The following is a 57,671-nucleotide window of genomic DNA, read 5'->3' as shown; positions in this document are numbered from 1 at the left end:
GCGGTGGGGAGTCCGGCCGCTCTCGCGCTGTGGCTCACCCCGACCGCGGCGGGCGCGGTGTGGACGGTCCTCCAGGCCCTGACGGTGGCCGGTTTCGCCGTGACCCAGCACCTGGCCCTGAAGCAGCGTCAGCTCAGCCAGGACTGAAGGTACTTGGCCGTCGCCGGGTCCGCCGGGAGCAGCGTCTCCACGGCCAGCTCGGCGACGGTCACGTCCATCGGTGTGTTGAAGGTCGAGATCGACGACACGAAGGACAGCCTGCGCCCCTCGTGCTCGATCACCATCGGCAGCGCGAAGTACGCCACCGGCTCACCCGGTTCCTCCTCGACCCGCTCGCCGCCGTCCGGGACCGGGTACGCCGAGACCTCCTCGTACAGCGCCCGCAGCGGCTCGGAGCGGCTCAGCGCGATGTGCCGCCGCATCTGCTCCAGCAGGTGCCCGCGCCACTCCCGCAGGTTCAGGATCCGCGGCGCCAGCCCCTGCGGGTGCAGGGTGAGCCGCACCGCGTTCAGCGGCGGCGCCAGCAGCACCTCGGGCACCCCGTCGAACAGCGCCATGACCCCGCGGTTGGCCGCCACGACGTCGTACATCGCGTCCACCACGAGCGCCGGATACGGCTCGAAACCGCCGATCAGCCGTTCGATGCCGTCCCGCAGCGCGTCCAGCGCCGGGTCGTCCAGCGGGGTGTGCGGGAACCGGGGCGCGTAGCCGGCCGCCAGGAGCAGCGCGTTGCGCTCCCGGATCGGGACGTCCAGCCGCTCGGCGAGCCGCAGCACCATCTCCTCGCTGGGCCGCGAGCGGCCGGTCTCGATGAAACTGATGTGCCGGGCCGAGGAGTCCGCACTCAGCGCCAGCTCCAGCTGGCTGATCCGACGCTGCTCCCGCCAGGCGCGCAGCAGCGGGCCCACGCCACCGGAGGCGGAGGCGGAGGCGGAGGCAGAGGCGGCTCGGGACGGGACGGTGGTCATGGCAGGACCGTAGTCGAGAAGCCGCCGCCCGGGGAGCCGGGTGCCGCTGACCAGGGCCTCCCGCCCCCTCCTGTGGCAGCCTGGGAGTCCCGGCACGAGAGCCGGATCCCGAACCCGGTGAAGGAGCGCGGCCATGCCCGTCGAACCGCTGTCGCAGAAGGAGCTCGATGACCGGCTGGCCGAACTGCCGGGCTGGTCGCTCGACGGGGACCGTCTCACCCGCTCCTACCGGCTCGGCTCGCATGTCGCGGCGGCGGCGATGGTCGTCCACATCGCCCAGGTGCAGGAGGAACTGGACCACCACTCCGACCTCACTCTCGGCTACAACACCCTGTCCCTGTCCGTGCACACCCACAGTGCGGGCGGCGCCGTCACCGCCAAGGACGTCGAGCTCGCGCGCAGGGTGGAGGACCTGGCACCCGCACACGGTGCACACTGAGACGCGTGCTGGACTACGACGAGGAAGCGGAGCGGTACGACGCCCTGCGCGGCGGTGAACCCCGGGCGGCGGCCGCCGCCGACGCCGTGCTCGGCCTCGTACCGGGCGGTGCGCGGGATCTGCTGGACGTGGCCTGCGGCACCGGCATCGTGACCCGGCGATTTCCCGTCGCCCGCCCCGGACTGCGGGTGACGGGGGCCGACCTCGCCCGGTCGATGACCCGGTTGGCGGCAGCCCGGCTGCCGGGCGCCGTGGTCCGTGCGGACGGCCGCCGGCTGCCCTTCGGGGACGCCCGGTTCGACGTCGTCGTCAGCGTGTGGCTGCTGCACCTGCTGTCCGGCCCCGAGGACGTCCGGGCGGTCGTCGGCGAGTGCGCCCGCGTCCTGCGGCCCGGCGGGGTCTATGTCACCACCGTCCACAAGGGCGCCTCGCACAACGTGGGCAGCGACATCGACGCGGTCCTCGCCGCCCGCCCGCCGAGCCCGGTGCCCGACGCGCCCGCCGCTGTGGCGGCCTGCGCCGCCGGGCACGGGCTGCTTCCCGCCGGTGAGGCCCGGTTCCGGGGGCACGGTCAGGGCCGGAGCCCTCGCCGCGCCGTGGCGGACCTGCGGCGGGGTTGGTTCGTCACCCTGCCCCCGGGAGCGCCGCTCGCCGAGGACCTCGCCGCGCGCCTGGCCGCGCTGCCGGACCAGGAACGCCCCCGCCCCGACCCCGAGTTCAGCCTCCGGGCGTACCGCAAGCCGCTACCCGGCAACCTGTAGGACACCGGCGGCGACTGGGAGACGGAACCCGTCCGTCTCTCCCAGGAGGTCCGTCCCGTGACCCACCCCCACAGGCACCGCAGACGCCGTGTCCTCCTTCCCGCGGCCCTCGCCGCCGCCGTGCTGGCCGGCGCCGCCCCGACCGCTCTGTCACCGTCGCCCGCCGAGGCCGCCACCGCGCGCCAGGTCGAGGCCCTCGACCGGGGCGTGGTCAGCGTCCACACCGGCAGCGGCAACCTGGTGAGCTGGCGCTGGCTCGGCACCGACCCGGACACCGTCGCCTTCAACGTCTACCGGGCCGGAACCAAGGTGAACGCCTCCCCGATCACCGGCTCGACCACCTTCTTCCACTCCGGCGCGCCCTCGCACGCCGACTACACCGTCCGCGCGGTGGTGAACGGCACCGAGCAGGGCGACTCGGTGCACGCGATCCAGTTCCGCGCGGGCTACAAGGACGTCCCCCTCAGCCCGCCGTCCGGCGGCACCACGCCCGACGGGGTGGCGTACACCTACGAGGCCAACGACGCCTCCGTCGGCGACCTCGACGGCGACGGCGCCCTCGACATCGTCCTCAAGTGGCAGCCCACCAACGCCAAGGACAACTCCCAGTCCGGCTACACCGGCAACACGATCGTCGACGGCATCAAGCTCGACGGCACCCGGCTGTGGCGCGTCGACCTGGGCCGCAACATCCGCTCCGGCGCCCACTACACGCAGTTCCAGGTGTACGACTACGACGGCGACGGCGAGGCGGAGGTCGCCATGAAGACCGCCGACGGAACGCGGGACGGTACCGGCGCGGTCATCGGCAACTCCTCCGCCGACCACCGCAATTCCAGCGGGTACGTGCTCTCCGGCCCCGAGTACCTGACGATGTTCAACGGCCGCACGGGCCGGGCGATGGGCACCGTCGACTACGTCCCGGCCCGCGGCACGGTCTCCTCATGGGGCGACTCCTACGGCAACCGCGTCGACCGCTTCCTGGCCGGCACCGCCTACCTCGACGGCGCCCGCCCCTCCCTGATCATGGCCCGCGGCTACTACACCCGCACGGTCGTCGCGGCCTGGGACTGGCGGGGCGGTGCCTTCACCCGCCGCTGGACCTTCGACACCAACTCCTCCACCAACAGCGGCAAGGGGTACGACGGTCAGGGCTCCCACAGCCTCTCCGTCGGGGACGTCGACAACGACGGCCGGGACGAGATCGTCTACGGCGCGATGGCCGTGGACGACAACGGCAACGGCCTGTGGACCACGAGGACGGGGCACGGCGACGCCCAGCACCTCGGCGACCTCGACGCGTCCACGTCCGGCCTGGAGTACTACAAGGTCTCCGAGTCCACCGGCCAGCCCGCCGCCCTCTACATCAACCCCGCGAACGGCGCCGTCCGCTGGAAGCTCGGCGCCTGCTGCGACAACGGCCGTGGAGTCGCGGGGGACATCTGGTCGGGCAACTCCGGCCCCGAGATGTGGTCCTCGTCCGACGGCTCCATCCGTGACGAGGGCGGTGGCACCAAGGGCCGCAAGCCCTCCTCCACCAACTTCCTGGCCTGGTGGGACGGCGACCCGGTCCGTGAACTCCTCGACGGCACCCGCATCGACAAGTACGGCACCTCCTCCGACACCCGCCTGCTGACCGGCTCGGGTGTGGCGTCGAACAACGGCACCAAGGCCACCCCGGTGCTGTCCGGTGACATCCTGGGCGACTGGCGCGAGGAGGTCGTCTGGCGCACCGCCGACAACACGGCCCTGCGCATCTACTCCACCCCCCACGACACCGACCGCCGCATCACCACCCTCCTCCACGACACCCTCTACCGCACCTCCCTGGCCTGGCAGAACACCGCCTACAACCAGCCCCCGCACACCGGCTTCTTCATCGGCGCCGACATGCCCACCCCACCCAGGCCCCCGGTCTTCGCCCCCTGAACTACGCGCAGTCCTCGGCGACCCGTACCACCTCGAAGACCACCGGGTATCCGGTGATCTGCTGATGGGGTCCGGGCCGGGAGCCGCAGATCCTCCACTCGGCAGGGTCGTCCACCGGACGGCCCTGCCCACTCGCGTCCTCGAAGACCATGTCGAGTCTGCCGTCCAGTTGCTCGGACGCGCTCCCGGCATTGCCGCCGACGAGATCGGGCATGCCGGCGGTGACCGGTGTGGCGTCGGCCGCGGGGCTCGCCTCGCCGGCCTGTGCCGGTCGGGTCTCCGCGCCGCTCGTCACCCCCGCGGACTTCTCCGGCGCGGGCGACCCGTCGCAGGCGGCGACCGATATCAGCACCGCCACAGCGAGGGCGGATCTCACAAAGGTGTTGATGGTCATTTCCTTCCCGGCTGTCTCACACCGCCCCGGCCCGCCCGTACCGAGTACGGGCGGGCCGGGGCGCACTGGGGGTCAACCTACCGTGCAGGTGTCCCCGCCCAGTTGGAACATCGCGGGTGTGCCGTCGGCCGCCGATCCGGTCGCCGTGAAGCCGAAGGCGGCCGACGAGCCCGGGGCCACCGTGCCGTTCCAGCCGGCGTTGCGGGCCGTCACCGCCGGGCCGGACTGGGTGTGGGAGGCGTTCCAGAGCTGGGAGATCTTCTGGCCGCCGGGGAAGGACCAGGTGAGGGACCAGCCGTTCCAGGAGGACTGGCCCGTGTTGGTCAGCCGGACATCGGCCTGGAAGCCGCCGGACCACTGGTTGGTGATCCGGTACGCCACCTCGCACGTGCCGGACGGGTCCGGGTCCGGGTCCGGTTCGCCGCCGGTGTCCGACGTGTCGCCGTAGACGACGCCGCGGCCGTTGGTCGCCACGTACACGCGGCCGTAGACCCGCGGATCGCCGGTGATCGCCGCTCCTGTCCAACCCCACTGGTGGGCGTCGTCGTTGACGCGGGTCCAGGACGCGCCCCGGTCCGTGGAGCGGAAGATGCCGCGCACGCCGTCGATCTCCGCGCTGGTGAACAGGGTCTGGTACGAGGCGCCGGGTGCCGCCTTGCCGAAGCCGACGGTGTCGGCTTCATCGACGTTCGGCAGCCTGGTGAAGGTCGCGCCCGAGTCGGTGGAGTGCCACAGACCGTACGGTCCGTCGCTCGCCCCGCCCGCCAGCCAGACCTCGCCCCGCGCACCCGGGAGTGCCTTGAAGCGCACGCTGTCGCCGGCCGGGAGTCCCGTCGCCGACGAGGCGGTGAAGGTCGCGCCGCCGTCCGTACTGACGTAGAACGTCCCGGACTTGAAGCCGTAGAACCTCTTCGGGTCCACCCGGTCGGACTCGACGACCGCCCCGGACGGGATGCCGGACGACGGGGACCAGGACGTACCGAACCCGGTCGCGTGGTGCACGCCGGCGCCCTGCGGGCTCCACACGAACCGGCTGCCGTCGGCCGCCGCCGCCACCGTGCCGCCGCCGCTGACGCCCGAAGGGTCCGTCCCCGCGAACCAGTTGGCGCCGTTGTCGGTCGAGAAGGCGATGTGCGGGCCGGAGTCGAGGTTGCCGGCCCGGACCACGACGTCCGGGTTCGACTCGGCGAAGTCCAGACTGGTCGTCGACGTGAAGTTCGGCTGGGTGAACATCATCGGCGGCACCTGGGTGAGGTCCGTGTGCCGGAAGCCGCCGATGTCACCGAGCGCGCTGATCAGCGGGGCGCCCGAGGGGGGTGAGATCAGGTCGTTGACGGCGGTCTCCTCCAGGCCCCGCACCATCGGCCTGATGGTGAACGACGTGTCGTCGTCCCAGTTCGTCAGGTTCTCCGTGCCGTAGATCGTCGCGCCCGTCCCGTACATCATCCGGTCGGAGTCGAACGGGTCGATCTCCAGCGCCTCCGTCATCCAGCCCAGCTTCGGCGTCTGTTCGGGCGGCGAGGGGTTCGCGCCCCAGGTCAGCCACGGCGACGACGAGACGTCCATGGTGTAGCGGTTCGCGCGGTCCGGGTACGCCGTGTAGCTCCACGCCTGGGTCCACGTGCCGCCGCTGTCCGTCGAGCGGAAGATCTGGGTGTCCGGCCACCAGGAGCTGTACGCCGTCGCCATCACCGTGCCCGGGTTCTGCCGGTCCACGGTCAGTCCGCCGAAGCCGTAGTAGGTGTCGGCCTCCGCCACCGGGCTGATGTCCGTCCAGACACCGGTTGCCGTCGCGTACCGGTACAGCCGGCCCTTGCCGCCGTCGTACGGGCCGCCCGAGTCGCTGTACGCCAGGTACAGGTAACCGTTCTCGGCGTCGAGGACGCCCTTGTGCGCCAGGTATCCGGTGGGCTGCCCGGCGAGCCGCTGCCAGGTCGCGCCCGCGTCCGTCGACCGGTAGACGGCGTTCTCCTTGTCGGCGACCCCGACGTAGACCGTCCGCGTCGGACCGCCGGCCGGGCCCGTCGACTCGTCGAAGGTGACCCAGACGATGCCCTGGTTGTCGGACGCGTACCCGGAGGTGTCGTCCGGATCCTGCGCGTAGTTCCCGGGGTTGGGGAAGGCCGTCACCTCCGACCAGGTGGCACCGGCGTCGGTGGACCGCCAGAGTCCGTGACCGCTGGGCGCGCCCAGGTACAGCACGTCGTTGTCGTGGGGGTCGACGGCGAGGCGTTCGCCCATGCCCCGGCCGGGCATGTTGCCGCCCAGCTTGAACGGCAGGTCCGCCTTCTTCCAGCTCGCGCCCCGGTCCGTGGAGCGCAGCACCGCGCCGTTGCCCGGGTCCCAGTCGTTGGTGTACGTGCCGACCGCCGCGTACACCCGGTCGGGGTCGACCGTGTCGGAGGCCAGGCTCACCACGCCCGTGTGGCCCCAGTCGTCCCAGCCGACCGAGTCCAGCAGCGGCGTCCAGGTCCGGGTGGACTGCTGCCAGCGGTACGCGCCGCCGATGTCGGTGCGGGCGTACGCCAGATTCCGCTCGGCGCGGTTGAAGACGATGCCGGGCACGAAGCCGCCGCCGTCGATGCGCGCGTTCTTCCAGGTGTAGGTGTCGGCGGCGAGGGGGGTGGCCGGCTCCGGGGGCCCGGCGGCCAGGGCGGGCGGGCCGCCCGCGAGCAGACCGGCCGCCAGCGCGAGCACGACCGTGAGGATGCGGGTTCTTCGCACGGTGCGTTCCTTCCTCGTGGGGGAGGGAGAGGTGGGGGGGACGTGCGAGGACCGGGCGGCCCTCCGTGCGCGAGAGGACCGCCCGGTCGGTTGGGCCCGTCGTCCTGTGACGGGACCCGGCACGCGGAGCTGTCGAGCGCCACCGGGGAAGCGGTACCCCGTGCCCCCGGAGGGGCGCGGGACCGCGGAGACGTGCGGCTACCGTGGTGTGAGCACGACCGGCCGTGCACGGCCCGCAGTTCGACGTACCGCTCCACCCGCGGAGCGCTCGGCGGGGGCTATTCGAGCAGCTCCGCGTATGAGCCCATGGCCAGGGCGATGTCGGCCTGGGCCCAGAACCGGTGGTACGTGAAGGTGGGCGCGGCGCCGCCCGCCAGATAGGACTCGATCTTCGACCACGCCGGGTCGTCCTCGTAGAAGGACCGGATCGACGCGAACGTCGACGACGAGTTGATCGTGTCGCCGTTCGGCATGGTGCCGCTCCAGCCGCTCGGGACGTAGATCCGGTCGTCGAAGCGGTTGTAGTCGGCGCGGGTCTCCTCGACGGCGATGCCGAGCGCGTCCTGGTTGTTCTCCCACATGCCGTCCAGCAGCGCCTTCGCCGTGGTGGCCGCCTCCGTGTCACCGGAGCGGTCCGCGTAGTACGTCAGTGTCTTGGCGTACGCGGCGGCCACACCGACGTCGTTGGTGTAGTCGGCGACGGTGACGTGCAGCCCGCTGTTGGCGCCGGGGGACGACGCGTTCCAGGTGTCGGGCTTGCCCGACCACTGGAGGGTCGACGGCATCAGGAAGGAGCCGTCGGGGTTGATCGTGGTCTCGGACAGCGCCCAGTCCACCCACTTGTCGAGGACCGACTTGGCGAGCGCGTTGCCGGTCTGCTGGTACAGCTCGGCCACCCGCTCCATCGACCACGCCTGGAAGCCGAACCACTGGTTGGACGGCGGGTCGTGGTAGACCGGCTTCTCGTCGTAGTGCATGCCGTAGAAGGTCGGCGTGCCGGCCGGCGGGGTGGTGTAGCGGCCCGCCCAGCTGTTGGTCGCGCCGCCCGCGATGCCACCCTCGTCGGACTGCAGCCAGCGGTAGAACTCCAGCTGCCGTTGCATCGACGTGGCCCAGTCGTTCGCGCCCGTCGCCGACTTCGGCTTCAGCGGCGCGTACTCGCTCAGCGCGTACGCGGCGAGCGGGTTCTGGTAGCCGCCGTGCGCGTGGCTGGAGCCGATGCGCCAGGCCCAGCCCGCCGAGGTGTCGGTGGCGCCGCCCCAGGCGTAGTACCAGGACAGCAGGTAGTGCGAGGCGTCCTTGCCGGTGCCTGCCGGGCAGGACGGGCTGGTGCAGTTGCCGATCTTCTTGAAGTACTTGTCGTACATGGCGTAGCGCAGGTAGTCACCCATCTTCGCGGCCTTGGCGACGACCGCGGAGACCTGGGAGCCCTTGCCCTGCTCCTTGGCCCACAGGTCCGCCCAGTACGCGGCCTGCACGGCCCGCGCGTCGGCGTCCGGGGCGTTGGTGAACTTCCACTGCTTGGCGTAGGACGCGTCCTTGGTGAACAGGTCCAGGTAGCCGTTGGTTCCGCCGTACTTGAAGGCGTCGCAGGTGGGCTGCGGGACGGTCTCCCACACCGACTCCTGCGGGCCGCGCTGGAAGGTGTTGATGTACGACGGTCCGGTGTCCGCGGGACCCGCCTCGCACTTGCCGGGCGAGTTGCCGTAGCCGTACACGTTGTCGACGTCCTGGATCCAGTGCATGCCGTAGACGTCGTCCGTGCCGTAGGCGGACTTCAGCTCGGCCGCGATCGGGTCGGGGCCGACGGAGACACCGGAGTCGAGCTGCGACGGGTACTCGTCCGGGGTGTCGTGCTCGGGCGCGTAGGTGGCCGGCTTCGAGGCGTTGTAGAAGGAGTTGGTCGGCTGGTCGGCGTGGGTCGGGATCGCGTACTGCTCCATGATGTCCCAGGCCTCGTTGAGCCTCGACCAGTCACCGGTGACCTTGCCGTACATCGCCTGGAGCCAGATCAGATAGCTGTACGCCTCCGAGGTGGTCTCGTGACCGTGGTCCGGCGCCTCGACGATCAGTGTCTCCACCGAGTGGTACGGGATGCCCTCGGGGGAGAAGTAGCCGTTGGCCGGGTCGGTGATCTTCCCGTACAGCTCCAGGAAGCGCGCGTCGTACGTCTTCGACGCGCCCAGCTGGGTCACCGTGACCGCCGCCTTGGCGTGGCCGGGTGCCACGGACTCGAAGACGGCCGAGCCGCTGCCGGAGTCGTCGGCGGCGATCGTCACCCGCTGCGCGGTGTTCCAGTTCGACGGCGTGAAGGTGAGCGAGGCGCCGGAGGAGACCGACAGGCCCGAATTGCCGCTCGCCCGTGTCGTCGTGACGGTCGTGTTCGCACTCGGCTGCTTGGACAGCTTCACCTCGTACGTGCCCGACTCGCCCTGCTGAATGCCGAGTTGGGACGGGGTGGCGACCACGGCGGGACCGGAGGCGACCGTGATGCCGACCGGGGTCGAACTCGCGGAGGCGCCCATGCTGTCGTGGGCCTTCGCCACCAGCGAATGACTGCCCACGGTCAAACCAGCGACCGAAAGGGTGAAGGGGGCGCTGGTGTCGGTACCCAGCAGCTCGGTGTCGTCGTAGAACTCCACCTTGGTGATCGTCGCGTCGTCGGCCGCCGCGGCGGTGGCCGCGAGCGGGACCGTCTCGCCCTGGGAGTAGACCGCGCCGGCCGCCGGGCTGGTCAGCACGGTGATCGGCGGCTGATGGGCGCCGGCACAGGTGGTGCCGTTGATCGCGAAGGAGGTGGGAGCGGCGTTGCTGCCGCTGTAGCTGAACTGGCCGCCGGTCGTGACGGCGGCGCCGGCGGCGATCCGGCCGTTGTACCCGGCGTCCTTCACGGTCACGGTGGAGCCGGACTGCGACCAGGTGCCGTTCCAGCCGTTCTGCAGACGCTGGTTGCCCGTGTAGTCGTACGTCAGGGTCCAGCCGTCGATGACGTCCGTACCGCGGTTGGTGAGGGTGAGCTCCGCGGTGAATCCGGAGCCCCAGTCGTTCGTCCTGTAGTCGACGCTGCACTGGACAGCGGCGGCCTGGGCGGGGGTGGAGCCGGTCGAGAGCATCGTCAGCGGAAGTGCCAGCGCCGCCGCCGCGGCCGTCAACAGCCGCCGGACGCCGCGGCGCCTCCTGGGTGGGGGATGCATGGTGCTGGTTCCTCCTGCGACTCGGGTGAAGTCAAGCCTTGAACCAGTGGGAGCGCTCCCATAGTGGGGAAGGGGTGAGGGGTGGTCAAGCCTTGTGGAGAATCGAAATATTTCGACGACACGAGTTGAGTGAATGTCAGCATCCCCTCTGTTCTTTGCCGTCACTTGGCGCTAGCTTCAAGTGCACCAGTGGGAGCGGTTCCATCAGTCGACGCGTTCGTCACGACGCGTCCGAGCTGCAAGGAGTCGCTCATGCGCCACCCCCCGCGTTCAGTACTTTGAGCCACCCCGTGCACGTGTGGAGCACCTGACGCGGGGCCGCTCGTTCCCGTGGGATCCACGCGCCGTCGAGTGCTGCCCGGAATCTCCCGGCCGGCACCGCGGGGCCCGTACCGACCGGTCCCGACGGCACTCCCACCCCGTAAGGCACCAGGCCGCGCGGTCGTCCGCGCGCGCCCCGAAGGACAGCCCCCTACGGATAGGAAACCCGCACCATGAGTCGCACCAAAACCGCGCTCCTCGCCGCCACGGCGCTGGTCGCAGGCGCCGCCGGGACGGCGATGGCCGCCGCACCCGGCGACGTCGGCGCGGCCGCCATCCCCTGTACCGTGGACTACCAGGTGCAGAACCAGTGGGACACCGGCTTCACCGCGTCCGTGAAGGTCACCAACAACGGTGCCGCGAAGTCGTCGTGGGCGGTGAAGTGGACCTACGCCGGCAACCAGAGGGTCACCAACGCCTGGAACGCCAAGGTCACCCAGTCCGGCGCGGACGTCACCGTCGCCAACGAGTCCTACAACGGCACGCTCGCCACCGGAGGTTCGGCCACCTTCGGCTTCCAGGGCACCTACAGCGGCAGCAACGCGATCCCCGCCACCTTCACCCTCGACGGCGTGACCTGCAACGTCGACTCCGGCGGCCCGACCGATCCGACCGACCCCACCGACCCGACCGACCCGACCGATCCGCCTACGGGTGACCGGGTCGACAACCCCTACGACGGCGCCCAGGTGTACGTGAACCCCGAGTGGTCCGCGAACGCCGCCGCCGAGCCGGGCGGCAGCCGTATCGCCGACGAGCCCACCGCTGTCTGGCTGGACCGCATCGCGGCCATCAACGGCGCCAACGGCAAGATGAGCCTGCGTGAGCACCTCGACGAGGCGCTGACCCAGAAGGGCTCGGGCGAACTGGTCTTCCAGGTCGTCATCTACAACCTGCCCGGCCGCGACTGCGCCGCCCTCGCCTCCAACGGCGAGCTCGGCCCGACGGAGATCGACCGCTACAAGACCGAGTACATCGACCCGATCGCGGAGATCCTCTCCGACCCGAAGTACGCCGGCCTGCGGATCGTCACCACGGTCGAGATCGACTCCCTGCCCAACCTGGTCACCAACGTCTCTCCGCGGGCCACCGCCACGGAGAACTGCGACGTGATGAAGGCCAACGGCAACTACGTGAAGGGCGTCGGCTACGCCCTGAACAAGCTCGGTGACGCGCCCAACGTCTACAACTACGTGGACGCCGGCCACCACGGCTGGCTCGGCTGGGACGACAACTTCGGCCCCTCCGCGGAGATGTTCAAGCAGGCCGCGACCGCCGAGGGCGCGACCGTCGCCGATGTGCACGGCTTCATCGCCAACACGGCCAACTACAGCGCCCTGAAGGAGGAGAACTTCTCCATCAACGACAACGTGGCCGGCAAGTCGGTGCGTGAATCCAAGTGGGTGGACTGGAACCGCTACGTCGACGAGCTGTCGTACGCCCAGGCCCTGCGGGAGAAGCTCGTCTCGATCGGCTTCGACTCGAACATCGGCATGCTGATCGACACCTCCCGCAACGGCTGGGGCGGCGCGGACCGGCCCTCCGGCCCCGGCGCCACCACCAGCGTGGACACCTATGTGGACGGCGGCCGCTACGACCGCCGCCTCAACACCGGCAACTGGTGCAACCAGGCGGGCGCCGGACTCGGTGAGCGGCCGCAGGCCTCCCCGGAGGCCGGGATCGACGCCTATGTGTGGGTCAAGCCCCCGGGTGAGTCCGACGGGTCGAGCAAGGCCATCGACAACGACGAGGGCAAGGGCTTCGACCGGATGTGCGACCCCACGTACACCGGCAACCCGCGCAACAACGACAACATGTCGGGGGCGCTGTCCGACGCCCCGGTCTCCGGACACTGGTTCTCCGCCCAGTTCCAGGAGCTGATGAGGAACGCCTACCCGCCGCTGTCGTGACGGGCTGACCACCGGTCCGCCGGGACCGGGCCGGCCAGGCCCGGCCCCGGCGGACCGCCGCACACCTCTCCCTCCGGAACGCCCGTTTGCCGGAGCGGCAACGTAGGTTGCCCGCCCCCGGTGCGCCGTCGCACGCTGACGGCATCCGAGCGGAGAGGCTGACCCCATGGCGCACCACCACCACAACGACCCACACCGTCACGGCGACGGCGACATCGACTGGGCCGAGATGGCCCACCTGCTCGAATCACAGGCGGAACTGTTCACCCCGCTGTACGAGCACGCCCTGAGCTGGCTGGCGAAGGAGGTGACCGAACCAGGACTGATCGTGGACGCCGGCAGCGGCCCCGGCGTCATCGCGTGCCTGTTCGCCGAGACCTTCCCCGGCGCGCGGGTGGTGGCCGTAGACGGCTCCGAGCCGCTGCTGGAACGCGCCCGCGCACGGGCGGAACGCCAGGGCGCGGCCGACCGGTTCGGTACCGTCGCCGGTGAACTCCCGGGCGTTCTCGGCGAACTGGACTACCCGGCCGACCTGCTGTGGGCCAGCCGAAGTGTGCACCACCTGGGCGACCAGAGCGCCGCACTGGCCGCCTGCGCCGAGCGGCTCGCCCCGGGCGGCACGCTCGCGGTGATGGAGGGCGGGCTGCCCGCCCGCTTCCTTCCCCGTGACATCGGGTTCGGCCGGCCCGGACTGCAGGCACGCATCGACGCGGTGGAACAGGACCGGTTCAGCCGGATGCGCGCCGAACTCCCGGGCGCGGTGGCCGTCGTCGAGGACTGGCCCGCCCTGCTGGCCTCGGCCGGCCTGCGCCACACCCGCTCGCGCACCTTCCTCCTCGACCTGCCCGCCCCGGCCACGGACCGCGCCCGCGCCTATGTGATCGCCTCCCTCACCCACACCCGCGAGAGCCTCGCCGAGGACCTGGACGCCGACGACCGCGCCGCCCTCGACCGGCTCCTCGACCCCGACGACCGGGCGAGCGCGCACCACCGCCCTGACGTGTTCGTCCTCGCGGCCCACACGGTCCATTCGGGGGTGCGCCCCGTGTGACGGCTTGACTTGGAGAGCTCTCCAAGTGATGGACTCCGGGGAACGCAACGACACACAGGGGGTTTCCATGACCGACGACACTCGGGTCGCGCTCGTCACAGGTGGTGGCAGTGGGATCGGGGCCGCCGTCGCACGGCGGTTGCTGGACGCCGGGCAGCGGGTGGTCGTCACCGGACGGGGTGAGGAGCGGCTGCGCGGATTCGCGAAGGAACTCGGTGAGCCCGAAGGCCTGTTGACCGTTCCCGGTAACGCGGCCGAGTACGACGACGTGCGGGCGGCGGTCGGCACGGCGCTGGCGGAGTTCGGACGGCTGGACACGGTCGTCGCCAACGCGGGCTTCGCCACCGGGGATTCGGTCGCCGAGGGCGACCCCGCCGGGTGGACCGACATGGTGCTGACCAACGTGCTCGGCCCCGCGCTGCTGATCAGGGCCTCCATCGACGCCCTGAAGGAGACCCGGGGACGCATCGTGCTGGTCGGCAGCGTCGCCGGGTTCGTGCCCACGCCCGGCAATCTCTACGGGGCCACCAAGTACGCGGTGACCGGGCTCGCCGAGAACACCCGGCGGCAGGTCACCGAGTGGGGCGTCGGCGTCACCCTGATCGCCCCCGGCCGCGTGGAGACCCCGTTCTGGGACGCCCACGGCAGCCTCCCGCCGGGCAGCCTGCTCACCGCCGACCAGATCGCCGACTCCGTCGTGTGGGCCATGGACCAGCCGGCCGGAGTCGACGTCAACACCGTCGTCGTACGGCCCCTCGGACAGCCCAACTAGCAGGCTTCGTCCGGACCTTGCCGGAGTCCCTGGACAGGTGGACGGCCTCCCCGCACCGGGGAGGCCGTCCACCTGTCCGAGGTCAGTTGACCTCCGCCGGGTCCGCACCCAGCCGCCGGTCCTCGTTCAGCGCGCTGATCGCGGCGAGGTCCTCGGGGTCCAGGGTGAACCCGAAGACGTCGATGTTCTCCTTGATCCGGGACGGCGTCACCGACTTGGGGATGACGACGTTGCCCAGCTGGAGGTGCCAGCGCAGGACGACCTGGGCCGGGGTACGGTCGTGCTTCCGCGCGATCGCCACCAGCGCGGGGATCTCCAGGATGCCCTTGCCGGAGCCCAGCGGCGACCACGCCTCGGTGGCGATGCCCTGCTCCGCGTGGTACTCACGCGCGGCGTGCTGCTGCAGATGCGGGTGCAGCTCGATCTGGTTGACCGCCGGGATGACCGACGTCTCGGCGATGAGGTGCTTCAGGTGCTCCGGCAGGAAGTTCGACACGCCGATGGCGCGGACCCGGCCGTCGGCGAGCAGCTTCTCGAACGCCTTGTACGTGTCGACGTACCGGCCCCGGGCGGGCGTCGGCCAGTGGATGAGGTACAGGTCCACATAGTCCAGACCGAGCTTCGCCAGGGAGGTGTCGAAGCCGCGCAGGGCGGTGTCGTACCCGTGGTCGCTGTTCCAGAGCTTGGTGGTGACGAAGATGTCCTCACGGGGGACGCCCGAGTTGGCGATGGCCCGGCCGGTGCCCTCCTCGTTGCCGTAGACCGCCGCGGTGTCGATGCTGCGATAGCCCGCCTCCAGTGCCGTCGTCACGGCCGTCTCGGCCTCCGCGTCCGGCACCTGCCAGACGCCGAACCCCAGCTGAGGCATCTCGACGCCGTTGTTCAGGATGATCGGGGGGACCTTGCTCACGAGCTCTCTCGATCCTTCGGTTGGGGTCAGGTGGTACCTCCATCGTCAACGATCACGGACCGTGGCGCATTCCTGACGCGGAAATTCAGGCGCGATAGAGCGCCTCGACCTCGTCCTGGTACGCCTTCTCGATCGCTCTGCGCTTCAGTTTCAGCGACGGTGTGAGCAGCCCGTGCTCCTCGGTGAACGGCTGGGCCAGGATGCGGAACGTCCGGATCGACTCGGCCTGCGAGACCAGGGTGTTGGCCGCGACCACCGCGCGCCGCACCTCCGCCTCCAGGTCCGGGTCGCGCACCAGTTCGGCGGGTGACATCGGCGCCTTGCCGCGCATCGTCAGCCAGTGCTCCACGGCCTCCTGGTCGAGGGTGACGAGCGCGGCGACGTACGGGCGGTCGTTGCCGACCACGATGCACTGGTTGACCAGCGGATGGTCCCGCACCCGCTCCTCCAGCACCCCCGGCGAGAGACTCTTGCCGCCCGAGGTCACCAGGATCTCCTTCTTGCGCCCGGTGATGGTCAGATAGCCGTCCTCGTCCAGGGAACCGAGGTCCCCGGTGGCCAGCCAGCCGTCGTGCAGGCACGCGCCGGTGGCCTCGGGGTTGTTGAGGTAGCCCGCGAAGACGGTGCCGCCGTGCAGCCAGATCTCGCCGTCGTCCGCGATGCGCACGGTGACTCCGGGGATCGGCTGACCGACGGTTCCGTAGCGGGTGAGTTCGGGCGGGTTGGCGGTGGCCGCCGCCGTCGACTCGGTGAGGCCGTACCCCTCGTAGATGTGCACGCCGGCCCCCGCGAAGAAGAGTCCCAGCCGGCGGTCCATCGCCGAACCGCCCGACATGGCGTGCCGGATCCTGCCGCCCATCGCGGCGCGGATCCTGGAGTAGACGATCCTGTCGAAGAACTGGTGCTGCATCCGCAACGACGCGGACGGGCCGGGTCCAGTGCCCCAGGCCTTCGCCTCCACCGCGTCCGCGTACCGGACGGCCACGTCGACGGCCTTGTCGAACGGCCCCGAGCGGCCCTCCCGTTCCGCCTTGCGCCGCGCCGCGTTGAACACCTTCTCGAAGATGTACGGAACGGCCAGGATGAACGTCGGCCGGAACGCGGCCAGATCGGGCATCAGCGCCGCCGCGTGCAGCTCCGGCTGATGACCGAACTTCACCTTGCCGCGGATCGCCGCGACCTCCACCATCCGCCCGAAGACATGCGCGAGCGGCAGGAACAGCAGCGTCGACGCCTCGTCGCCCCTGCGCGAGTGGAACACCGGCTCCCAGCGTCCGATGACCGCGTCCGCCTCGTCCATGAAGTTGCCGTGCGAGAGCACACAGCCCTTGGGGCGGCCCGTGGTGCCCGAGGTGTAGATGATCGTCGCCACCGAGTCGGGTGTGACCGCCTGCCGGTGCCGGTGCACCACCTCGTCGTCCAGATGCGCGCCCGCGTCGTACAGCTCCTGCACCGCGCCCGCGTCGAGCTGCCACAGCCTGCGCATCCGGGGCAGCCGGTCGATGACGGTGGCGATCGTCATCGCGTGGTCCTCGTGCTCCACGACGGCGGCCGTGACCTCCGCGTCGTGCAGCATCCAGCAGCACTGCTCGGCCGAGGACGTGGGATAGACGGGGACGACCTGCGCGCCGATCGTCCACAGCGCGAAGTCGAGGAGCGTCCACTCGTAGCGGGTCCGGGACATGATCGCGACCCGGTCGCCGAACCGGATCCCGCCCGCGAGCAGTCCCTTGGCGAGGGCGAGCACCTCGTCGCGGAACTCGGCGCTGGACACGTCCCGCCACCGGCCGCTGTCGTCCCTGCGGCCGAGCGCGATACGCGACGGGTCCTCCTCGGCGTACCGGAAGACCACGTCGGCCAGACCGCCCACCGCGGGCTCCAGGGCCGACGGAGGGTTGGTGAACTCGCGCAAACCCGCTCCCCGCTGCTCGGCGCCCGGACCGCTGCACGACGTCGTCGTCCCGCGCGGCGCCGTGAAAGCTACCCCACGCGACCCGTCGGCGGGAGGGGGGTCGACAACCGGGTGAAGATCCCGTCCGCGCTGGTCAGGGGCGGAAAATGCGCTCACAAGGGTCAGGGTCGGACAGAAACCTGACCGTGGAGTAAGTTTCGGTGGAGCAATCTCCACCGAATCTGTACGACGTCATCGGCCCGTGACCGGTCCTGGCGGGCGGGTCACCGTCCCGGAGCGAGCCGGACGGTCACGAACCGCGGCCGGTACAGGGCGACGTTCCGGCTGAGCATCGCGGCGGCTCCGCTCGTCTCCAGCCAGTTCACGTCGTAGCTGAGCACCAGCCGTCCGTCCTCGCTCAGCTCCGGATGCGTCTGCGGGTTGTAGGCGGCGGTCCCGCCCTGTGGCAGGGCGGGGGCGAACTCGTGCGCCGGACCGTGCCAGGGCCCGGTCGGGGAGCAGGCCCAGTACGACGCCACCGTGGTCAGCCCCTTGGCGCCCGCGGCCATCGTGAACAGGACATACGTCCCCTCGTCCCGCGCCACCGAGAAGGCGCTGCCCACCCCGGTGCGCCGCCCGTCGCCGAGCACGGGACCCGGGCGGGCGCGGGTCCGCCAAGCCGCACCGCTCCAGTACTCCCAGGCGGCCGGGTCGGCGAGCCCGCCGTCCGGCACGCGGGCCACATAGGCGTGCGAGGCCGGGCGGGAGGCGGGGCGGCCGTCGTCACCGCCGAAGACGTACGTCCACCCGTCCTCCTCGACGAGGGTGGTCCCGAACAGCACCCGCCGGGACGGGTCGGCGATCTGCCGCTGGTCGAGCACCGTCACCATCGACTCCAGGCGCAGGGCGGGCAGGGAGAGCGTGGCGACCTCGGTGGCGGTGGGCACACCGTAGATCCACGGATGCTGTCCGGTCTGCCGCACCCAGAGCACGACCCTCAGGACCTGCTCGGCGGAGCCGGGGGAGCGCGGCTCGACCCGGGCGGCGACCGGCCAGCGCCACCGGCCCGGTGCCGGGTCGGGGAAGAGCGGGGCGGGCAGGGTGCCTTCCAGCCGCCCGTCGCGCATGAGCACGGCCGAGTTGCGGACGAGGGGGGCCGCCGTGTCCCGCCATGTGTACGACTCGCCGGCCGGGTTCGGCGGGCGGTGCACCTGACCCAGGAAGGTGTCGGAGAACAGCCACAGCAGCCGGCCGTCGGGCAGCCGGACCGAGTGGGTGCCGTCGCCACCGGTCCAGTCGTCGGTGCGGCCGGCGTCGTCGCCGTAACGGACGAACTCGGCGGTGAGGGCGGGGTCGGCGGTCCAGGCGGCGACGGTACGCGGCCGGCAGCCGCCGGCTTCGTCGTCCGGTCCGTGGTCGTCCGGCCAACCGCTGACCAGCGCGGCTCCGAGGACCAGGGCCAGCGCCAGCGCGATCCCGGTCCCCGTCCGCCGTCGTGCTCCGGCTGCGTCGTCGGGCATGCCCGGGGACGTTAGTGGGTCGCCGGGGTTCCGGTCCATGGGGCCGGGGGCCTGGCGGCCGGCTCGGGGTCTCGTGGCTGTCGGGCCTCGGGGGTCGTGGTGTCGTCCGGCTTTCGGGGCCTGCGGCCGACTGCTTCCGGGGTCTGACGGCTGTCCGGCCCCGGGTCGTGCCGTGGTCAGGCCTCCGGGGCCAGGGGCCGTCCGGCCGTTGGGGCCGGGAGTCGTCCGGCCTTCGGGCATGCGGCCGTCCGGCTTCCGGGGTTCTCCGGCTGTCGGGTCTTGGGGTCGTGCCGTGGTCCGGCCTCCGGGGTCTGCGGCCGTCCGGCCGTTGGGGCCGGGAGTCGTCCGGCCTTCGGGCATGCGGCCGTCCGGCTTCCGGGGTTCTCCGGCTGTCGGGTCTTGGGGTCGTGCCGTGGTCCGGCCTCCGGGGCCTGCGGCCGTCCGCCTCCGGGGCCCGGGGCCAACCCGGCCTCCGGGGCCCGCGGCCAACCGGCCTCCGGGGTCCTCCGGCCGCCCGGCCTGCCGGGCCCGGGCCGAGGCGTGGCCGCGCGGTGCGGGGGCGGGAGCCTCTCGGCGGCAGGGGCCCGCCCGCCGCGCGGTGAGCGGGACGGGTCAGCCCCGGGTGGCCGCCGCCCGCAGGGCGATGCGGTGCTCACCCGCGTACACGTTCATGGAACTGCCGCGCAGGAAGCCCACCAGGGTCAGACCCGTCTCCGCCGCCAGGTCCACGGCCAGCGAGGAGGGTGCCGAGACCGCCGCCAGCAGGGGGATGCCGGCCATGACCGCCTTCTGCGCCAGCTCGAAGGAGGCCCGGCCGGAGACCAGCAGGACCGTCCGGGACAGCGGCAGGCCCCCGCTCTGCAGGGCACGGCCGACCAGCTTGTCGACCGCGTTGTGCCGGCCCACGTCCTCGCGGACGTCGAGCAGTTCGCCCTTCTCGTCGAACAGCGCCGCCGCGTGGAGGCCGCCGGTGCGGTCGAAGACCCGCTGCGAGGCGCGCAGCCGGTCCGGCAGCTCCGCCAGCAGCTCCGGGGCCACGCGCAGCGGGGGAGTATCGGTGAGGGGATGGCGGGTCGTCGTACGCACCGCGTCCAGGCCGGCCTTGCCGCACAGGCCGCAGGAGGAGGTGGTGTAGACGTTGCGTTCCAGGGTGATGTCCGGGATCACCACGCCGGGGGCCGTCTGCACGTCGACCACGTTGTAGGTGTTCGAACCGTCGGCGGTGGCTCCCGCGCAGTAGACGATGTTCCGCAGGTCGGAGGCGGTGGCCAGGACTCCCTCGCTGACCAGGAAGCCGGCCGCCAGCGCGAAGTCGTCGCCCGGGGTGCGCATGGTGATGGCGAGGGGCTTGCCGTTCAGCCGGATCTCCAGGGGCTCCTCGGCGACGAGCGTGTCGGGCCGGCTGGAGACCGCCCCGTCCCGGATGCGGAGCACCTTGCGTCGTTCCGTGACTCGTCCCATGTCCCCATCATGTCTCAGCTCGCCGTCCTGCCCACAGGACGGCGGGGGACCCATGAAGGGCTCTGGACCCGGGGGCGGCCCTCGGCGTGCTGACGGAAGCCGACAAGCACGGCGCGTGTTTCCTGTCGCTTCACCTGCCCTCGTACCCGTGAGTCACTGATCAGACTGGTGTATCCCGCAGCCAATAACGAGGGGAATCCACCTATGATCGGCTCGCGCATCGCCGCCGTCGGCCACTACCAGCCCGCCCGGGTCCTCACCAACGAGGATCTGGCGGGCATGGTCGACACCAGCGACGCGTGGATCACGAGCCGGGTGGGTATCCGGACCCGTCATGTCGCGGGCCCCGACGAACCCGTCGACGAGCTGGCCGCGCACGCCGCCGCGAAGGCGCTGGCGGCGGCGGGCCGCACCCCCGCCGAGATCGACCTGGTCCTGGTCGCCACGTCCACCGCGATCGACCGCTCGCCCAACATGGCCGCCCGGGTCGCCGCCCGGCTCGGTATGCCCGGGCCCGCGGTCATGGACATCAACGTGGTCTGTGCCGGCTTCACCCACGCCCTCGCCACCGCCGACCACGCGGTACGGGCCGGCGGCGCGAGCCGGGTGCTGGTGGTCGGCGCCGACAAGATGTCCGACGTGGCCGACTGGACCGACCGGTCCACCTGTGTGCTCGTCGGCGACGGGGCGGGCGCGGCCGTCGTGGAGGCCTGCGAACCCGGCGGGGAGAGGGGGATCGGCCCGGTGCTGTGGGGCTCGGTGCCCGAGATGGGGCACGCGGTGCGGATCGAGGGGACGCCGCCCCGGTTCGCCCAGGAGGGGCAGAGCGTCTACCGCTGGGCGGCCACCCAGCTGCCGGTCGTCGCCCGCAAGGCCTGCGAGAACGCGGGACTGGCGCCGGAAGACCTCGCCGGGGTCGTACTGCACCAGGCCAACCTGCGCATCATCGAACCGCTCGCCCGCCGGCTCGGCGCCGTCAACGCCGTCGTGGCCCGCGATGTCGTCGAGTCCGGCAACACCTCGGCCGCGAGCATTCCGCTGGCCTTCTCCAAGCTCGTCGAGCAGGGCGCGGTGTCGGCCGGCGACCCGGTGCTGCTGTTCGGCTTCGGCGGGAACCTGTCGTACGCGGGACAGGTCGTGCGCTGCCCCTGACGCACGCCGCGAACGCGTCCGGTGGCGCGCTCGCTTCCCACGCCTGCCCGCACTCTCGGCCCCCGGCCGGAGCGGCAGGGGGCGGCCAGCAGCCCGTACGCCGTTCCGAGGTCTCCTGAACGTGCTGCACCGAGTCGGCCACCTGACCGACCGCGACCCGGTCGACCTGACCGGTCTGTCTGCCAGCGGATCCGGGCCGCCGCCTTCTACGGCCGGCTCACCGACAAGGTCGTCCGCGCGGGCGCCGTCGGGTTCCCTCGCCTGTTCGCCTGTTCGCCTGTTCGCCTGTTCGCCTGGTCGGCCGACCGGCGGGCCAGGGTGCCGGCCCGGGGGTCAGGGGCAGCCGTAGGTGAGGCTCGCAGCGGCGGTGTGGGTGGAGGGGGAGAGGATCCGCAGCTCCGCCCGTGCTTCGTAGCGGCCCGTGCCCTCGAAGGTCCACAGCAGCCGCAGCCGTGCCTCCCGCTGCCCCCGCGCCACTTCCTCGCGCAGCACCCCGGACGAGGTGCCGTCGCTGCGGGTCCAGCGGTAGGTCAGGGTGCCCGGGCGTCCGTTGGTGCCGACCGTGCCCACGATGGCCGCGGTACCGTCGCACCCCACCGGGGCGGACGGGGCCGTGACCGCCGCACCGCGCACCGTCAGCGCCGGGCCGATCCGCTGCCAGGCCAGGAACGCGAGGACCGCGAGCAGGACGAGTACCGGCAGCGCGTACCGGCGTGGGCCGGGCCGTCGCGGCCGGGCGGGCGGCGGCGGTACCGGGGGCGGTGTCCTGGTGGACCGCTGTGCGAGCGCGCCCTGTACTCCCGGGCCGAAGCGCAGCACGGCCCCTTCGGTCCGGTCGGGCCGGGTGTCGCCGTCCCGCTCCCGCACGGTCGCCAACAGCGTGGTGTCCGGCTCGGGCCGTTGGATCCACTGGCTCCCCAGCACCGTGGCGCTGTAGTCGTCGTCGGCTCCGGGCCGGGCGCTCTCGCCGGGCGGGGGAGCGGGCTCGTCCGTCGCCCTCATCGCAGATCGCACCGGCTGGTGAGGAGCTGCCGGGACGCGCCACCGTCGGCGGACGCCGGGGTGGTCGTCGCCGTCACCGTCCAGTAGCAGCCCTGGTTCTGGAAGACGTGCTTGGCGGTCACCGTGTATGTGGTCGCGCCGCTGCGTTCGAAGACCTGGCCGGTGCCGTCGGGTGCTCCCGGTTGCCTCGCGGAGTCGCCCGCGAACCAGCCGAGACGGATCGACACCGGTCCGGGGCCGTCCGTGAAGACGGTGACCGTGACGATGGCGCTGTTGAAGTCCGTCTGGCGGAACTCCGAGACGGTGACGTCCTTGACGGAGGGCGCGGCCGGGGTGGTGTCCGTCGGGGACGCGGTCGGGGTGCCGGCCGGGGTCGTCGGACCTGAGGGCGGGCCGGATGCGGGGTCCGTACCGGGGTCCGTGCCCGGATCCGTCGCGGGGTCCGTGGCCGGGGTGGTCCCGGTGGCCGCGTCCGACACGGTCGGGTCGGCCGATGGCTCCGCGGAACTCGGGGTCGTCGATGCGGAGGGGGACGGCGCCGAGGCGGACGCCGACGGAGCGGTCGGTTCCGATGTCACGCCGGAGCCGGCGCTGGTGGTGGCGAACGCCTCGGCCGCCCGCTCCTCGGACCCGGTGTCCGGCGGCGCGGCGAACGTCAGCAGGACCGCCAGCAGCACCGCGGCCGCGGCGGCGAGCATCCCCGGCCCGGTGGGCTTCCAGGCCTGGGCCCAGCCCGGTCCCGGCGGCGGCTGCCGCAGCACGGTACGCGCGGTGTCGGTCGTCGACCGCCCCGGCGTACGGGCCGACGGGAGCAGCAGCGGCAGGAGCGCCACCAGCGCGGCCAGCCGCCCGCGCCCCCGTTCCTCCCAGCCGGGCCCGTACGCGGTGTGCGCGGCCGCCTCCAGCTCGGCGACGAACGCCTCGGCGTCGGTGGGCCGCTCCGCCGCGTCCTTGGCCAGTCCGCGGCGGACCAGGGACCGCACGGTGGCGGGCACCTCCTCCGCCGGCACCGGCGCGTCGACGTGCCGCAGGGCGAGCTCGGCGACGTTGTCGCCCGCGTAGGGCTTCCGGCCGGTGAGACATTCGAAGAAGGTCGCCGTGGCCGCGTACACGTCGGTGGCTGGGGAGGCGGGTTCGCCGCGCCACTGCTCGGGCGCCATGTAGGAGGGGGTGCCCGCCACACCGGCGCGCGCCCGGGTGTCCACCGCGATCCCGAAGTCCACGAGCTTCGACGCGCCGTCCGGGGTGACCAGGACGTTCTCCGGCTTGTAGTCGCGGTGCACCACCCCGAGCCGGTGCGCGTCGGCGAGGCCCAGCAGGGATCCCTTCAGGATCAGCAGCGCGGCCTCGGGATCCAGCGGGCCCTGCCCGGCCAGCAGGGCCCGCAGGGACACCCCGTCCACCAGTTCCATCACGATGGCGGCCCCGTCCGGGCTCTCCACGTACTCGTACAACCCGGCGACGTGGGGACTGTCCAGACCGCCGAGCAGCCGTGCCTCGGCGCGGAAGTCGTGCACGAAACCCGGGCGGGTGTGCAGCGACTCGCTGAGGTACTTCACCGCGACCGGGACGCCGGTCACCTCGTGGACGGCCAGCACCACGCGCCCGCTCGCCCCCGCACCGAGCTCCAGCGACTCGGTGTAACCCGGAACGGTCCAGGTACTCATCGACAACCCCCCGGGGCCGGTCTCCGTCCCCAGGAGTATCGCGGCACTCCGGGGCATCCGGCCCTCACGGTGACAGACATACTTCCGGCCGTCGCGGTTGCGGTGTCACGAGTGCGTCACGGATGCCCACGCACCGCTCCGGAGGCACCGCCGGGGCGCTGCGGGTGGGTGTAGGGGTTGCTCGCGCAGTTCCCCGCGCCCCTACAGGGGCGCGGGGCTGTGCCGATGTGCGGCTCCGCCGCGTGGGCGCGAAGGGGGTCTGGGGGCGCAGCCCCAATGTCGTTCTGATCAACTTTGGTGTGGTGTGTCGTTGTTGGGTTGGGCTCGTTGATGGGGGTATGGGGCATGCGTGGACGGGGCGGTCGGGTCAGGTCAATCTGGGTGTGCTGACGCAGTTTGTGCCGCCGGATGTGGTGGGCGCGGCGATCGTGGGCCGCACGCGGGACCGTGCGCGTCGTGAGGGGCCGTTGTCGATGCATTTCGCGGTGTACTACGAGTTGGCTCTGGCGTTGTTTCCCGATCAGTCCTACGAGGATGTGGCGGCGGACCTGACCGGGGCGATTCCGGAGCTGGCGGTGGTGGTCCCGGCGAAGTCGGCGCTGCTGGGGGCGCGGCGTCGTCTGGGGCCCGAGGCGATGCGTGCGGTGTTCGAGCGGGTGGCGGCTCCGGCGGCGGCGGCCGGGACGGTGGGGGCGTTCTGGCGGGGGATGCGCACGCTGGCCGTGGACGGTTTCGCCGTGGAGGTGCCCGACAGCCGGGACAACCGTGGATACTTCGGCGGCCCGTCCACCCGTCTCGGCGACGGTGAGGTGATGGACTGCGGCTATCCGCAGGCGCGGGTGGTGGCACTGGTGGAGACCGGGACCCGTGCTGTGCTGGGTGCCGGGGTGGGGACCTATCACGACGGCGAGCAGCCGCTGGCGCTGCATCTGGCCGGGCACGTCGGGCCGGGTGACCTGGTGCTGTTCGACCGTAACTTTCCCGCTGTGGCGTTGTGGCAGGCCTTTGCCGGACACGGGGCGGCACTCGTGATGCGTGCCAAGAAATCGATCGCCCGCACGAATGTGCGTCCTCTGGCCGACGGCAGCTACCTGGCCGAGATGTGGGCCGGCGGACGCACCGGGCGCAGGGACGTCTGCCACGTGACCGTCCGCGTGATCGAGTACACCACCGGCGGCGAGATGATCCGCCTGATCACCAGCCTGACCAGCCCCGAGGAGTATCCCGCCCGGCAGGTCGCGGCACTCTATGCCGAACGCTGGCAGTGCGAGGTGGGAAACCTCCAGCTCAAGGCCCTGCAGATGAGACCAGGCGCAACACTGCGCTCACGCTGCCCGGACCAGGTCCGCCAGGAGATCTTCGCCCACCTGACCCTCAACCACGCCCTGACCCGCCTGACCACACTGATCGCCGACGAACGCGGCGAGGACCCCGAACGTGTCTCGTTCACCCAGGTACTGAAACAGGTACGCCGCAGCGTGGTACGCCAACTGGCCCGCACCGCCGCCCAGGCCGCCGACGCCGCCCACGCCATAGCGGCCGACCTCCGCCGCTACCGAAACCCCCCACGCGGCCCACGCACCAGCGAACGACGCATCAAACGACTGCGACACCGCTTCCCCCTCCGCAGACCCGCACCCCGCGGCACCCCCGTCACCACCCCAGCCCCACCCACCACCATCACCCTCCTCCCCACCCCCACAAGTTGATCAGAACGACATTGGGGCGCAGCCCCCAGGGACGGGACGGGAAGGGGCGGCGGGGGCGAGAAGAGGGCCCCTTTGTCCTGCGAGTGGAAAAAGTAAGGGTCAATTCCTGCGCGACTTCTTCCCACCTTCGGCAGGCGCTGCTACTTTCCCATCCGAAGGAAGCCACGCACACGTGGCCGGAATCCGGCGCGCACAGGCCGATGAGGCGGGGAGGGGCTCGTGAGACGTATGACCGCGCGACCCGCCAACGCCCATCAGGCGCGACTGCTCCGGCTGCTGCGCGACGGTGGCCCCCACTCCCGTGCCCAGCTGGGCGACCAGGTCGACCTCTCCCGGTCGAAGCTGGCCGTGGAGGTGGACCGGCTGCTGGAGACGGAACTCGTCGTGGCCGACGGACTCGCCGCCTCGCGCGGCGGCCGGCGCTCCCACAACATCCGGCTCAACCCGCATCTGCGGTTCCTCGGCGTCGACATCGGCGCGACCTCGGTCGACGTCGCCGTCACCAACGCCGAACTGGAGATCCTCGGGCACATCAACCAGCCCATGGACGTACGCGAGGGACCGGTCGCGGTCTTCGAGCAAGTGCTGGCCATGGCGGCGAAGTTGAAGGCCTCGGGGCTGGCGGAGGGGTTCGACGGCGCCGGAATCGGCGTCCCGGGCCCGGTCCGCTTCCCCGAGGGTGTCCCGGTGGCTCCGCCGATCATGCCGGGCTGGGACGGCTTCCCCGTGCGGGAGGCGCTCAGCCAGGACCTCGGCTGCCCGGTCATGGTCGACAACGACGTGAACCTGATGGCGATGGGGGAGCAGCACGCGGGCGTGGCCCGCACCGTGCACGACTTCCTCGTCGTCAAGATCGGTACCGGCATAGGCTGCGGCATCGTCGTCGGCGGTGAGGTCTACCGCGGTACGACGGGCAGCGCGGGCGACATCGGGCACATCCAGGCCGTGCCCGACGGCCGTCCGTGCGCCTGCGGCAACCGGGGCTGTCTGGAGGCCCACTTCTCCGGCGCGGCCCTCGCGCGGGACGCGACGGAGGCCGCCCAGCAGCGGCTCTCCGCCGAACTCGCGAGCCGGCTCGAGTCGAACGGCACGCTCAGCGCCGTCGATGTCGCCGCCGCTGCCGCGGCCGGTGACGCCACCGCCCTCGATCTGATCCGTGAGGGCGGCAACCGCACCGGCCAGGTCATCGCCGGCCTGGTCAGCTTCTTCAACCCCGGCCTGGTGGTGATCGGCGGCGGGGTGACCGGCCTCGGCCACACCCTGCTCGCCGCGATCCGTACCCAGGTCTACCGCGGGTCGCTGCCCCTGGCCACCGGCAACCTGCCCATCGTCCTGGGGGAGCTGGGCCCCACCGCCGGGGTCATCGGCGGCGCCCGGCTCATCAGCGACCACCTGTTCTCACCCGCGTAAGCAGCCCCGCCCTTCGTCACCCCTGCTCCACCGCAAGGAACAGCCCGCCTCCGCCGTACCCGCTCCGCCGCACGCAGCAGTCCCGCACCTCGTCACACCCGCGCCACCGCGAAGAACTGCCCGCACCTGCACCACTGTGAAGGTCCGCCCGCACCCGCGCCACCGCGAAGAACTGCCCGCACCTGCTCGCACCCGCGTCACCGCACACCACGGCCGCCCGCCACCGCGCTGCTCCGCCCTGCTCGAAAACGCATGCCCGAAGCGCCTGCCCCGTAAGGGGATCGCCCTGACACCGGCCCCGCACGCCCGCCGAGGGGAATCCGCATGGCACCACAACCACCGCTGCTCAGCATGTCCGGCATCACCAAATCGTTCCCCGGAGTCCGGGCCCTGGACGGCGTCGACCTCGACGTCCAGGCCGGCGAGGTGCACTGCCTGCTCGGCCAGAACGGCGCCGGCAAGTCCACCCTGATCAAGGTGCTGGCCGGCGCCCACCAGCCCGACTCGGGCACCATCCGCTGGCGCGGCGACGACGTGACACTCCGCTCGCCGATCGCCGCCATGCGCCTCGGCATCGCCACCATCTACCAGGAACTCGACCTGGTGGAGCACCTGTCGGTCGCCGAGAACGTCCACCTCGGTCACGAACCCACGGCCGCCGGATTCGTCGTACGGGGAAGGACCGCCAGGTCGTCGACCGCCCGACTCCTCGAACGGCTCGGGCACCCCGAGGTGGACCCGGGCCGGCTGGTGGGGGACCTGTCGGCGGCGCAGCAGCAGATCGTGTCGATGGCGCGGGCCCTCTCCCACGACGTACGGCTCATCGTGATGGACGAACCGTCCGCCGCCCTCGACCCGGACGAGGTCGACAACCTCTTCCGCATCGTCGGCGACCTCACCGCCGACGGAGTCGCCGTCGTGTACATCTCGCACCGCCTGGAGGAGATCCGGCGCATCGGCGACCGGGTGACCGTGTTGAAGGACGGCCAGGCCGTGGCCGGCGGGCTGCCCGCGAAGTCGACGCCGACCAGCGAGGTGGTCGCGCTGATGACGGGACGCAACGTCGAGTACGTCTTCCCGCCGCGGTCCGCCGCCCCACTGCGGGGCGAACCCGTACTGACCGTCGAAGGGCTGTCCCGCACGGGAGAGTTCGCGCCGCTGGACCTCCAGGTGCGTCCCGGCGAGATCGTCGGCCTGGCCGGCCTGGTCGGATCGGGCCGCTCCGAGATCCTGGAGACCGTCTACGGCGCCCGCAAGCCCGACACCGGACGTGTCCTCGTCGACGGGCGGCCGCTGAGACCGGGCAGTGTGCGGGCGGCCGTGCGCGCCGGGCTCGGGCTCGCCCCCGAGGAACGCAAGGCGCAGGCCCTGCTGATGCTGGAGTCCGTCACCCGCAATGTGTCGGTCTCCTCCATGTCCCGCTTCGCAAAGCTCGGCTGGATCGACCGCGGCGCCGAACTGGGGGCGGCACGCGCGGCGGTCCGCGAACTGTCCCTGCGCCCCGACAACCCGAACGTGCCCGTGCGCACCCTGTCCGGCGGCAATCAGCAGAAGGCCGTGCTCGCCCGCTGGCTGCTGCGCGGCTGCCGGGTGCTGCTGCTCGACGAACCCACCCGCGGCGTCGACGTCGGCGCCCGCGCCGAACTGTACGCGGTCGTCCGCCGGCTGGCGGACGAGGGCCTCGCCGTACTGCTGGTCTCCAGCGAGATCGCCGAGGTCTTGGGGCTGGCCGACAGAGTGGTAGTTCTCCGCGAGGGCCGGGTTGTCCACTCCGGCCCTTCGCAGGAACTGGACGAGTTTCGTGTACTCGACCTGGTCGTGACTCCGCCGGTTCCCGAAGGAGATGGCTTCCCAAGCGGCCATTGATCGGCCTCATGGCGGTCAAGCCCTGACCGTCGCCTGAAGGCACCAGCCAACATACGGCGCTCATTGAGAGGTATTGCCTGTGCTCAGCAAACTTCACCCGAAGGGGCCGACGGGCGAACGCAAGGCCGATCAAGTGGCCGCCGAACCACCCGCCTGGCGCGCCGTGTTGTTCCGCGCCGACGTCCGCACGATGTCACTGCTCGGCGTACTCGCCGTGCTGATCCTGATCGGCGGCATCACCAAGCCGGACCAGTTCCTGGACACCCGCAACCTCCAGCTCGTCCTCACCCAGGCCTCCGTCATCGGAGTCGTCACCGTCGGCATGACCTTCGTCATCATCTCCGGCGGCATCGACCTGTCGGTCGGCGCGATCGTGGCCCTCGCCTCGGTGTGGGCCACCACGGTCGCCACCCAGGAGTACGGCTTCGCCGGCATCCTCTTCACCGCCGTCCTGGTGGGCCTGGGATGCGGGCTGGTCAACGGGGTGCTCATCGCGTACGGCGGGATGGTCCCGTTCATCGCCACCCTCGCCATGCTCGCCTCGGCCCGCGGACTCGCCCTGCAGATCACCGACGGGCGGACCCAGATCGTCACCGTCGACGGCGTCCTCGACCTCGGCGAGCGCGACTCCTATGTGCTCGGCATCCCGCCGCTGGTGCTGGTGTTCGCGGCGGTCACCGTGATCGGCTGGCTGGTGCTCAACCGGACGACCTTCGGGCGCCGCTCCGTCGCCGTCGGCGGCAATGCGGAGGCCGCCCGGCTGGCCGGGATCGACGTCCGCCGGCAGCGGCTCTACCTCTACCTGTTGTCCGGGCTGTGCTGCGGCATCGCGGCCTTCCTGCTGATCGTCCTGGCCGGCTCCGGCCAGAACACCAACGGCAACCTCTACGAACTCGACGCCATCGCCGCCGCGATCATCGGCGGCACGCTTCTCACCGGGGGCCGCGGCACCATCGTCGGCTCCGTCCTCGGCGTCCTGATCTTCACCACCATCACCAACATCTTCGCCCTGAACAACCTGCAGAGCGACGTCCAGCAGATCGCCAAGGGCGCGATCATCGTCGCCGCCGTGCTGGTCCAGCGCCGTACCGCGAGCACGACCTGAGGAAAGGGTTCACCGCCATGCCAGAAACACCTTTCGCGAGCCGCAGAGGACTGCTCTTCGGAGCGGCCGCCGTATCGGCCGGCGTGTTCGTCACCGGCTGCACGAGCAATGAGCCCAGCGAGAAGGAGCCGGCCGCGCAGGACCAGCCGGCCGCCGACGACAAGCCCGGCAAGCCGGTCACCATCGGCTTCGCCGGACCGCAGGCCGACCACGGCTGGCTCAACGCCATCAACGACAACGCCAAGACGCGCGCGGGGAAGTACTCCGACGTCACCCTGGAGATCACCGAGGGCTCCAACGACACTGCCCAGCAGATCGGCCAGATCGAGACCCTCATCAACAAGAAGGTCGACGTCCTGGTGATCCTGCCCGCCGACGGCAAGGCCCTCACCCAGGTCGGGCTCAAGGCGATGCGCGCCGGCATCCCCGTCGTCAACCTCGACCGGATCTTCAACACCCCGCAGGCCTACCGCTGCTGGGTCGGCGGCGACAACTACGGCATGGGCCTGAACGCCGGTCACTACATCGGCGAGAAGCTCAAGGACAAGCCGGACGCCAAGGTCATCGAGCTGGCCGGCCTGGACAACCTGGAGCTGACGAAACAGCGCACCCAGGGCTTCGACGACGCGCTCAAGAACTACCCCAACATCAAGAAGGTGGCCCGCCAGGCCGCTGAGTTCACCGTCGAGTCCGGCCAGGCCAAGATGGCCCAGCTGCTCCAGGCCCAGTCGCGGATCGACGCGCTGTGGAACCACGACGACGACCAGGGCGTGGGCGCCCTGCGCGCCATCGAACAGGCCGGGCGGGACGAGTTCCTGATGGTGGGCGGCGCGGGCGCGCTCTCCGCCTTCGAGGCCATCAAGGCCGACAACGGTGTCCTGAAGGCCACCGTCCTGTACCCGCCGACCATGGCCGCCTCCGCCATCGACCTCGCCCGTGCCCTCGGCCAGGGCAAGGGCGTCGGCGGGCTCGCCGAGTTCGAGATCCCCTCGTCGGTGACCTGCTACTCGGCCGTCGTCGACAAGGAGAACGTCGACCAGTACATGTCCACCGGCTTCAAGTGAGGAGCCCCGCCCCACGGGCCTGACCAGCCCACCGGGCGGGGCCCACCCCCGCCCGCCACGACGACGAGGAGGACCTCCGAATGGCACAGCCGCAAGCGTCCGAAGGGGCGCAGACGGGGAAGCCACCGCTGCGCATCGGCATGGTCGGCTACGCCTTCATGGGCGCCGCACACTCCCAGGGCTGGCGCACGGCGGGACACGTCTTCGACCTTCCGCTCAGCCCGGAACTGGCCGTGATCTGCGGCCGGGACGCCGACGCCGTGCGCGCCGCGGCCGACCGGCACGGCTGGACCGAGGCCGAGACCGACTGGCACGCCCTGGTCGAGCGGGACGACATCGACCTCGTCGACATCTGTACCCCCGGTGACAGCCACGCCGAGATCGCGCTGGCCGCGCTCGCCGCGGGCAAGCACGTGCTGTGCGAGAAGCCCCTCGCCAACACCGTCGCGGAGGCCACGGCGATGGCCCGTGCCGCCGAAGAAGCCCATGAGCACGGTCAGTTGGCGATGGTCGGCTTCAACTACCGCCGGGTGCCCGCGACCGCGCTGGCCCGACGGATGGTGGCCGAGGGCCGGATCGGCACCCTGCGGCACGTGCGGGTGGCGTATCTGCAGGACTGGCTGGTGGACCCCGCGTTCCCGCTCACCTGGCGGCTGCGCCGGGAGCACGCCGGCTCCGGTTCGCTCGGCGATCTCGGGGCGCACATCGTCGACCTGGCCCAGTATCTGGCCGGCGAACACCTGGCCGGTGTCTCCGCGCTCACCGAGACCTTCGTACGGGAGCGGCCGCTGCCCAGCGCCCCCAGCAGCGGCCTGGCCGCCGTCTCGGCCCACGGCACCGGACAGGTCACCGTCGACGACGCCGCCCTCTTCACCGGTCGCTTCGCCTCCGGAGCGCTTGCCTCCTTCGAGGCCACCCGGTACGCCACCGGACGCAAGAACGCCCTGCGCATCGAACTCAACGGTGAACGCGGCTCCCTCGCCTTCGACCTGGAACGGCTCAACGAGCTGGAGTTCCACGACGGCACCGAGCCCGCCGCGCAGGCCGGGTTCCGCCGCATCCTCGTCACCGAACCCGACCACCCCTACCTCGAGGCCTGGTGGCCGCCGGGCCACGGCCTCGGCTACGAGCACACCTTCGTGCACCAGGCCCGCGACCTGGTCTACGCGATCGCCGAGGGCCGCGGCCCCGCCCCCTCCTTCGCCGACGGGCTCCAGGTGCAGCGCGTCCTGGCGGCGGTGGAGGAGAGCGCCGAGAAGAACTCCGTCTACACACCGATCGCCGCCTGAGAGGACGGACAACGGATGCCGCGCAACTTCACGCTGTTCACCGGCCAGTGGGCCGACCTGCCACTGGAGGAGGTCTGCCGACTCGCCCGCGACTTTGGCTACGACGGCCTCGAACTCGCCTGCTGGGGCGACCACTTCGAGGTGGACAAGGCGCTCGCCGACCCCTCCTACGTCCAAGGGCGTCACCAGCTCCTGGAGAAGTACGGCCTGAAGTGCTGGGCCGTCTCCAACCATCTGGTGGGGCAGGCGGTCTGCGACGCCATCATCGACGAACGCCACCGGGCCATCCTGCCCGCCCGCATCTGGGGCGACGGCGAGGCCGAGGGAGTCCGGCAGCGGGCCGCCGCCGAGATCAAGGACACCGCGCGCGCCGCGGCCCTCCTCGGCGTCGACACCGTCATCGGCTTCACCGGCTCCGCCATCTGGCACCTGGTCGCCATGTTCCCGCCCGCCCCCGAGTCGATGATCGAGCGCGGCTACGAGGACTTCGCCGAGCGGTGGAACCCGATCCTGGACGTCTTCGACGCCGAGGGCGTGCGTTTCGCGCACGAGGTGCACCCCAGCGAGATCGCCTACGACTACTGGACGACCGTACGCGCCCTGGACGCGGTCGGCCGCCGGCCCGCCTTCGGCCTCAACTTCGACCCCTCCCACTTCGTGTGGCAGGACCTCGACCCGGTCGGCTTCCTGTGGGACTTCCGGGACCGGATCTACCACGTCGACTGCAAGGAGGCCCGCAAACGCCTCGACGGCCGCAACGGCCGCCTCGGCTCCCATCTTCCCTGGGGCGACCCCCGGCGCGGCTGGGACTTCGTGTCGGCCGGCCACGGCGACGTCCCCTGGGAGGACGTCTTCCGCATGCTGCGCTCCATCGACTATCAGGGTCCGGTCTCCGTCGAGTGGGAGGACGCCGGGATGGACCGTCTCCAGGGTGCCCCGGAGGCGCTGACCCGTCTGAAGGCCTTCGACTTCGAGCCGCCCAGCGCGTCGTTCGACGCCGCGTTCAACAGCTGACCGCGGCGGCCGACGGCGGATCCGGGGCGGGGACCGCCGCCCGAGGGCAGGTCGGGGCTGGGGCGCGGTGAGTCCGCCGCTCCCCTGCCCCGGCCTGCCCGGATCCCGCTTTGTCCTGTGGCGGGGAAAAGTTCAACCAGCTCTGGTCCCGGGGGTGTTCGCCCCGGAAGAAGGCGGTTACCGTCCCTGAGGTGTTCAGGACACCCTGAGGTGTTCAGGACACACACGCCTCCGGGGTGATGGCGCACCCCGGCACCCGCACGCGACCGCACACGCCAGACGACTTCGCACCTGTTCCGTACGGCCCCACCCCGTTCCCGGAGGGACTTCGTGCACAGAAGCAGACTCACATCCACCGACGCCCCACGGCGTCGTCCCCGACTGCGCACCGGGCTCGCCCTGTTCACCGGCCTGCTGCTGGCCGTGGGTGCGCCGGCGACCGTCGCCGGCGCCCACCCCGGCCACCCGGAGCACGACGAACCGGTGGCCGCGGAGGGCCAGTTCCAGCAGGTGCCGCTGGCCAAGGGCGAGCCCGAGACGGGCGAGCCGATGTCGCTCACCGTGCTCCCGGACCGCAGCGTCCTGCACACCTCACGCGACGGCACCCTGCGCCTCACCGACCAGGGCGGCGTCACCAAGGTCGCCGGCAAGATCCCCGTCTACAGCCATGACGAGGAGGGCCTGCAGGGCGTCGCCGCCGACCCGGACTTCGAGACCAACCGGGCGATCTACCTCTACTACGCCCCGCCGCTGGACACCCCCGCGGGCGACGCCCCGGAGAACGGCACCGCAGCGGACTTCGCGAAGTTCGACGGCGTCAACCGCCTCTCCCGGTTCGTCCTCAACGCCAACGGCACGCTGGACATGGCCAGCGAGAAGAAGGTCCTGGACGTCGCGGCCTCCCGCGGCATCTGCTGCCACGTCGGCGGCGACATCGACTTCGACGCCGAGGGCAACCTCTACCTGTCCACCGGCGACGACACCAACCCCTTCGCCTCCGACGGGTACACGCCGATCGACGAACGCCCGGACCGCAACCCGGCCTTCGACGCCCGCCGCAGCTCCGGCAACACCAACGACCTGCGCGGAAAGATCCTCCGCATCAAGGTCGCCGAGGACGGCTCGTACACCGTTCCGGACGGCAACCTCTTCGCGCCCGGGACCGAGAAGACCCGTCCCGAGATCTACGCGATGGGCTTCCGCAACCCGTTCCGGATGAGCGTCGACGACAAGACCGGCATCGTCTACGTCGGCGAGTACGGCCCCGACGCCGGTGCCGACGACCCCGGCCGGGGACCCGCGGGACAGGTCGAGTTCGCCAGGATCACCGAGCCCGCCAACTTCGGCTGGCCGTTCTGCACCGGCGACAACGACGCCTACAACGACTACGACTTCGCCACCGGCGCCTCCGGAGAGAAGTTCGACTGCGCGGCTCCCAGGAACACCTCCCCGCACAACACCGGTCTCACCGACCTGCCGCCGGCCCAGGCCGCCTGGATCCCGTACGACGGCGGCAGCGTGCCCGAGTTCGGCAGCGGCTCCGAGTCCCCGATGGCGGGCCCGGTGTACCGCTACGACCCCGAGCTCGAGTCCTCGGTGAAGTTCCCCGAGGCCTACGACGGCGACTTCTTCGCAGGTGAGTTCGGCCGCCGCTGGATCAAGCGGATCGAGCAGAACGAGGACGGCACCGTCGCCAAGATCAACGACTTTCCGTGGACCGGCACGCAGATCATGGACATGGAGTTCGGCCCCGACGGCGCGCTCTACGTCCTCGACTACGGCGTCTCCTGGTTCCAGGGCGACGAGAACTCCGCGCTGTACCGGATAGAGAACGCCGAGGACGGCTTCTCCCCGATCGCCGAGGTGAGCGCGGACAAGACGTCCGGCGCGGCCGGACTCAAGGTCCGGTTCACCGCCTCCGCCAAGGACGCCGACTCCCCGGACCTCACCTACAGCTGGGACTTCGGCGACGGCACCACGGGCGAGGGACTGACCCCCACCCACAAGTACAAGAAGGTCGGCACCTACACCGCGACCTTCACCGCGACCGACCCCGAGGGCAACACCGGCAACGCCAGCACCCGGATCGTGGTCGGCAACACCGAGCCCACGGTGAGGATCGAGGTTCCCGGCAACGGCAGTCTGGCCGCCTTCGGCGAGCCCGTCCCGTTCAAGGTGACCGTCACCGACCCGGAGGAGCGGATCGACTGCTCCAAGGTCAAGGTCGCCTACAGCCTCGGCCACGACTCCCACGCCCACGAGCTCACCAGCGAAATGGGCTGTGAGGGCACCCTCAAGCCGCCCGCCGGGGACGGCGGTCACGACCCCAACGCCAACATCTACGGTGTCGTCGGCGCCAGTTACACCGACGGCGGAGCGAACGGCCAGGAGGCCCTGACCGGCACCGCCCGCGCCGTGCTCCAGCCGGTGCACCGCCAGGCCGAGCACTTCACCGCCCAGTCGGGGGTGAACACCTTCGACAAGGAGGGTGCCAACGGCGGCAGGACCGTCGGTGACATCCACGACGGCGACTGGATCTCCTTCAGCCCCTACCGGTTCGACGGGCAGCGGAAGATGACCGTACGGGCCTCCTCCGGCGGCTCCGGCGGCTTCATCGAGCTGCGCACCGGCTCACCCGACGGCAGGCTGCACGGCTCGGCGTACATCCCGCCGACCGGCAGCTGGGAGACGTTCCAGAACGTCGACGTGCCGCTGCGGTCGCTTCCGAAGAAGACCTCGGAGATCTACCTCGTCTTCCGGGGCGGCGACGGCGCGCTGTACGACGTGGACGACTTCGAGTTCTCCAAGGAGCCCTTCAAGAAGGGCAAGAAGGTCCTGGTCTTCTCCAAGACCGCCGGCTTCCGCCACGACTCCATCGGGGACGGCGTCGCCGCCCTGAAGGAGCTCGGCGCCCCGGCCGGCATCTCGGTCACGGCCACCGAGGAGGCCCGGCAGTTCAGCACGGCCAACCTCGCCAAGTACGACGCGGTCGCCTTCCTCTCCACCACCGGTGACGTCCTTGACGCCGAGCAGCAGAAGGCGTTCGAGAACTACGTCAGGAACGGCGGTGGCTACATGGGCATTCACGCCGCCGCCGACACCGAGTACGACTGGGAGTTCTACGGCGGTCTCGTCGGCGCCTACTTCGACTCGCACCCGGCCATCCAGAAGGCCACCGTGCGCGTCGAGGACCACGACCACCCGTCCACCGCGCACCTGGACGAGGCGTGGGAGCGCACCGACGAGTGGTACAACTACCGCACCAACCCGCGTGAGCGGGCCAAGGTCCTCGCCACCCTCGACGAGACGACCTACTCCGGTGGCACCATGAAGGGCGACCACCCGATCGCCTGGTGCCAGAACTACGGCGGCGGCCGCTCCTTCTACACCGGCGGCGGCCACACCAAGGAGTCCTACGCCGACGAGGCGTTCCGCGCCCATCTGCTCGGCGGCCTGCAGTACGCCACCGGCCAGGTGAAGGCGGACTGCAAGCCGGACAAGGGCTACCGGAAGATCTTCAACGGCACGACCCTGGACGGCTGGAAGCAGGCAGGACCCGGCACGTTCGACGTCAAGGACGGCACCCTGGTGTCCGAGGGCGGCATGGGTCTGCTCTGGTACCAGGCCAAGGAGCTGACGTCGTACTCCCTCAAGCTCGACTGGAAGATGCGGGGCGACGACAACTCCGGTGTCTTCGTGGGCTTCCCGGCCTCCGACGACCCCTGGTCCGCCGTGGACAAGGGCTACGAGATCCAGATCGACGCCACGGACGCGCCCGACCGCACGACGGGTGCGATCTACTCCTTCAAGTCGGCGAACATCAAGGCCCGCGACCAGGTCCTGCGTCCGCCCGGCCAGTGGAACTCCTACGAGATCAAGGTCCGGGGCGAACGCCTCCAGGTGTTCCTCAACGGAGTCAAGATCAATGACTTCACCAACAAGGACCCCGAGCGGAGCCTGACCGACGGCTACATCGGTCTGCAGAACCACGGCTCGGCCGACCAGGTCTCCTTCCGCAACATCCAGCTGAAGGAGCTGCCCTCCTAGGGCGACCGGAACGGCGGCGGGCGGAGGACGCCGGACCTCCGCCCGCCGTCCCGCCGGGCCCGCACGCCCGGCACCCCGCGTGTCCCCCTCCGGCGCTCGCACCCGGTTCGCGTAAGACAAGGAGGCTGCCCATGTCCGCCGAACCGTCGACCCTCCCCACCCCCACCCCCGCCCCGGCCCCCCGCTTCGGGGTGTGGTTCGTCGGAGCACGCGGATCCGTGGCCACCACCGCGATCACGGGCTGCGCCGCCGTCTCCGCCGGGCTGCATCCGCCGACCGGCATGATCACTGAGACCCCGGACTTCGCCGCGTGCGGACTGCCGTCGTTGTCCTCCCTCGTCTTCGGCGGTCACGACACCGTCGACTGCCCGCTGCCCAAGCGGGCCGAACACCTCGCCGCCGGCGGCGTCCTGCCGCACGGTCTGCCGTCCGCCGTGCACGCCGAACTCACCGCGGCGGACGCCGAGATCAGGCCCGGCGGCCCCCTGCCCGGCGACCCGGACGGGGGCCCGGCCCGCACCGACGACGACTGGATCGACGTGTTCGCGGCCGACATCCGCGACTTCGTCGACCGCCAGGGGCTCGCGGGCGCCGTCGTGGTGAACGTGGCCTCCACCGAGCCCGCCCCCGCCGACGGCTCCCTCCCGCCCAGCTCCCTCTACGCGGCCGCCGCCCTGCGCGCCGGCTGCCCCTACGTCAACTTCACCCCCTCCACGGGCCTGCACCACCCGCGGCTGGCCGCGCTCGCCGAGTCCTCCGGCCTGCCGTACGCCGGCCGTGACGGCAAGACCGGGCAGACCCTGCTGCGCTCCGTACTGGGCCCGATGTTCCGCCAGCGGGCCCTCGCCGTGCGCGCCTGGTCCGGCACCAACCTGCTGGGCGGCGGCGACGGCGCCGCCCTCGCCGACCCGGCGGCGGCCGCAGCGAAGAACGCCGGCAAGGAACGCGTCCTCGCCGACACCCTCGGCGCCGCGCCCGAGGGCGAGGTCCACATCGACGACGTACCGGCCCTCGGCGACTGGAAGACGGCCTGGGACCACATCGCCTTCGACGGCTTCCTCGGCTCCCGCATGATCCTGCAGACCATCTGGCAGGGCTGCGACTCCGCCCTCGCCGCCCCCCTCGTCCTCGACCTCGCCCGCCTGACCGTCCGCGCCCGGCAGAAGGGCCTCTCCGGCCCGCTGAGCGAACTGGGCTTCTACTTCAAGGACCCGGTGGGCGACGGCCCGTCGTCACTGGCCGACCAGTACACCGCACTACGCCACTTCGCCGAACGCCTCCGCGACGACCCGAACGCCCACGGGACACGGCGATGACCCGCCAACCCGGCCCGCTCAAGGGCACACCCACTCCGACCGGCTCCCCGCAGGACACGCCTGCCCGGGCCGAACTGCCGCGCTCGGCCCCGCTCCGCAGCGTCCCCGGCGGTGCCCCGGCCGGTTCGGGGGCGGACGGGGCGGTCCGTGAGAGCGCTGCCGCCCGGCGCATGCCCGGCCCCCGCCCCCGCTCCGGCCGCGCGGGCGCCTGGGCCGAACTGCTGCGGCTGCCCGCCCTCTTCACCGTCCCCGGTGATGCCCTGGCCGGCGCGGCGGCGGCCGGGGCGCGCCCCGGGCCGCGCACCCTGCTGGCCATCGGCTCCTCCCTGTGCCTGTACGAGGCCGGCATGGCCCTCAACGACTGGGCGGACCGTGCCGAGGACGCCGTGGAGCGGCCGCACCGCCCGCTTCCGTCCGGCCGTATCCGTCCGGCCGCCGCCCTCACCGCGGCCGGTGCCCTGACCGGCGCCGGACTGGCGCTCGCCGCCCGTGCGGGGCGCCCCGCCCTCGCGGTGGCCACGCCGCTCGCCGCGACCGTCTGGGCCTACGACCTGAAGCTCAAGCACACGCCCGCCGGTCCGGTGGCCATGGCCGCCGCCCGCGGTCTCGACCTGCTCCTCGGCGCGGCCGCCACCGGCGGCGCCAGCCGGGCCGCACTGCCCTCCGCCGCACTGCTCGGCAGCCACACGCTCGCGGTCACGGCCGTCTCCCGCCGCGAGACCACCGGAGGCTCCGTCCTGGCCCCCCTGGCGGCCCTCGCGACGACGGGAGCCCTGACCCGGCTCGTGGGCCGCCGCACCCGACTCCTGGCAGGCCGGCGGGCAGCAGCCGCCCCCGGCCTGCCGGGATCCAGCCCGCACCAGGACCCGTCCAGGACCACCGGCGCCCTCCTCACCGCCCTGGGCGCCGCCTACGCCGCCACGGCCGCCTGCCCCTACGCCCACGCCGCGCTCAACCCCTCGCCCCCGCTCACCCAACGCGCCGTCGGCGGTGGCATCCGCGCCACGATCCCGCTCCAGGCCGCACTGGCCGCCCGTTCCGGCGCGACCACCACCTCTCTCCTGGTCGCGGCCCTCGCCCCGGCCGGCCGGATGTTCGCGAGGAGGGCCGGTATGAGGAAGGTGAGCATCACGTGAGCCCTAACCGGGACCAGGACATCACCGGGGACGACCGTGCCCCGGCCCCGGGCGCGAGCGGGGGCGCGGGTGGTCACCCGAGTCCGGCTGCGGGTGGTTGGGACGGTCTTCCGGCCTGGGGTGTGAGCGGGGGCGCGGTCCCGGTCCCGGGCGTGAGCCGGAACGTGGGCACGCCGCTCGCCCGGGGCGCGAGCGGGGGCGCGGGTGGTCACCCGGCTCCGGCCGCGGGTGGGCGGGACGGCGTTCCGGCCTGGGGTGTGAGCCGGGGCGCGGTCCCGGTCCCCGGCACGAGCCGGGACGTCGGCGCGACCCTCGCCCTGGGCGCGGGCCCGGACGGGGGCGTGGGGCCGGCCGGGCAGGAGGGTCGGGACGGGACGGGGCCCGCCCCAACCCCCCTCCGCTTCGGCTACGGCACCAACGGCCTCGCCGACCTCCGTCTCGACGACGCCCTCGCCCTGCTCGCCGATCTCGGCTACGACGGCGTCGGCCTGACCCTCGACCACATGCACCTCGACCCCCTCGCCCCGGACCTCGCCGCCCGCACCCGCCGGGTCGCACACCGGCTTGACGAGCTGGGCCTCGGCGTCACGGTGGAGACGGGCGCCCGCTATGTGCTCGACCCCCGCCGCAAGCACGGCCCCTCGCTGCTGGACCCCGACCCGGACGACCGCGCCCGCCGCGTCGACCTCCTCCTCCGCGCGGTCCGTGTCGCCGCCGACCTCGGCGCGCACGCCGTGCACTGCTTCAGCGGGACCGTCCCCGACGGCACCGACGAGGACACCGCCTGGAAACGCCTCGCCGACACCCTCACCCCCGTCCTCGACGCCGCCACCACCGCCGGCGTCCCCCTCGCCGTCGAACCCGAACCCAACCATCTCCTCGCTACCCTCGCCGACTTCCACCACCTGCGCCGCACGCTCGGCGACCCCGAGCCCCTCGGCCTCACCCTGGACCTCGGGCACTGCCAGTGCCTCGAACCCCTCCCTCCCGAGGACTGCGTGCGTGAGGCCGCCCCCTGGCTGCGCCACGTCCAGATCGAGGACATGCGCCGAGGCATCCACGAACACCTCCCCTTCGGTGACGGCGAGATCGACTTCCCGCCCCTCCTCGCGGCCCTCGCCGCCACCGGATACCAGGGCCTGACCGTCGTCGAACTGCCCCGGCACTCCCACGCGGGCCCACACTTCGCCGCACACTCCCTCCCGTTCCTCCGCCGGGCAGCCGCCTCCGCGGCCGCCTCAGCCGCCGCGGCCACCACCCCCACCGTCCCCGTCCCACCGCACGGCGATCCCTCCGCCATCCCCGAAGGGAGCACCACCCCATGACCCGCCCCCATGCCACCCCGGCCACCCCGGAGGCAGACACCCCCGCAAGACCGGCGACCGCCGGTGACGGCACCACCCCCGCCCTCACCCCGCCCGCCGAGCTGCACAGCCGTCTCACCGAACGGCTGGACGGAGCCGCCCGCGCCTGGCTCGACCAAGCCCTGGACGAGGCCTCCGCACACCCGGGCACCCACGGGCCCATCTCCGTGTGGGAACTGCGCCTGGCCGAAGCCGGCCGCCGCTGCGGGCCCGCCCACGCCGACGCCGCCCGCGTCCTCATCCTGCACGCGGCCCGCGCCGACGCGGACGCGCTGACCCGGGTCTACCACCAGGGCACCGCCGACGAACGCCGCGCCGTCCTGCACGCCCTGCCCCACCTCCTCCCCGGCGACGACGCGCTCCCGCTCGTCGAGGACGCGCTGCGCACCAACGACACCCGGCTCGTCGCCGCCGCCCTCGGCGCCTACGGCGCCCGCCACCTGGACGCCCACGCCTGGCGGCACGCCGTACTGAAGTGCCTCTTCACCGGTGTCGCCCTCGACCAGGTGGCGGACCTGGCCCGGCGCGCCGCCGGCGACGCCGAACTCGCCCGCATGCTCGGCGACTACGCCGCGGAGCGCACCGCAGCCGGCCGCTCCGTCCCGGAGGACCTGCACCGCGTCCTGGCCCTGACCGGGTCCGCCACCGCCTCCCCGGCGCAGGGCACGGGCGATCCTCAGCACCCGGGCGGCCACCCCCACGGCAAGGAGTCCTGATGCGCATCTTCGACCCCCACATCCACATGACGTCCCGCACCACCGACGACTACGAGGCCATGTACGCCGCGGGCGTGCGCGCCGTCGTCGAACCCGCCTTCTGGCTCGGCCAGCCCCGCACCTCCCCGGCCTCCTTTCTCGACTACTTCGACTCCCTCCTCGGCTGGGAACCGTTCCGCGCCGCCCAGTACGGCATCGCCCACCACTGCACCCTCGCCCTCAACCCCAAGGAGGCGGGCGACCCGCGCTGCACCCCCGTCCTCGACGAACTGCCCCGGTATCTCGTCAAGGACAACGTGGTGGCCGTCGGCGAGATCGGCTACGACTCCATGACCCCCGCCGAGGACGCCGCTTTCGCCGCCCAGCTGCAGCTCGCCGCCGACCACGGGCTGCCCGCGCTGGTGCACACCCCGCACCGCGACAAGCTCGCCGGCCTGCGCCGCACCCTCGACGTCGTGCGCGAGTCCGCGCTGCCCATGGACCGCGTCCTGGTCGACCACCTCAACGAGACCACGGTCAAGGAGGCCAAGGACAGCGGCTGCTGGCTCGGCTTCTCCGTCTACCCGGACACCAAGATGGACGAGGAGCGGATGGTCGCGATCCTGCGCGCCTACGGCCCCGAACAGGTCCTGGTGAACTCCGCCGCCGACTGGGGGAGGAGCGACCCGCTCAAGACCCGCAAGGTCGCCGACCTGATGCTCACGGAGGGCTTCACCGAGGACGACGTCGACCGGGTGCTGTGGCGCAACCCCGTCGCCTTCTACGGGCTCAGCGGCCGCCTGAACCTCGATGTCACCGCGACGGACGCCACCCACGAGGGCAACTCCGTCCTGCGCGGCGCCCCCAGAGACGAACCCCGGCCGGCCGGTGCCTCCGCCACGGAGGAGTGAGGCATGCGCTTCCGCCATCCCGACGGCTCCGTCGTCCACCTCGCCTACTGCACCAACGTCCACCCCGCCGAGACCCTCGACGGCGTGCTCGCCCAGCTCCGCGACCACTGCGAGCCCGTCCGCCGTCGCCTCGGCCGGGACCGGCTCGGCATCGGCCTGTGGCTCGCCAAGGACGCCGCGCACGCCCTCGTCACCGACCCCGCCGCCCTGCGCGGACTGCGCTGCGAACTCGAACGGCGCGGCCTCGAGGTCGTCACCCTCAACGGCTTCCCCTACGAGGGCTTCGGCGCCGAGGAGGTCAAGTACCGCGTCTACAAGCCGGACTGGGCCGACCCCGAACGCCTGGAGCACACCGCCGCCCTGGCCCGGGTGCTCGCCGGACTGCTCCCCGACGACGTCACCGACGGCAGCATCTCCACCCTGCCCCTCGCCTGGCGCACCACCTACGACGAACAGCGCGCGGAGACCGCCCGCACCGCCCTGCGCACCCTCGCCGACCGCCTCGACGCACTCCACGAACTGACCGGACGTTCCATCCGGGTCGCCCTGGAACCGGAACCCGGCTGCGTCGTCGAAACCACCCGGGACGCCATCGCCCCGCTCACCGCCATCGGCCACGACCGCGTCGGCATCTGCGTCGACACCTGCCACCTCGCCACCTCCTTCGAAGACCCGCACACCGCCCTGGACGACCTCACCCGGGCCGGCGTCCCCGTGGTCAAGTCCCAGCTCTCCGCCGCACTGCACGCCGAACAGCCCCACCTCCCCGAGGTCCGCGACGCCCTGGCCGCCTTCGCCGAACCCCGCTTCCTGCACCAGACCCGCACCTCCACCGCCGCCGGCCTGCGCGGCACCGACGACCTCGACGAGGCCCTGGCCGGCGACACCCTGCCCGACGCGGGCCCCTGGCGCGCCCACTTCCACGTCCCCCTGCACGCGGCCCCCACCGCACCCCTCACCTCCACCCTCCCCGTCCTGACATCCGTCCTGACCCGTCTCGTCGGCGGCCCGCGCCCGCTCACCCACCACCTCGAGGTGGAGACCTACACCTGGCAGGCCCTCCCGCCCGACCTGCGCCCCCGCGGCCGCGCCCAGCTCGCCGACGGAATCGCCGCCGAACTCACCCTGGCCCGCGACCTCCTGACGGACCTCGGCCTGAAGGAACTCCCATGAGCGACCCCACGCCCCTGCTCGTCCTCGACGTCGTGGGCCTCACCCCCCGTCTCCTCGACCACATGCCCCATCTCAAGTCGCTCGGCCAGTCCGGCTCCCGGGCCCCGCTCGGCACCGTCCTGCCCGCCGTCACCTGCGCCGCCCAGTCCACCTTCCTCACCGGCACCACCCCCTCCGAGCACGGCATCGTCGGCAACGGCTGGTACTTCCGCGAGCTCGGCGACGTCCTCCTGTGGCGGCAGCACAACGGCCTCGTCGCCGGCGACAAGCTCTGGGACGCCGCCCGCCGCGCCCACCCCGGCTACACCGTCGCCAACATCTGCTGGTGGTACGCCATGGGCGCCGACACCGACATCACCGTCACCCCCCGCCCGGTCTACTACGCCGACGGCCGCAAGGAACCCGACTGCTACACCCGGCCGCCCGCCCTGCACGACGAACTCACCGAGAAGTTCGGCACCTTCCCCCTCTTCCACTTCTGGGGCCCCGGCGCCGACCTGGTCTCCAGCCAGTGGATCATCGACGCCACCCGCCACATCACGCGCACCCGCCACCCCGACCTGACGCTCTGCTACCTCCCTCATCTCGACTACGACCTGCAGCGCTTCGGACCCGACGACCCGCGCTCCCTGAAGGCGGCCGCCGACCTCGACACCGCCATGGCCCCGCTCCTCGACGACGCCCGCGCCGAGGGCCGAACCGTCGTCGCCCTGTCCGAGTACGGCATCACCCGGGTGACCCGGCCCGTGGACATCAACCGCGCCCTTCGCCGCGCCGGCCTGCTCGACGTGCACACCCAGGACGGCATGGAGTACCTGGACCCGATGGCCTCCCGCGCCTTCGCGGTCGCCGACCACCAGCTCGCCCACGTCTACGTGCGCCGCCCCGAGGACCTCGACGCCACCCGCGCCGCCCTCGACGGGCTGCCCGGCATCGAGCGACTCCTCGACGACGAGGGCAAGAAGGCCCACCACCTCGACCACCCGCGCGCCGGCGAACTCGTCGCCGTCGCCGAACCCGACGCCTGGTTCACCTACTACTACTGGCTCGACGACGCCCGCGCGCCCGACTTCGCGCAGCTGGTCGAGATCCACCGCAAACCCGGCTACGACCCGGTCGAACTCTTCATGGACCCCCTCGACCCCTATGTCAAGGTCAAGGCGGCCACCGCACTGGCGCGCAAGAAGCTCGGCATGCGCTACCGCATGGCGGTCGTGCCTCTGGACCCCTCACCTGTTCGGGGCAGCCACGGCCGCCTCCCCGCGAGCGACGACGACGGTCCGCTCCTCATCTGCTCCACCCCTCGCGCTCTCGGCGACCGCGTCGCGGCCACCGATGTGAAACAACTCCTGCTCCGGCTCGCCGGACTCGGCTGACACCGCACCACGCACGGCCACCGCTGTCCGACTACCGAGAGTGAAACACACGACACTGACAACGGCCGGTCCCGGCGGCTCCGGGACCGCCCACGACCGCAGAAGGCAGGCCCCTCGTGACCCAGTTCTCCGATCCTTCACGTACCGACGCCGCAGGGACCACGGACGAGAGACTGCGCCGCAGCCTCGGCGTCGGCCGGCGCCGCTTCCTCAGCACCTGCACCGCCGTGGCGGCCGGAGCCATCGCGGCCCCCGTCCTCGGCGCGTCCCCCGCCCTGGCCCACAACCGCGACAGAGACCACGGCCACGGCCACGGCCACGGCCACGGCCACGGCCACGGCCACGGCCATGGACACGTACTCGTCCCGCCGCACAAGCGCGGCATCATCCTCTACACCGTCCGTGACGCCACCGCCCGCGACCCCCTCGCGAGCGACCTGCCCTCCGGCTTCCGCGAGGTGTTCAGGCAGCTGGCCCGCCACGGCTACCGCCAGGTGGAGTTCGCCGGCTACCGCCAGCACGCCAACGCCCCCGGGGGCGACAACCTGGAAACCGTCGAGGGCGCGAAGCTGCTGCGCCGCTGGCTCGACGACTACGGGCTGCGCGCCCAGGGCAACCACGGCTTCATCCCGCCCTCCTGGCCGCTGACCACGGCGGACACGGACACCTTCAAGAAGCACCTGGAGATCGCCAACATCCTCGGCATGGACCACATGGGAACCGGCGGCGACCCCACCGGCAGCTCCTACCGCGCCGACTGGGACGTGGCCGCCGACAAGTGGAACGCCCTCGGTGCGATCGCCCGCCGTGAGGGCATCAAGCTCTACACCCACAACCACGACAGCGCCTACGGCTTCCTGCTCGACAGCGGTCCGCTGGACGACCAGGGCCGGCCCACCCGCAGCTCGGGCATCCGGAAGCTGGAGTACTTCCTGAAGATCACCGACCCGAGGCTCGTCTGGCTGGAGATGGACATCTTCTGGGCGCACGTGGCCCAGTACAAGTTCCACACGTACACCGCCCGTGACGGCTCCACGCGCAGGAACGTCTTCGACCCCGCCGGCCTGGTCGCCCGCCACAACAAGCGCTACCCGCTGTTCCACGCCAAGGACGGCGTCGTCGACACGACCAACGGCATGGGCTGGGACATGGTGCCCTTCGGCACCGGCGACATCGACTACACGACGTTCTTCTCCCGGGTCGGGGAGCGGAACTACCACAACCCGATGGTCGAGGACGACAACTCCCCGAGCGCCACCGACCCCGCGCAGTCGCTGCGCGAGGCCAAGATCAGCTACGACAACATGGCGGCCCTGCGCAAGCGGCGCCGCTAGGGGACACGCCCGGGCCGTGTCCGCCCGTACGGCGGCGGCCCTCCCGTGCGTGCCGCGGGAAGGGCCGCCGCCGCACCGACGCACCGCGGGGGTGCGTGCGGCCGGGAGCGCCGGCGGCTGCCCGGGGCCACGGTGCTCACCGACGGTAGGCGCTCGCGGCGACGGCGGGCAGCAGGGCGAGGGAGAGGATGCCGCCGGTCAGGGCGAGGGCGGGGTAGCCGGCGGCGGAGACCATGAGGCCGGAGGCCATGCCGCCGGTGGCACCGGCGACGGCGATGGAGACATCGACCAGGCCCTGGGTCCTGGCACGCGTGGCCAGGGGGACGGTCTCGGTGATGATCGCGGTGCCGGCCACCAGGCCGAAGTTCCAGCCCAGTCCCAGCAGGGCGAGCGCGAGCGCGAGGAGGGCGACGGACTCGCCGGGCGCGGCGGCGGCGAGAACGCCGGAGGCCAGGAGGGTGAGGCCGGCGGAGGCGGCGACCTTCATGGGGCCGTAGCGGTCGACGAGCCACCCGGTCAGCGGGGAGGGCAGGTACATGGCGCCGATGTGGATGGCGATGACCAGTCCGGAGGCGGCGGTGCCGTGGCCGTGGTCGTCCATGTGGACCGGTGTCATCGTCATGACCGCCACCATGACGAGCTGGGTGAGGATCATGACCAGCGCGCCGAGAACCACGTCTCCGCGGCGGGTTCGCGTGCCCCCGGCATCGGTGCCGGACCGGCCGGCGGCGGCCTCGGCGTCCCGTGCCGCGGCGAGGGTGCGGGCGAGCAGCAGCGGGTCGGGTCGTAGCCAGACGGTGAGGACGAGCGCGGCCAGGGCGTAGGCGGTGCCGGAGAGGATGAAGGGTCCGGCGAGGCCGGGGACGCCGAGGTGTTCGGCGAGGGTGCCGGTGGGGGCGGCGAGGTTGGGTCCTGCGATGCCGCCGAGGGTGGTGGCGACCAGGACCGTGGAGACCGCGCGGGCCCGGTGGCCGGGGGCGGCGAGGTCGGCTCCGGCGTAGCGGGCCTGAAGGTTGGTGGCGGTGCCCGCGCCGTAGACGAACAGGGCGACGAACAGCAGGACCGGGTTGTCCAGGACCGCGGCGATGATCACGCCGGCCGAGCCGATGGCTCCGGTGAGGTACCCGGCGGCGAGTCCGGGACGTCGGCCGCGGGCCTGGGAGATCCGGCCGACCGCGATCGCGGCGAGTGCGGACCCGGCGGTGAACAGGGCGCTGGGCAGTCCGGCGAGGCTGGTGGAGCCGAGCATGTCCTGCGCGAGCAGGGCGCCGACGGTGACGCCGGCGGCGAGACCGGCGCCGCTGAGGATCTGGGAGGTGACCAGAACGCGCAGGGTTCTGGGCTGGACCTGGGCGGGGTCGGACGGGGAGGCCGTCGTACCGGTGCGCGCGGTGCTGGTCATATCTCTCTTCCGGAGCTGCGGTGAGCGGTCGCGCTACCGGCGGACGGCGCGTCGACGGACCCGGTGGTCGTGTCCAGGGGGTCCCGGTGGGCGGGTTCGCCGGCGAGCTCCGGGTGCGGCGTGAGGCCGCGGCCCGCGCCGGTCACGTCAGGTCCGAGGCATCGACGGGCAGTTCCGACAGGCGCCACTCCAGCATGCCGTCGTCGAGGCGGATCGCGCGGCGTCCGAGGCCGGTCAGCAGCCGCACCGCGTCATGGGCCAGCACGCAGTACTCGCCGCGACAGTAGACGGCGATCTCCACGTCCTCGGGCAGCTCGTCGATCCGGTCGGCCAGTTCCTCGACCGGGATGGAGACGGCGCCGGGAATGTGTCCGGCCCGGTACTCCTCGACCGGTCGTACGTCCAGCGCGACGACGTCCCCGGCGGCGATCCGGGCCCGCAGCTCCGCACGGCTGAGCTCGACGGCGGTGTCCTCGCCCAGGTAGGCGTCGCGGGCGGCGGGCACGGCGGCCTGGTGGGCCTCGGCGACCTTGCGCAGCAGCGCGAACAGCTGGGCCACGTCGTCACCGGCCAGCCGATAGTGGATCCGCACGCCCTCCCGGCGGGTGGCGACGAACCCGGCCTGCTTGAGGGTCTGCAGATGCGCGGACGCGGTGGTCAGGTTCAGCCCGGCCGCCCTCGCCAGCGCGTCGACGGTGCGCTCGCCCTGGGCCAGCAGATCCAGCAGCTCCAGACGCTTTCCGCTGGCCAGCGCCTTGCCGCTGACCGCGAAGGCGTCGTACAAGCGCGCCTTCGACGTGCTCTTGGTGTTCTCGGACATGGGCATCCTCCAGGAATCCATGGATTATTGTAAGGGAGCCCTGGCAGGTGTGGCCGCGCGTCCCGACCCTCGCCGCCGGCCGTGACCCGCGAACGCGGCGGTCGTCGCCCCACCCACCGCAGCCTCCGGCCTGCTCGCCGCCCACTGGATCACCGAAGGCCCGGTATCCGGGGAGCACGTTCCGGACCGCCACCCGGGAGCGGAAAACGCAGGTGAAAGGCACTGCCAAACCTTGGTATGGTGGTCCATGTCGCCGCGGGGGAGCACCCTGGCGCGGCGGCGGACACCTTGTCCGGGTGGCGGAATGGCAGACGCGCTAGCTTGAGGTGCTAGTGCCCTTTATCGGGCGTGGGGGTTCAAGTCCCCCCTCGGACACTCAGCGGACGGTACGTTCACGAGGGCCTCGACCTGATGGTCGCGGCCCTCTTGGCGTTCTCGTAGCCGATGGTCATCCCAGGTGTTCGCAGAGTGACATCTTGGCGTCGTGTCCTTCGCTCCTCCGGTGGAGGAGCGAAGGGTGCCGTGCCGCGTGTTGCGCAGGGCGCTTGTCGTGCCTGCGCGACGAATCGCGTGCCGACGCCGGGCAGACCACCGCGCCGGGCTTGTAGGCGGTCACCGGGGGACGGTGCCGCCGACGACGGTGTTGGACACGGGCAGGGCGTGCAGGGCGCCGAGGCCGGGGCGATACCGTCACCGTCTTCACGTGGCCTCACCGGGTGACCCGGTCGCAGGCATTGACTCGCCGGCCGTCGCCGTCCTTGAGCGCCGCGTGGATTTGGACCGGGGCGTGCTCCCGGCCGTCGACGGGATCGCCGGCTCTCCCGAGCGTCCGTCGCACCGGTCGGGAACGGCGTGCGGTGCCGGGAAGGGCGGCGGCGAGAGTCCCGGACGCGGCTACTTGGCCGTCCGGATTTCCACGAGCATGTGGTCGCGGCCCTCCGGGTCCGCGGACTCGCCCACCGGGGTCCAGGTGTTCTTGTCGATCTCGAAGGTCTTCTCCTCGGTGCCGACGGTCATGTCGACGGTGGTGGAGTAGTCGTTGCCCTTGATGGAGTAGACGGCGGGGATCTCCAGGGTCAGCCAGCCCTCGTCGCCGACGGTGTCGAAGCAGATCTTGTCGCCCTTGTCCCGGGCCAGGAGTTCGAGCTGTCCGGTGCCGGCCGCGCAGTCGGCCAGTGTGATGTGGCCGTCGCCGCGCTTGAGGACAAGGTTCTTCTCGGCCAGGATCTTGTCGGCACCCGGATAGTTGTAGTCCTCGACGGCGTAGCCGGGGGCCTCGCCCGCGACAAGCCCGGGGGACGCCTCCTGGGCGGGCGATTCAGGGAGGCCGGTGGTCACCGCGAGGATCGCGAGGGCGCCCGTCGCCGCAGTACCGAGAATCCTTGCCGCAAGCCGGTTTCTCCGCCGCCGCAGGGTCATTGTGCCGTTTCTCCTCATTGCTTTCCTCAGGTCGAAACAAATCGCAGGCATACGAAGCAGGCCCCGCGTTCGCAGTTCATGTCGTTGACTTGAAATAGCTCATCTGCCGCCGACAGCAATAGGTATGACGATGCGTCATCTCTATGGATGCTGCCAAGTCAACACGAAGCAAGGGCCGGGTCCAGCACCCTGGTTGTGAAGATTCTGTGAGTGCACACGCTGCCGTCGGCAGGAATTGTCCGGATACTGATGCATAAATGTTTGCATTGCAGTCGAGTTGAATGGGCGAATAAATAACTCGGTTGCTACTTAGGCAAGTTGATAGGGTCATCGCAATCCAGTGACTATCCCGCCGCAGTCTGTGACGAGTCCTGCCCGCAGGATTGTGACGGGCCTCATCCCAGCAGCTCTCGCGAGGAATTCCCCATGCAGACGATGTTCTGGAGCAGACGCCGCGTGCTCGGTGCGCTCGCCGCCACGACCGCCGTCGCGGCCACCCCCTCGGTCCTGCGGCCGGCCGCCGCCGCTGCCGTCGAAGGCACCACCCCCGAGCCGGTGCCGCTGCCGGACACCGACCGTGCCAGGGTCGTCCGGGCCTGGCTGGTCGGTGGCAGGGGAGTCAAGGCCGCAGCCACCACGGCCCTCTACGGTTCGGACGCCGACATCCAGACCTTCCTCGCCGAGACACTGCCGCAGCAGACCGTGCAGGACAACCGGGTCGCGATCGTCAGCAGCCTGGACCGCGCGGGCAAGGGCCTGCGCCGGGAGGCCGTCGCCGCCCTGGAGACCGGCGACGAGGCGATCGCCGAGTTCCTGGCCAACGGCTTCAAACCGGCCATTCTGGAGGACTTCCAGGTCGCCACCAGCATCGTCTCGTCCACCGGCGACAGGGCCGTGAGACGGGAGGCCGACGCCGCCCTCGACGTCGGCACCGAGAGGGCGCTCGCCACCTTCCTCACCGACAAGCAGTACGACGCGCGGCTGGAGGACACCCGGGTCCAGGTCAGCACCATGCTGATGACCGGTGGCCCGGAGGTGCAGAAGTACGCGGACCGCGCGCTCAGCGGCACCGCCGCCGACGTCGAGTGGTTCATCGAGACCGGCCAGCACATCGCACGCGCCCGCGACCAGGAGTCCGCGACCATCGAGGAACTGGTGGCCGTCGTCGAGCGCGAGGGCAAGCGCGCCGCGCGCGAGACCAACCTGGCCATCGAGGCCGGGGCCCGCGCCGAGACCGCTGCCGCCAAGGCCAAGGAAGCCGCGGAGAAGGCCGCCGCCGAGGCCGCCGCCGCCCAGAGCGACGTCAAGAAGGCGGGGGCCGCGGCCCGCAAGGCGGCGAGCGCGGCGAAGGGCGCGGCGGACGCCGCCCGCAACGCCATCAACGCCTCCAACGCGGCGGTGCAGGCGTCCCGCCGCGCCTCGTGGGCGGCCGCCGGCGCCGCCCAGGCCGCCTCGAAGGCGGGCAACGCAGCAGCCCAGGCCTACAACGCCGCGATAGCCGCCTCCAAGGACGCGCAGAAGACGGAGGCGGCCAGGAACGCGGCGGTCGCCGCCAGGAACGCCGCCGCCAAGGCCCGCAGCGCCGCCGCCGCTGCCGACAAGGCCGCCATCGCCGGTGAGGCCGCCAGCTCAGCGGGCGCTTCCGCTGCCTCCGCCGCCCGCAACTCGGCCGCCGCCGCCTCCGCCGCCGCCCAGGCCGCCGTGTCGGCCGGCGTCGCCAAGGCGGAGGCCGACGAGGCCAAGCGCCAGGCCGCCATCGCCAACAGCGCCGCCAACCGCGCCACCAACGCTGCCTCCGCCGCCCAGGCCCTGGCGACCGCCGCCGCCAAGGCGGCCCGCACCGCCCGCGACGCCGCCAACTCCGCCGCCTCTCACGCCGACAAGGCCGCTGCCGCCGCCGAGGAGGCCGTCCTCAACGCGGGCAAGGCCATCGACTACGCCAACAAGTCGACCGCCCACGCCGACGCGGCCGTGAAGGCCGCCAATATCGCCACCCAGGCCGTCGCCGACGCCATCGAGGTGGAGAAGAACGCCCGCGCCGCCGAGGCGCAGACCCTGGAGCAGGACAAGCAGCAGGCCATCGAGGAGGCCCAGCAGCTCGCCGGCATCGAGGCGAATGAGCTGTCCGACGTCCGCGACAAGCGGCTCATGGCCGAGCGCACCGCCCAGGACACCCTGGACACGATCGCGAACGCCGAACAAGCGCTGTACTCCGGCGACATGGCGTTGGCCGCGACCCTGGGCCGCAAGGCCGCGGTCGCCCTGATCGACTCCCGTGGGGCCCACACCCGGCAGGCCGCCCAGCACGCCCTGGCCGGTTCCGACGACGACGTCTACGCCTGGATCGACCTCGACCGTGCCCTCGCCCAGGAACAGGACGACCGCGAGACCACCCTCCACGTGGCGGCGATCGCCGGTCCGAAGGTCGCCGCGGCCGCCGCTGTCGCGCTGGAGAGCTCCGACTCCAAGGCCGTCGGCGACTTCCTCACCATCGGCATGAAGCGCGCCTCGGACGAGGATCTGCGCGTCGCCATCAACAAGATCATCGCCGAGGGTGCGGGCAGGGCCGTCATCAAGGCCGCCAACAAGGCGCTCGACGACAACACCACCGAGTCGCTCAACCACTTCTTCGACGTGGACTACCCGCGGGCGCAGAAGGAGGACGACCAGGTCCGGGCCAGCGAGCTCATCGCCACCGCGGGCCCCTACACGAAGGCGTACGCGGAGGTCGCGCTCGAAGGACCGGCGTGGATGCTGCGCAACTTCATCACCGTCATCCAGTACCGCACGGCCCAGCTCGACCACGACACCGCCACCCACGTGGCCGCGATCCGCGGGGCCATCGCCGCCGCCGCGAAGATCGCGGAGACGGCACAGGAGAAGGCGGCCCTCGCCTCGAAGGCCGCCGCCGACGCCCGGAAGGCCGCCGCCGAGGCCCAGGAGTGGGCACAGAAGGCACTCGACTCCGCGGCCAAGGCCGAGAACTACGCCCAGCAGGCCCGGGACCACGCCGCGGCCGCCGACAAGTCGGCCGCCGCCGCCCAGGCCTCCGCCAACACCGCCAAGAACGCCGCCACCAAGGCCCGCAGCGCCGCCCGGTCGGCCAACTATTCGGCCAACAAGGCCGTGGATTCGGCCCGTTCCGCCCTCGCCTCCTCCGCCGCGGCCCAGCGCTCCGCCGCCGCGGCCCGAGCCGCCGAGCTCGCGGCCTCCGCCGACGCGAAGGCCGCCGCCACCGCGTACGCCCAGGCCAAGCAGATCGCCGCCGACAAGAAGCGGGCCGAGGAGATCGCCAAGGCCAAGGAGCTCGCCCGCAAGGCCGAGGAGCAGCGCGCGGCCAAGCAGGACCCGGCCGACAACGACAAGAACAACCAGGTCAACCCCAACGGCACCGCGGACGGCGACTCCGACGAGTGGTGGAACGACGCCCAGTTCTACGCGGACGCCGCCAACGTGGTCAGCACCGGCGCCGGTTTCCTGGCCGCCGGCTGCGGCCTGGCCGCCATTGTCTTCCCGCCCGCCCTCGCCGCGGCCGGCTTCTTCGCCGGCGTCTCCGCGGGCGCCGGCGCCCTCGGCACCCTCTTCACCGGCATCGAACACGGCTTCACCAGCGGCGCCTTCTGGGAGTCCGCCGTCGGCACCGGCCTGAGCCTGGTCACGTTCGGCGCCTACAAGTGGGTGGGCGCGGCCGACAAGGCGCTCGGTGGCGGCCTCGTCAAGCCCGTCGTGGGCAAGATCACGGAGGTTGGCGAGGATCTGGTCTCGCCGATCTCCAAGGGCCTCAGCAAGCTCTATGACTTGGCGGCCTGATCCCCGTCTTCTCCCGGGGGCGCCGCAATGACGCGGCGCCCCCTTCCACCCCCCTCACGGAGAGTTTCTGCCCCATGCGTGGAATACGCGGCGGGCGCGTCCCTCGAAGACGCGCCCGCTCGACGGTCCTGACCGTCCTCACCGCCTTGACCCTCGTCCTCACGCCGGCCGCGACAAGCCAGGCGGCCGACCCGCCCGCGACGGCGAAGGCCGCGCCCACCACTACGTCCCCAGCGCCCGGCGCGATGATCACCAGAACCAGCACGTTCGCGGCCGGCTCCGATGAGGAGTGCACCGCCACCGCACCGGGATCCAGGGAACGCCGCGCGGGTGCCGTCGAGTCCTGCGTGACGATCACCCCCGCCCCCGCCTCCGCCGCCGCCAAGGCCAGGACCCGAACCGCTCTCGCCTCCACCACCGCGGCCGCCGATGCCGGAAGCTGCGACGTCACCAACCCCGGCAACTACAGTTACGAACGCTTCTCGTACTGCGTGACCGGCATCAACGTCACCTACATCCTCCGCGACAGCAACGGCGCGGAACTCGGCCGCGGCAACCTCAGCGTCTCCACCAGCGCCACCCTGTCCGCCCAGGCCACCACCTGGACCGAGCAGGTCACCGTCACGATGACCGGTGGCAGCCCCACGGTGCCGGCCCTCAACGCCAAGTTCCGCGCCTCCTGCACGACCGGCTGCACGGCCACCAGGACATCCCCCTGGTACGGCGGCGACCTGACCGTGGGCCAGTCCCTCACCGGCCCCGTCACGTACCGCTCGTCCCCGGCGGCGGGTGCTGCCCTGTCGTTCACCACCGGATACAGGATGTACGTGACGTCCCCGGGCGCAACCGCCGTGGACCCGAACGCCTCGTGGGACAACCCGCGCACCATCCGCTGCGACGACGCGGTCGGGGGCGCCTCGGTGGCGGGCTGTGCGGTTCCGTCGATCATGCCCGAACTGTCGATGAAGACGACGGGTTCGGACGCGGGTGCCGCCGTCGCTGCCTACGCGTGGGCCCAGAAGAACCTCAACGGCGCCTGGGGGAAGAAGGGCAGCCCGCTGACCCGGTCGACGAGCGGCGTGGCCAACCGCACCGCCGCCACCTGTGGGGGCTTCACGGCCGCGCCGGAACTCGTCGACACGGATACCTGCGCCGACTTCCCCTTCGGGGAGGCGAAGGAAGGGGGTGCCTCCGGCGCCCAGTGCGCCGAGGTGATCCCCAACCTCGGCAACGGCGAATGGGACACCTACTTCTTCGGCAACAGCCTGGATCTGGACCCGACCAGTCCCTGTGTGCGCGCCCATGTCCCCGCCGCCGACAAGCAGTTCGCCGACACGCAGCTCTCTGACGGCTTCGCGGACCAGCGGGTGATCGACGCCGACCAGTTCGAGTTGACGATCTCGACACCGGACACCGGCCCGCACGCGAGCTGCCTGAACGACAGCCCGCCTGCCGGCGCGCTTCCCAACGGCGACGGCTGGTTCAAGAACACCAGCGAGTATGTTCCGCTCTTCAACCAGACCGATTCGGCGGGCGGGTCGGGAGTGCGGCCGACCCGGGCGCAGGCCTGCCTGGGGAAGAAGACCAAGGAGGGGTCCGGGACCAGCGGTCCCATCGCCGGCTGGAAGGACGCGGAGGCGTACAGGGATGCGCACCTGCCCGGTACCCAACTGGCCCGCTGCCATCTCATCGGGAACATCCTCGGCGGAAAGGGGACGAGCAAGGCCACTCGGCTCAACCTCGTACCCTGCTGGCAGGTAGGGATGAACACCGGCACGCCCAGCATGCGGACCTACGAGAAGATCGCGCAAGACCTGATCCAGGGCACCACGACCGGTCTCGGCGCGAGCGACGCGATCTTCTACGAGGTGACACCCGTCTACAAGGACGCGAACAGCACCATCCCGGTGGCCGTGACGATGAACGCCCACATCCAGCGGGCGAACGGAACGACCCAGGAACTGTTCCCCAACGTGTACGTTCCCAACACGTTCCAGAACACCCTGCAGGACAACCTCGGTAACTGATTACCACCAGTCAGTTTGCGCCAACGGGAGCCGACATGAGTTGCACCACCCCACCGCGGCCGGTCGACGTGACGGCCCTCTTCCCTCAACTGGCCCCGTTGGCGCGCACGGCGACCCGGCTGCACCCGCGGCCCGGATCGCCGACCGTGCACGACAGCTCCGTCGGCGGGCCGCCGCTGTGGCCCGCCGACGAGCCGTGGCCGCACTGCGACGAGCCGCACAACAGACATGCGACGCGAGAGGTCCACTCCCCGGACGACATCCGGCTCTTCCGCCGCAACCGCCTCGTGGCGGCCGAGCGGCAGCGCCGCGATCCTCAGGCACCCGAGTACACCCCCGAGGAACTGGAGACCGCGGAGCGGCTCCTCGCGGGCAGCCCGTGGTTCGACGGCCCTATCGCCATGCTTCCCGTCGCCCAGCTGTACGCCCGCGACGTCCCGTTTCCGAGCCCGCCAGGAGCCGACCTCCTCCAGGTTCTGTGGTGCCCCTTCGACCACCCGGGGCGTCCCCATCCCCGCACCGCGGTCTTCTGGCGCTCCTCCAGCACCGTCACCGACGTCCTCGACGCCCCGCCCGAGCCGCCCATCGTCCAGTCCAGCTACTACCTCCCGTGGCCGTGCCTGCTCTCACCCGAGCAGGTCACCGAGTACCCCAACCCTTTGGAACTGAGCGAGGAACTGCAGGATCAACTGGCTGATGAGAGCTGCTGGGAGACGGTCGACCCGGCGCGGTACAACAGTTACGCGGACGACCCGGAGGAGCTGTACCTGACCAACCTCTCCACCGCACCCGGATGGAAGACCGGCGGCTGGACCAGATGGGGCGTCACCGACCCCGTGCCCCGCCCCTGCCCCGAGTGCGGCACCGAGACGGTTCCGCTCCTCACCATCGGGTCCTCGGAATGGAACTCCCACAGTGAGAGCTGGATGCCCGAAGGGGAACGCGACCACCCGACCCTGCTGCCCCTGTGTACCCCGCGCTGGAACTTCACCATGATCGACATCGCCGGCGGCTGCACCCTCCAGCTCCACGTCTGCCCGGCCTCCCCGGACCATCCCCACATCGAACTGGTCCAGTGAGCCTCTTGAGCTTCCCCCCTCAGGGGTAGGCCTCCCTCGGCGGTTGACGCCATGCGGTCGGGACTGCGCCGGGACCGTGGTGGACGCGCAGGAACCCCACTAGGCCGTGTTTTGGAACGTGCGGGCGGCCAGCCATTTGGTGAAGTCGCCCGCGATCCGGCCGGTGTCGATCTCGTTGGTCACGTGATGTTCGCGGCGCGTGGTGTCGCGACGGACGATCTCGTAGCCGCCCTCGTCCA

The 57,671-nt window shown here is 71.8% G+C and carries 40 protein-coding genes and 1 tRNA gene (1 of these 41 running past the window's edge); 28 read left to right on the top strand and 13 right to left on the bottom strand.

What is annotated here, in order from left to right:
* Positions 1–147 carry the end of a hypothetical protein gene (locus ACIF9R_RS14845; protein WP_399979207.1) on the top strand. 279 nt of this gene lie to the left of the window's left edge, so 147 of the gene's 426 nt are visible here — the last part of the coding sequence; the start codon falls outside the window, past its left edge; the stop codon is at positions 145–147.
* Here ACIF9R_RS14845 and ACIF9R_RS14840 read toward each other — a convergent pair.
* Entirely contained in the window at positions 129–968 is an 840-nt protein-coding gene (locus ACIF9R_RS14840; RefSeq protein ID WP_399979205.1) for a helix-turn-helix domain-containing protein, read from the bottom strand. The two genes, ACIF9R_RS14845 and ACIF9R_RS14840, sit on opposite strands and share 19 nt — an antisense overlap.
* Before the next feature lie 133 nt (positions 969–1,101).
* On the opposite strand from ACIF9R_RS14840, the gene ACIF9R_RS14835 reads away from it, so the two are divergent.
* From ACIF9R_RS14835 to ACIF9R_RS14825, 3 genes are read left to right on the top strand one after another with little or no spacing between them, the layout of a single operon-like run.
* Complete coding sequence (locus ACIF9R_RS14835; RefSeq protein ID WP_399979203.1) at positions 1,102–1,407, top strand: 4a-hydroxytetrahydrobiopterin dehydratase; 306 nt, start codon at positions 1,102–1,104, stop codon at positions 1,405–1,407.
* Between the two features lie 5 nt (positions 1,408–1,412).
* Positions 1,413–2,168 (top strand): class I SAM-dependent methyltransferase, encoded by a 756-nt coding sequence (locus ACIF9R_RS14830; protein WP_399979200.1) that lies wholly within the window; start codon positions 1,413–1,415, stop codon positions 2,166–2,168.
* A gap of 57 nt (positions 2,169–2,225) precedes the next feature.
* Entirely contained in the window at positions 2,226–4,097 is a 1,872-nt protein-coding gene (locus ACIF9R_RS14825) for a rhamnogalacturonan lyase (protein WP_399979197.1), read from the top strand.
* A gap of 1 nt (position 4,098) precedes the next feature.
* Here ACIF9R_RS14825 and ACIF9R_RS14820 read toward each other — a convergent pair whose 3' ends face one another.
* The 3 genes from ACIF9R_RS14820 to ACIF9R_RS14810 all read right to left on the bottom strand — a co-directional run bounded on the left by ACIF9R_RS14820 (position 4,099) and on the right by ACIF9R_RS14810 (position 10,409).
* Entirely contained in the window at positions 4,099–4,491 is a 393-nt protein-coding gene (locus tag ACIF9R_RS14820) for a hypothetical protein (protein WP_399979195.1), read from the bottom strand.
* A 72-nt stretch (positions 4,492–4,563) separates the two neighbouring features.
* The gene (locus ACIF9R_RS14815) at positions 4,564–7,215 is read right to left on the bottom strand and encodes a cellulose binding domain-containing protein (RefSeq protein WP_399979193.1); all 2,652 of its coding nucleotides are present in this window, start codon (positions 7,213–7,215) and stop codon (positions 4,564–4,566) included.
* Positions 7,216–7,493: 278 nt separating this feature from the next.
* Positions 7,494–10,409: a glycoside hydrolase family 48 protein gene (locus ACIF9R_RS14810; RefSeq protein ID WP_399979191.1), complete on the bottom strand. Its 2,916-nt coding sequence runs from the start codon at positions 10,407–10,409 to the stop codon at positions 7,494–7,496.
* Between the two features lie 494 nt (positions 10,410–10,903).
* Here ACIF9R_RS14810 and ACIF9R_RS14805 point away from each other — a divergent pair, with 494 nt between their 5' ends.
* The 3 genes from ACIF9R_RS14805 (at position 10,904) to ACIF9R_RS14795 (ending at position 14,463) form a co-directional block, all read left to right on the top strand.
* A complete protein-coding gene (locus ACIF9R_RS14805) occupies positions 10,904–12,640 on the top strand; it encodes a glycoside hydrolase family 6 protein (protein ID WP_399979189.1) in 1,737 nt (578 codons plus the stop codon).
* A gap of 166 nt (positions 12,641–12,806) precedes the next feature.
* The gene (locus ACIF9R_RS14800; RefSeq protein WP_399979187.1) at positions 12,807–13,691 is read left to right on the top strand and encodes a class I SAM-dependent methyltransferase; all 885 of its coding nucleotides are present in this window, start codon (positions 12,807–12,809) and stop codon (positions 13,689–13,691) included.
* A gap of 67 nt (positions 13,692–13,758) precedes the next feature.
* The gene (locus ACIF9R_RS14795) at positions 13,759–14,463 is read left to right on the top strand and encodes an SDR family oxidoreductase (protein WP_399979185.1); all 705 of its coding nucleotides are present in this window, start codon (positions 13,759–13,761) and stop codon (positions 14,461–14,463) included.
* An 82-nt stretch (positions 14,464–14,545) separates the two neighbouring features.
* Here ACIF9R_RS14795 and ACIF9R_RS14790 read toward each other — a convergent pair whose 3' ends face one another.
* From ACIF9R_RS14790 to fdhD, 4 genes are all read right to left on the bottom strand, one after another.
* A complete protein-coding gene (locus ACIF9R_RS14790) occupies positions 14,546–15,373 on the bottom strand; it encodes an aldo/keto reductase (protein ID WP_399979184.1) in 828 nt (275 codons plus the stop codon).
* Between the two features lie 85 nt (positions 15,374–15,458).
* A complete protein-coding gene (locus ACIF9R_RS14785) occupies positions 15,459–17,285 on the bottom strand; it encodes an AMP-dependent synthetase/ligase (protein WP_399979181.1) in 1,827 nt (608 codons plus the stop codon).
* Positions 17,286–17,548: 263 nt separating this feature from the next.
* Positions 17,549–18,784: a DUF4185 domain-containing protein gene (locus tag ACIF9R_RS14780; protein WP_399979178.1), complete on the bottom strand. Its 1,236-nt coding sequence runs from the start codon at positions 18,782–18,784 to the stop codon at positions 17,549–17,551.
* Between the two features lie 612 nt (positions 18,785–19,396).
* A complete protein-coding gene (gene fdhD / locus ACIF9R_RS14775; RefSeq protein ID WP_399979175.1) occupies positions 19,397–20,245 on the bottom strand; it encodes a formate dehydrogenase accessory sulfurtransferase FdhD in 849 nt (282 codons plus the stop codon).
* Positions 20,246–20,449: 204 nt separating this feature from the next.
* Here fdhD and ACIF9R_RS14770 point away from each other — a divergent pair, with 204 nt between their 5' ends.
* On the top strand, positions 20,450–21,397 hold the full coding sequence (locus ACIF9R_RS14770) for a beta-ketoacyl-ACP synthase III (RefSeq protein WP_399979173.1): 948 nt from the start codon (positions 20,450–20,452) through the stop codon (positions 21,395–21,397).
* A 333-nt stretch (positions 21,398–21,730) separates the two neighbouring features.
* On the opposite strand, the gene ACIF9R_RS14765 is transcribed toward ACIF9R_RS14770, so the two are convergent.
* A complete protein-coding gene (locus ACIF9R_RS14765) occupies positions 21,731–22,399 on the bottom strand; it encodes a hypothetical protein (RefSeq protein WP_399979171.1) in 669 nt (222 codons plus the stop codon).
* Positions 22,396–24,066 (bottom strand): protein kinase, encoded by a 1,671-nt coding sequence (locus tag ACIF9R_RS14760; RefSeq protein ID WP_399979168.1) that lies wholly within the window; start codon positions 24,064–24,066, stop codon positions 22,396–22,398. Before ACIF9R_RS14760 ends, ACIF9R_RS14765 begins: the two co-directional genes overlap by 4 nt.
* Positions 24,067–24,449: 383 nt before the next feature.
* On the opposite strand from ACIF9R_RS14760, the gene ACIF9R_RS14755 reads away from it, so the two are divergent.
* From ACIF9R_RS14755 to ACIF9R_RS14680, 16 genes are all read left to right on the top strand, one after another.
* Positions 24,450–25,775 (top strand): IS4 family transposase, encoded by a 1,326-nt coding sequence (locus tag ACIF9R_RS14755; RefSeq protein WP_399979164.1) that lies wholly within the window; start codon positions 24,450–24,452, stop codon positions 25,773–25,775.
* Between the two features lie 228 nt (positions 25,776–26,003).
* Positions 26,004–27,185 carry an ROK family protein gene (locus tag ACIF9R_RS14750; protein WP_399979565.1) on the top strand — a complete coding sequence of 394 codons (1,182 nt, stop codon included), beginning with the start codon at positions 26,004–26,006 and terminating at the stop codon, positions 27,183–27,185.
* Between the two features lie 324 nt (positions 27,186–27,509).
* Positions 27,510–29,051 carry a sugar ABC transporter ATP-binding protein gene (locus tag ACIF9R_RS14745; RefSeq protein ID WP_399979162.1) on the top strand — a complete coding sequence of 514 codons (1,542 nt, stop codon included), beginning with the start codon at positions 27,510–27,512 and terminating at the stop codon, positions 29,049–29,051.
* Positions 29,052–29,241: 190 nt separating this feature from the next.
* Entirely contained in the window at positions 29,242–30,156 is a 915-nt protein-coding gene (locus ACIF9R_RS14740; RefSeq protein WP_399979562.1) for an ABC transporter permease, read from the top strand.
* A 17-nt stretch (positions 30,157–30,173) separates the two neighbouring features.
* Complete coding sequence (locus ACIF9R_RS14735; protein ID WP_399979160.1) at positions 30,174–31,220, top strand: substrate-binding domain-containing protein; 1,047 nt, start codon at positions 30,174–30,176, stop codon at positions 31,218–31,220.
* Between the two features lie 80 nt (positions 31,221–31,300).
* Positions 31,301–32,509, top strand: coding sequence for a Gfo/Idh/MocA family protein (locus ACIF9R_RS14730; RefSeq protein ID WP_399979157.1), 1,209 nt, complete (start codon positions 31,301–31,303; stop codon positions 32,507–32,509).
* A gap of 15 nt (positions 32,510–32,524) precedes the next feature.
* Positions 32,525–33,523, top strand: coding sequence for a sugar phosphate isomerase/epimerase family protein (locus tag ACIF9R_RS14725; RefSeq protein ID WP_399979155.1), 999 nt, complete (start codon positions 32,525–32,527; stop codon positions 33,521–33,523).
* 330 nt (positions 33,524–33,853) lie between these two features.
* Complete coding sequence (locus ACIF9R_RS14720; protein WP_399979153.1) at positions 33,854–37,570, top strand: ThuA domain-containing protein; 3,717 nt, start codon at positions 33,854–33,856, stop codon at positions 37,568–37,570.
* Positions 37,571–37,701: 131 nt separating this feature from the next.
* Positions 37,702–38,886 carry an inositol-3-phosphate synthase gene (locus ACIF9R_RS14715; RefSeq protein WP_399979150.1) on the top strand — a complete coding sequence of 395 codons (1,185 nt, stop codon included), beginning with the start codon at positions 37,702–37,704 and terminating at the stop codon, positions 38,884–38,886.
* A 170-nt stretch (positions 38,887–39,056) separates the two neighbouring features.
* Entirely contained in the window at positions 39,057–40,022 is a 966-nt protein-coding gene (locus tag ACIF9R_RS14710; protein ID WP_399979559.1) for an SCO3242 family prenyltransferase, read from the top strand.
* A 341-nt stretch (positions 40,023–40,363) separates the two neighbouring features.
* Entirely contained in the window at positions 40,364–41,347 is a 984-nt protein-coding gene (locus tag ACIF9R_RS14705) for a sugar phosphate isomerase/epimerase family protein (RefSeq protein ID WP_399979557.1), read from the top strand.
* Positions 41,344–42,102, top strand: a complete 759-nt coding sequence (locus ACIF9R_RS14700) for an EboA domain-containing protein (protein ID WP_399979147.1) — start codon at positions 41,344–41,346, stop codon at positions 42,100–42,102. The genes ACIF9R_RS14705 and ACIF9R_RS14700 overlap by 4 nt, the downstream gene beginning before the upstream one ends.
* Positions 42,102–42,992, top strand: a complete 891-nt coding sequence (locus ACIF9R_RS14695; protein WP_399979145.1) for a TatD family hydrolase — start codon at positions 42,102–42,104, stop codon at positions 42,990–42,992. The genes ACIF9R_RS14700 and ACIF9R_RS14695 overlap by 1 nt, the downstream gene beginning before the upstream one ends.
* Positions 42,993–42,995: 3 nt before the next feature.
* Positions 42,996–44,165 (top strand): metabolite traffic protein EboE, encoded by a 1,170-nt coding sequence (gene eboE / locus ACIF9R_RS14690; protein WP_399979143.1) that lies wholly within the window; start codon positions 42,996–42,998, stop codon positions 44,163–44,165.
* Positions 44,162–45,541 carry a nucleotide pyrophosphatase/phosphodiesterase family protein gene (locus tag ACIF9R_RS14685; RefSeq protein ID WP_399979140.1) on the top strand — a complete coding sequence of 460 codons (1,380 nt, stop codon included), beginning with the start codon at positions 44,162–44,164 and terminating at the stop codon, positions 45,539–45,541. Before eboE ends, ACIF9R_RS14685 begins: the two co-directional genes overlap by 4 nt.
* A 116-nt stretch (positions 45,542–45,657) precedes the next feature.
* Positions 45,658–46,875 carry a sugar phosphate isomerase/epimerase family protein gene (locus tag ACIF9R_RS14680; RefSeq protein ID WP_399979137.1) on the top strand — a complete coding sequence of 406 codons (1,218 nt, stop codon included), beginning with the start codon at positions 45,658–45,660 and terminating at the stop codon, positions 46,873–46,875.
* Between the two features lie 136 nt (positions 46,876–47,011).
* Here the strand turns inward: ACIF9R_RS14680 and ACIF9R_RS14675 are convergent, their stop codons facing one another.
* Together ACIF9R_RS14675 and ACIF9R_RS14670 are read right to left on the bottom strand one after the other, a co-directional pair.
* Entirely contained in the window at positions 47,012–48,277 is a 1,266-nt protein-coding gene (locus ACIF9R_RS14675) for an MFS transporter (protein ID WP_399979135.1), read from the bottom strand.
* A gap of 142 nt (positions 48,278–48,419) precedes the next feature.
* Positions 48,420–49,097, bottom strand: a complete 678-nt coding sequence (locus ACIF9R_RS14670; protein ID WP_399979133.1) for an ArsR/SmtB family transcription factor — start codon at positions 49,095–49,097, stop codon at positions 48,420–48,422.
* Between the two features lie 290 nt (positions 49,098–49,387).
* Here ACIF9R_RS14670 and ACIF9R_RS14665 point away from each other — a divergent pair.
* Positions 49,388–49,472 (top strand) — tRNA-Leu (locus ACIF9R_RS14665).
* 519 nt (positions 49,473–49,991) lie between these two features.
* Here the strand turns inward: ACIF9R_RS14665 and ACIF9R_RS14660 are convergent.
* Complete coding sequence (locus ACIF9R_RS14660; protein ID WP_399979131.1) at positions 49,992–50,516, bottom strand: hypothetical protein; 525 nt, start codon at positions 50,514–50,516, stop codon at positions 49,992–49,994.
* A gap of 426 nt (positions 50,517–50,942) precedes the next feature.
* Between ACIF9R_RS14660 and ACIF9R_RS14655 the strand changes: the two genes are divergently transcribed.
* The 3 genes from ACIF9R_RS14655 to ACIF9R_RS14645 all read left to right on the top strand — a co-directional run bounded on the left by ACIF9R_RS14655 (position 50,943) and on the right by ACIF9R_RS14645 (position 57,432).
* Positions 50,943–54,326 (top strand): hypothetical protein, encoded by a 3,384-nt coding sequence (locus ACIF9R_RS14655; RefSeq protein WP_399979128.1) that lies wholly within the window; start codon positions 50,943–50,945, stop codon positions 54,324–54,326.
* A gap of 74 nt (positions 54,327–54,400) precedes the next feature.
* A complete protein-coding gene (locus ACIF9R_RS14650; protein WP_399979126.1) occupies positions 54,401–56,353 on the top strand; it encodes a DNA/RNA non-specific endonuclease in 1,953 nt (650 codons plus the stop codon).
* A 35-nt stretch (positions 56,354–56,388) separates the two neighbouring features.
* Positions 56,389–57,432, top strand: a complete 1,044-nt coding sequence (locus ACIF9R_RS14645; RefSeq protein ID WP_399979123.1) for a hypothetical protein — start codon at positions 56,389–56,391, stop codon at positions 57,430–57,432.
* The last annotated feature ends 239 nt before the right edge of the window (positions 57,433–57,671 follow it).

The organism is Streptomyces sp. NPDC086080 (assembly GCF_044540255.1).
Taxonomy (GTDB): Bacteria; Actinomycetota; Actinomycetes; order Streptomycetales; family Streptomycetaceae; genus Streptomyces.
Note: the sequence above shows the minus strand (reverse complement) of the source record. Positions and strands in the feature narration are given on the sequence as shown.

Coding starts and splice junctions, on each gene's coding strand:
- ACIF9R_RS14840 (WP_399979205.1), bottom strand. CDS start 968: ATGACCACCGTCCCGTCCCGAGCCGCCTCTGCCTCCGCCTCCGCCTCC.
- ACIF9R_RS14835 (WP_399979203.1), top strand. CDS start 1,102: ATGCCCGTCGAACCGCTGTCGCAGAAGGAGCTCGATGACCGGCTGGCC.
- ACIF9R_RS14820 (WP_399979195.1), bottom strand. CDS start 4,491: ATGACCATCAACACCTTTGTGAGATCCGCCCTCGCTGTGGCGGTGCTG.
- ACIF9R_RS14810 (WP_399979191.1), bottom strand. CDS start 10,409: ATGCATCCCCCACCCAGGAGGCGCCGCGGCGTCCGGCGGCTGTTGACG.
- ACIF9R_RS14805 (WP_399979189.1), top strand. CDS start 10,904: ATGAGTCGCACCAAAACCGCGCTCCTCGCCGCCACGGCGCTGGTCGCA.
- ACIF9R_RS14800 (WP_399979187.1), top strand. CDS start 12,807: ATGGCGCACCACCACCACAACGACCCACACCGTCACGGCGACGGCGAC.
- ACIF9R_RS14795 (WP_399979185.1), top strand. CDS start 13,759: ATGACCGACGACACTCGGGTCGCGCTCGTCACAGGTGGTGGCAGTGGG.
- ACIF9R_RS14780 (WP_399979178.1), bottom strand. CDS start 18,784: ATGCCCGACGACGCAGCCGGAGCACGACGGCGGACGGGGACCGGGATC.
- fdhD (WP_399979175.1), bottom strand. CDS start 20,245: ATGGGACGAGTCACGGAACGACGCAAGGTGCTCCGCATCCGGGACGGG.
- ACIF9R_RS14770 (WP_399979173.1), top strand. CDS start 20,450: ATGATCGGCTCGCGCATCGCCGCCGTCGGCCACTACCAGCCCGCCCGG.
- ACIF9R_RS14765 (WP_399979171.1), bottom strand. CDS start 22,399: ATGAGGGCGACGGACGAGCCCGCTCCCCCGCCCGGCGAGAGCGCCCGG.
- ACIF9R_RS14760 (WP_399979168.1), bottom strand. CDS start 24,066: ATGAGTACCTGGACCGTTCCGGGTTACACCGAGTCGCTGGAGCTCGGT.
- ACIF9R_RS14750 (WP_399979565.1), top strand. CDS start 26,004: ATGACCGCGCGACCCGCCAACGCCCATCAGGCGCGACTGCTCCGGCTG.
- ACIF9R_RS14745 (WP_399979162.1), top strand. CDS start 27,510: ATGGCACCACAACCACCGCTGCTCAGCATGTCCGGCATCACCAAATCG.
- ACIF9R_RS14740 (WP_399979562.1), top strand. CDS start 29,242: ATGTCACTGCTCGGCGTACTCGCCGTGCTGATCCTGATCGGCGGCATC.
- ACIF9R_RS14735 (WP_399979160.1), top strand. CDS start 30,174: ATGCCAGAAACACCTTTCGCGAGCCGCAGAGGACTGCTCTTCGGAGCG.
- ACIF9R_RS14730 (WP_399979157.1), top strand. CDS start 31,301: ATGGCACAGCCGCAAGCGTCCGAAGGGGCGCAGACGGGGAAGCCACCG.
- ACIF9R_RS14725 (WP_399979155.1), top strand. CDS start 32,525: ATGCCGCGCAACTTCACGCTGTTCACCGGCCAGTGGGCCGACCTGCCA.
- ACIF9R_RS14715 (WP_399979150.1), top strand. CDS start 37,702: ATGTCCGCCGAACCGTCGACCCTCCCCACCCCCACCCCCGCCCCGGCC.
- ACIF9R_RS14710 (WP_399979559.1), top strand. CDS start 39,057: ATGCCCGGCCCCCGCCCCCGCTCCGGCCGCGCGGGCGCCTGGGCCGAA.
- ACIF9R_RS14700 (WP_399979147.1), top strand. CDS start 41,344: ATGACCCGCCCCCATGCCACCCCGGCCACCCCGGAGGCAGACACCCCC.
- ACIF9R_RS14695 (WP_399979145.1), top strand. CDS start 42,102: ATGCGCATCTTCGACCCCCACATCCACATGACGTCCCGCACCACCGAC.
- eboE (WP_399979143.1), top strand. CDS start 42,996: ATGCGCTTCCGCCATCCCGACGGCTCCGTCGTCCACCTCGCCTACTGC.
- ACIF9R_RS14685 (WP_399979140.1), top strand. CDS start 44,162: ATGAGCGACCCCACGCCCCTGCTCGTCCTCGACGTCGTGGGCCTCACC.
- ACIF9R_RS14675 (WP_399979135.1), bottom strand. CDS start 48,277: ATGACCAGCACCGCGCGCACCGGTACGACGGCCTCCCCGTCCGACCCC.
- ACIF9R_RS14670 (WP_399979133.1), bottom strand. CDS start 49,097: ATGTCCGAGAACACCAAGAGCACGTCGAAGGCGCGCTTGTACGACGCC.
- ACIF9R_RS14660 (WP_399979131.1), bottom strand. CDS start 50,516: ATGACCCTGCGGCGGCGGAGAAACCGGCTTGCGGCAAGGATTCTCGGT.
- ACIF9R_RS14655 (WP_399979128.1), top strand. CDS start 50,943: ATGCAGACGATGTTCTGGAGCAGACGCCGCGTGCTCGGTGCGCTCGCC.
- ACIF9R_RS14650 (WP_399979126.1), top strand. CDS start 54,401: ATGCGTGGAATACGCGGCGGGCGCGTCCCTCGAAGACGCGCCCGCTCG.
- ACIF9R_RS14645 (WP_399979123.1), top strand. CDS start 56,389: ATGAGTTGCACCACCCCACCGCGGCCGGTCGACGTGACGGCCCTCTTC.